This window comes from Micromonospora sp. NPDC048040 (genome assembly GCF_055587185.1).
In genome coordinates this window covers 400,230-441,127 of the sequence record NZ_JBVJGT010000003.1, presented here as the reverse complement: position 1 = coordinate 441,127, position 40,898 = coordinate 400,230, and the positions used below count along the sequence as shown (strand labels likewise).

The window sequence follows — 40,898 nt, the reverse complement described above, 5'->3', positions numbered from 1 at the left end:
AAAAGGGGCAAAAGTTACCGCGTCGGTAAACCCAAGGAAAAAAACTCCAGCACGACCCACACCTCCCCCTTACTCACCCCCCTCCCCCCTGCCCCCCCCCCCCCCCCCCCCCCCCCCGCAGCGCGTTCAGGGCACCTCCGGCGCGGCGGGCAGGTCCCGACGCCGCCGCAGCGGCCCGACCAGCAGGATCACCGGGGTGAGCGCCAGCCAGCCGGTCATCATCGCGATCGCGGTGCCGGTCCCGTACGCCGCGCCGACCGCCCCGGCCAGCAGCGCGGCCAGTGGGATCGTGCCGTAGTTCAGCATCTGCATGCTCACCGTGACGCGGCCCAGCAGGTGGTGCGGGGTGTAGGTCTGCCGGAAGCTGCCCTTGACCACGTTGCCCACCGCCACCCCGAGGCTGAGCAGCATGCCGCCGACCGCCGGCAGCACCAGCGCGCCCCCTGGGCCGGCGAGCGGGATCAGCAGCGCCGGTGGCCCGCTGAGCGCCCCCGCCACCAGCAGGGCCCGGGCGGTGCCGAGGCGCCGGCCGAGCCTGGTGGCCAGCAGCGCGCCGACGATGCCGCCGAGACTCATCACCGCGACCAGCGCGCCGACCGACGCGGGCGCGAGGCGCGCCTCCCGGACGAGGAAGACCACCAGGACGGCCTGGTAGCCGACCAGCCCGACGTTGCTGGCCGCGCCGAAGACGGTGAGCGTCCGCAGGTAGGGGTCCCGGGCGACGAAGCGGATCCCCTCCCCGATCTCGCGTCGCAGCGACCGGGACCGCCGCACGCGCCCGGGAGGCTTCTCGACGGTGCGGATGCGCAGCAGGCAGACGGCGGAGAACAGGAAGCTCAGCGCGTCGAGCAGCAGCGCCGTGACCGCGCCGGCGAGCTGCGCGACCCCGCCGGCGAGCCCGGGGCCGAGCACGTAGCTCGCGGTCTGGGTGGCCTGGAGCTTGGCGTTGCCCTCCGGCACCTGCTCGGGGCGCAGCAGCACGGGCAGGTAGACCTGGTCGGCGGTCTCGAAGAAGACCCGGGCCAGGCCGGCGCCCAGCGCGACCACCAGCAGCTGCCCGACGGTCAGCACGCCGAGCAGGGCGGCGGCCGGGACGCTGAGGAACAGCGCCGCGCAGACCAGGTCGCAGGCGATCATCAGGGGCCGGCGCGGCAGCCGGTCCACCCAGGCGCCGACCGGCAGGCCGACGAGCAGCCAGGGCAGCCAGGAGGCGGCGGTGAGCACCGCGACGCCGAAGGCGCCGGCGTCGAGCACGGTGACCGCGACCAGGGGCAGTGCCACGGTGGTGACGTTGCTGCCGACGGCGCTGGCCGTCTGCCCGGCCCAGAGCAGCCGGAAGTCCCGGTGCCGCAGCAGGCCGCCGCGTCGTGCCCCCGGGTCGACCGCCGGGCGCGGCGCGGGCGCCGGCGGGGTCTCGCCGGCGGCGGGGGTACGGGGCGGCGCGGCGCCGACGGCCCGCGTCACGGCGTGGCCGGGATGCCGTAGGCGAAGAGGAAGACCGGCTCGCGTTTCCGCCCGTCGTCGGGCACCTCCCGGTCGGCCCACCGGGCGAGCAGGTCGTTCACCTCGCGCCCCAGCTCGGCGAGTTCCTCGTCGGTCAGGTGCAGCCAGCGGTCGGTGGAGAACGGCCCCGAGGGCCAGGCGGCCTGGCTGGCCTCGTCGGTGGCGTGCCAGGCGCGGGCGAGGGCGACGTGCCGGTCCAGGTTGAGCGAGGTGGCGGCGTCGGCGACCGCCCGGGCGGCGGGGTCGGCGTCGAAGTCCGACTGGGACCAGCGCACGCCCCGGCTGACCAGGCGCCACCAGCGTTCCCGGCGGTCGCGGGCCAGCTCGGGCGCCTCCTCGAGCAGCTCGGCGCCGGCCAGCACCCTGAGGTGGTGGCTGACGTTCGCCGGGGCCTGGTCGGTCCGCTCGGCGAGCTGGCCGACGGTCGACGGGCCGTGCACCTTGAGCACGTCCATCAACCGGCGACGCAGCGGGTGGGACAGCGCGGCGAGGACCCGCGAGTCGGTGACCTGGCGCACCTCAGGGTTCGTCATGCCGCCAGTCTGGCATCAGCAACGACAGTTGCGCAATGACTCTTGCGCAACTGTCGTTGCTGGTTCCGTCCCGGCGGGCGTTCGACACCCCGCCCGCGCTGTCACGGCGGTCGGAGTCGCCGGCAGGTCAGGCGGCCAGCCGGCGGCCCAGCTCGTCGGCGACCTGCGCGGCCATGGTGGCGGGGATCGCCGCGGCGATCTTCTCGGGGGTGAGGGTGGCGAGCACGCCCGCCACGATCGCCTGCTCGTCGGTGAAGTCCCTGCCGGACAGCGCGGTGAGCTGCGCGACGAGCGCGTCGAGCCGCTGCATCGTGTAGTCCAGCTTCGCCACGATGCTGTTGCTGGCCTTCTCGGGGCCGCCCGCGTCGGGGTCGACGCTGCGCCCCATGCTCGACCCGCCGTAGAACAGGCCGGCGTAAATGCTGTTGATCTGACTCTCGGCCTGTGCGCTCATGTCGTCCTCCAGAAGTCCGATGGCGGTCAGGTAGCGGCGGAACAGCGGGGTCTGGTCGCGTCCCGCCTTGATCGAGTCGCGGAAGAAACTGAAGTGGGTGTGCCACAGGTGGGAGTCGTCCCCGCTCGTCCGCTTACGCAGGCGGTCCCACCGTCGGACGACCTTGCCGTCCGGGGAGTAGATGATCTCCCTGACGTCCCGGCTGTCCGGGGTGTTGGCGACACACTGCGCCACGCACCAGTTGGAGAAGGTGCGCAGGTCGTGCGTACGGCCGCCGGAGCGGACCTCGAAGAGGCCGACGTCGAGCGCCGCCGCGTCGAGGGTCAGGCCGGCGGAGTCGCGCGGCGACTCGACGACGGAGTAGTCCTTGGTCACCACCCGGTCGGAGCCGCAGTGGTAGCCGCCCCGGTGGGCGGGGTCGCCGACGATGCCGACCTCGGCGGGTTCGAGGTCCTGGCTGCGGCTGGTGTCGGGGTCGATGTCGAGGTGGTCGAGCAGCAGACGGCGGACGGTCAACAGGTTCTCCGGTGCCCGCGTCATGGGATTCCCCCTTGCGGATGGTCAGGGGCCGGGCACGACGGTGACACCGCGTAGGCGGTGTGGGGCCACACGCGCGGGGCCCGGCCGAGTGGTGCACAGCGCCGGGCGTTGGCCCAACCATAACGCCGCCGATGAATGAATGCCCAGCTCAGGAGGGGTTTTTTCGACTGGGAGAAAGCTGTGCGGCGGTCGCCGTGATCGGCAGCACCACTGCGGACGGTCGCTGCGGGTCGTGCAGGATCTCTCGCCATCCGGCACGGAGGGTGACGGCAGCACCGAGGGCTTCGCCGGTGCCGGGGTTGCGCGCGTAGCGCGGATGGGCGCCGCCGGAGACCTGGACCCGCAGCCGGTGCCCGGGCGCGAACCGGTGTGCCGTGGGCCAGAGCTCCACCGGCACGCGCACCACGCCGGCCGGGTCGGTGGGGTACCGGCCGGGCGCGACGCGGACCAGCCCGTCGCAGACGTTCCAGGACCGGCCACGCCGGTCCACGTCGCACAGTCGCACGAAGACGTCCAGGTGGGACAGTTCGCTGCGGAGGTGGATCTCGGCGCGTACCGGGCCGATCACCTCGACGGGCGCGTCGAGCGGGGCGCTGGTGAAGGTCAGCACGTCGGGTCGGGCCTCGACCGGACGGTTGTCCACCGGCCCGGCACGCTGGGCGACGAGCAGCGGCCCGCCGAGCGAGGGCGTCGGGTCGGCCGGGTCGTAGCGGAAGCGATCCGGCGCCGACGGGACCGGCGTCGCGGTGCCCAGCCGGCCGCCCGGGTGCAGGTGCCACCGGATCGGCGCGGCCGGCGGGGGCCAGTCCGGCAGGTCGCGCCAGCCGCCACCGGCCCCGCCGACGTGCACCCGGACCGGGGCCGCCCGGCCGGCGGCGGTGCCCCGCCGCTCCGCCCGGTGCGGCGGGCGGCCGGCGAGGTGCTCGTCGAGCCAGTCCAGCCCCTCGCGCAGGGCGGCGACGAACAGCCCTGGGCTGCCGTGGGTCCACGGCCCGACGGTCAGCCGGGGGTGGGCACCGGCCGCGCGCAGCGCCGCGAAGTCGCGCAGCTGCGCCGGCAGGAAGATGTCGTGCCAGCCGGTCACCATCGCCACCGGGGCGCGGACCTCGGCGATCCGGTCGCCGAAGACGCGGTCGCGCCAGTAGCCGGCGTCCGGGGTGTGGTGGCGCAGCCACTCCTGGAAGAACGGCACCGTCACGCCGGTGGCCACGCGGTCCGCCTCCAGCAGCGGCAGGTGCGCCAGCGCCGCCGTGAGCCGGGGCTGGCCGCGCTTGAGCTCCCACTGCCGGGCCAGCCACGGCACGGTCTGCGCCTGGAGCAGCTCCGCCCAGGTGAGGACCGTGTCCAGGGCGAAGGACTCCCCGGCGTACGTCGAGTCGCGGGTGCCCGAGGCGGTCACCACCGCGACCATCGCCCGCAGCTCCTGTCCCGCGTCGGCGGCCAGGGCCCACTGCACGAAGCCCTGGTAGCTCGCGCCGAACATGCCGAACGCGCCGGACCACCAGGACTGGCGGCGTAGCCAGTCGAGGGTGTCCAGGCCGTCGTCGCGTTCGTGCATCAGCGGGTCGAAGGTGCCGCCCGAGCCGAACGTGCCGCGACAGGACTGGATCACCACGTGGAAGCCGCGCTCGGCGGCCAGCCGGCCGAGCAGCCGCATCGGCCCGCCCCGCCCGTAGGGGGTGCGGATCAGCACGGTGGGCACGCCGGGCAGGTCCGGGGCGTAGTGGTCGGTGCGCAGCGGCACACCGTCGCGGACCCGCACCGCGACGCCACGGGTGACGGTGACCCGCCGGGTGCGCGCGGGCGGCAGCCGCAGCGCGGCGGCGGCGAGCCGGACGGCCGGCCGGTCGAGCACGGCGTCAGCCCTTCGCGCGCCGGGGCGGCTCGTCGCGGGCGGCCCGGACGGTGTCACGGTGCTCCCGCATCGAGGCGGTCATCGCGGCCATGAACCGGTGCACGACCTCCAGCTCGTCGTCGCCGAAGCCGGCCATCACCTCGTCGGTGCGCCGGCCCAGCGGGCGGAAGAAGTCCGTCGCCAGCGCCGCGCCCCGCTCGGCGTAGTGCAGGAAGACCTTGCGCCGGTCGGCGGTGTCGCGGTCGCGGCGGATGTGCCCGGCGCGCTCCAGCCGGTCGATCAGCGCGGTGACGGATCCGGAGGAGAGGCTGAGCTGCTCGCCGAGACGCCCGGGGGTGATCGGCTGGCCGGCCAGCTCGGCGTCCATCACCGCGATCAGCGCCTGCAGGTCGGTGGCGCCCAGCCCGTGCAGGTTGGCGAAGGCGTGCCCGACGTGCTGCGCGTCGACGGAGTAGCGGCGCAGCTCGGCCGCGATCTCGGCGACCAGCTTCTCGCGGCGGGTGTCGCGCCGCCGGTACATGCCGTGGCCTGTCACGTCCGCCGCTTCCTCTCGCCGCCGCTGCGGTTGCAGCATAACTCAGCGGCCGATAATCTCGATGATCGAGATACTCGGCGGTCGGCATACTTCCGGCAGCGGCGAGGTCTTTGCGTCGAAGCAGTCCCGCCGAGAGACCGTGAGGGCATCCGATGTCTGTGTTCACCCACGTGGCCCGCGGACGACTGGCCGCGTGGCTCACCGTGGTCGCCACGATGCTCCTCGGCACGGCCGTCTTCGGGCTGCCCAAGCCCGACAACCCGGCTCCCGTCTCGGCCACCGGCCTGTCCGTCCAGTGGCAGTCGACCCAGGTGGAGCGCCTCCAGGACCAGTTGCCCTCCCGCGACGTCCAGCCGGCGATCGTCGTGGTCAGCCGCGCCGACGGCGGGCCGCTCACCGAGGCCGACCGCGCGGCGCTCACCGGGCAGTCCGACGACCTCGGCCGGTTCGCCGCCGGCGGCCGCGTCGGCCCACCGCAGGTCTCCCCCGACGGCACCGTCGCGCTCGTCGCCGTGCCGCTGTCCACCGGCGGCGGGCAGGCGGAGGTCGCCGGCCGGGTCGACGCGCTCCGCGCCTCCCTGGACGACGTGCCCAGGGCACTCACCGTCGAGGTGACCGGCGGGCCCGCGTTCACCACCGACCTGACCAAGGTCTTCGACGGCGCCGACACCACGCTGCTCGTCGTCACCGCCTGCGTCGTCGCGCTGCTGCTGCTGATCACCTACCGCAGCCCGTTCCTGTGGATCGTGCCGCTCGTCGTCGTCGCGGCGACCGAGCAGGTCACGCTGCGCGCCCTCGACACGATCGTCCCGGCGGTCGGCATCAACCTGCCCGGCGGCGCCGTCACCGGCATCGCCAGCGTCCTCGTCTTCGGGGCCGCCACGGACTACGCGCTGCTGCTCATCGCCCGCTACCGGGAGGAGCTGCGCCGCGAGGAGGACCGCTTCGTGGCGATGCGCGCCGCGCTGCGCCGCACCGCCGAGCCCATCCTCGCCAGCGGCTTCACCGTCGTGCTCGGCGTGCTCACCCTGCTGCTGTCCGAGCAGGAGTTGAACCGCGCCCTCGCCGTGGCCTGCGCGACGGGCGTCGTCCTCGCCATGCTCTCCGCGCTGGTCGTCCTGCCCGCCGCACTGGTGATCTTCGGTCGTGGTCTGTTCTGGCCGTTCGTGCCCCGGGTCGGCGGCGCGGTCCGCGAGGGCCGGCTGTGGGGCCGCCTCGGCGCCGCCGTCGAACGCCGTCCGGTGCCGGTCGCCGTGCTCGCGACGCTGCTGCTCGCGGGGCTCGCCCTCGGCGGGCTCGGCATCCGCACCGGCCTGTCCGAGACCGAGCAGTTCCGGGTCAAGCCCGAGGCGGTGGCCGGCGCGGAGACCCTCGCCCGCGCCTTTCCCGCCGGGACGACCCAGCCGGTCGCGGTCCTGACCACCCCCTCGGCGGTACGGGCCGTCACGGACGCCGCCGCGGCCGTGCCCGGCGTCGCCTCGGCGCGGCCCGGCGAGGCGGGCGCGCGGGTCGCCCAGGTCGACGTCGTCCTCGACGCGGAGCCCGGCACCGCCGCCTCCGACCGCACCGTCGAGGCGCTGCGCGACGCGGTCGCGGCCGTGCCCGACTCCGCCCCGCCCGCGGTGGAGGGCGCCGCCACGTTCGACGGGGCCGTCGTGGGCGGCCCGGTCGCCGCGACCTACGACTCGGGCGAGGCCGACGGCAAGGACCTGCGGCTCATCCTGCCGGTCATCCTGCTGCTCGTCGGCGCCGTGCTCGTGCTGCTCCTGCGCGGCCTGATCGCGCCGGTGCTGCTCGTGCTCACCGTGATCGCGTCGTTCTTCGCCAGCATCGGCGCGTCGTGGCTGATCTTCGACCACGTGCTCGGGTTCCCCGCGCTGGACAGCGGCGTGCTCCTGCTCGCCTTCGTGTTCCTGGTGGCGCTGGGCGTCGACTACAACATCTTCCTCGTCACCCGGGCCCGCGAGGACGCGCGGCGCACCGGCACCCGGGACGGCATGCTGTCGGCCCTGCGGGTCACCGGCGGTGTCATCACCAGCGCCGGCATCCTGCTCGCGGCGGTCTTCGCCGTGCTGGGCGTCCTGCCGCTGATCCTGCTGACCCAGATCGGGATCATCGTCTGCATCGGCGTCCTGCTGGACACCCTGCTCGTCCGGACGGTCCTGGTGCCGGCGCTGGCGTTCGCGCTCGGCGACCGCTTCTGGTGCCGGGCCGGATCGCCCCCGAGCCCGCCACGGCCGACGCGCCGGCCCACCCGGAGCCGGCGGCGGCCCGGGACTGACCGACACGATCGGGGGCCGTGGCGCGACCTGGCCCGCCGGGTCGGGGTCACCCACTCGGCGACGGCACGGCCCCGGCAGGGGCTACGGAGCCGGGTCAGGCGTCGGCGCGCACCGCCGCCGGTTCCGGTTCCGCCGGGGCGTCGCCCACCGCCCGGTCGCGGGTGGCCCAGGCCACCACGAACAACACCGTCCACGCCACCCCGAGCAGCACCGCCGTGGCGCTGCCGCTGGCGGTGCTCCACCCCAGGTAGAGGCGGGCGCCGACGATGCCGACCATCCCGGCCGCCGCGCCGGTCCAGGCGGCCACCGCCACCGGCCAGCGCGCCCCGCGCGACAGCAGCCAGGCGAGGGTGCAGAGGCTGGCCGCCACCACGGCGTTCTGCGTCGGGAACAGGGCGGGATCCCGGCCCCCCGGGCCGCCGGTGGCCGGCCCCGTCAGGTCGACCACCACGGCGAGCACCACCAGCGGCACGAACGCCCCCACCGTGCCGACCACGCTGAGCAGGTCGGCCCGCCAGGGCCGGTTGCGCCAGGCCAGCACCGCGGCCACGACGGCCACCAGCACGATCAGCGCCGACCCGCGCAGCGCCGAGACGACCGCCAGCGTGACGTCGACCGCCCCCGGCGTACGCCGGTCGGCGAACCAGTCGGCGATGGCCCCGTCGATCACCGCCAGCCCGCTGTGCCGGACCACCGCCCCCAGCACCCAGGCGATGGCGAACCCCGCCACGAAGAGCAGCAGCAGCCCGCCGACCAGGTTGATCAGCAGCGTCCAGGCCGGCCCGACGTGCATGGCGAGCAGGAAGAACAGCACGCCGTAGCGGCCACTGAGCCAGCGCACCGGCCGCAGCCCGGCGGCCCGGGACGCGAGCGCCCGCGCCGGGTCCGGGTTGCGGCCCAGCCACCGCCCCGCCAGCACCACCGCGACCAGCGCGGCCACCAGCACCAGCACGGCGCCGGTGGCCCGCCCCAGCAGCCGGGAGACCGTCTCGTACGACTCGCCGGCCAGGTTGCCGGCCAGCACCGAACCGCCCACCCAGGTCACCACGCCGGCGAGATTCCACGGCGCGAACCGCCGGTACGGCATCCCCGCCGCGCCGGCCAGCCGGGGCACCAGGGTGCGGGCGAAGGCCACCCAGCGGGCGGTCAGCACGCCACGCCCGCCCAGCCGGCCCAGCATCGCGTCCGCCCGGCCCCACCGCTCGTGGCCCACCCGGGCCCCGAGCCGGCCGGCCCGCAGCCGGGGCCCGTACCGCCGGCCGGCACGGAACGCGAGTGTGTCCCCGATCACGGCTGCAAGGATCATCACCAGCAGGGCCGGCGCGAGCCGCAGCGTCCCCGCGTACGCTAGGAAACCGACCAGCAACAGGGTCGCCTCGCCCGGCACCAGCAGACCGAAGATCACGGCGGTCTCCCCCGCGACGATCATCGCGGCGATCACATAGATCAGCAGGGGCGGCAGGCCCTGCAGCCAGGTCAGCAGGTCGTGCATCGGGCCCCCATTCCCACGGGGGTCAGCATGCCAGGCGCTGAAACGGTCGGAACATCAGTTTCGGCAGAGATCCGGGCCATCTGGGGGGAGACCCCGACGCGTGCCCCGGCAACCGCAGACAGGAGTATGAAGCGTATGCAGCTTCGCACCGACCTCCGCAACGTCGCCATCATCGCCCACGTCGACCACGGCAAGACGACCCTGGTCGACGCCATGTTGCGGCAGGCCGGCGCCTACGGCGCCCGCGGCGAGGTAACCGAGCGGGTCATGGACTCGATGGACCTCGAACGGGAAAAGGGCATCACCATCCTGGCCAAGAACACCGGCGTGCGGTACATGCCGGCGGACGGCTCCGACCCGGTGACCATCAACATCATCGACACCCCCGGCCACGCCGACTTCGGCGGCGAGGTGGAACGCGGCCTGACCATGGTCGACGGGGTGGTGCTGCTGGTGGACGCCAGTGAAGGCCCCCTGCCGCAGACCCGGTTCGTGCTCCGCAAGGCACTCAAGGCCCGCATGCCGATCATCCTCGTGATCAACAAGGTGGACCGCCCCGACGCCCGTATCAAGGAGGTCGTGGACGACACCTACGAACTCTTCCTCGACCTGGACGCCGACGAGGAGCAGATCGACTTCCCGATCGTCTACGCCTGCGCCCGCGACGGCATCGCCTCGCTGACCCAGCCCGCCGACGGCGCGGTCCCGGACGACAGCCACAACCTCGAGCCGCTGTTCCGCACCCTGCTCGACACCATCCCGCCGCCCGCGTACGAGGAGGACGCGCCGCTGCAGGCGCACGTCACGAACCTCGACGCGTCCCCGTTCCTCGGCCGCCTGGCGCTGTGCCGGGTACGGCAGGGCACCATCCGCAAGGGCGAGACCGTGGCCTGGTGCCGCACCGACGGCAGCACCCAGCGGGTCCGCATCTCCGAGCTGCTGATGACCGAGGGCCTGGAGCGCAAGCCCGCCGACTCGGCCGGCCCGGGCGACATCATCGCGGTCGCCGGCATCCCCGAGATCATGATCGGTGAGACCCTGGCCGACGCGGAGAACCCGCAGCCCCTGCCGCTGATCACCGTCGACGAGCCGGCCATCTCGATGACCATCGGCACCAACACCTCGCCGCTGGTCGGCCGGGTCAAGGGCGCCAAGGTCACCGCCCGCATGGTCAAGGACCGGCTCGACAAGGAGCTGATCGGCAACGTGTCGCTGCGGGTGCTGCCCACCGAGCGCCCGGACGCCTGGGAGGTGCAGGGCCGCGGCGAGCTGGCCCTGGCCATCCTGGTCGAGCAGATGCGCCGCGAGTCCTACGAGCTGACCGTGGGCAAGCCGCAGGTCGTCACCAGGGAGATCGACGGCAAGACCTGCGAGCCGGTCGAGCGGCTCACCATCGACGCCCCCGAGGAGTACCTCGGCGCGATCACCCAGCTCCTCGCGACCCGCAAGGGCCGGATGGAGCAGCTGGTCAACCACGGCACCGGCTGGATCCGGATGGAGTGGCTGGTCCCGGCCCGCGGCCTGATCGGCTTCCGCACCGAGTTCCTCACCGAGACCCGGGGCACCGGCATCCTGCACCACGTGTTCGAGTCGTACGAGCCGTGGGTCGGCGAGCTGCGCACCCGCAACAACGGCTCGCTGGTCGCCGACCGCTCGGGCGCGGTCACCGCGTTCGCGATGACCAACCTCCAGGAGCGCGGCCAGCTCTTCGTCGAGCCCGGCACCGAGGTGTACGAGGGCATGATCGTCGGGGAGAACTCCCGCTCCGACGACATGGACGTCAACATCACCAAGGAGAAGAAGCTGACCAACATGCGCTCCTCCACGGCCGACGAGACCGAGAAGCTGATCCCGCCGCGCAAGCTGTCGCTGGAGCAGGCCCTCGAGTTCTGCCGCGAGGACGAGTGCGTCGAGGTCACCCCGGCCGCCGTCCGGATCCGCAAGGTGGTGCTCGACCAGACCGCCCGCGGCCGGGCCGCCGCCCGCCGCAAGCACGCCGGCTGACGTACGACCGCAGCCGCCCCGGAGCCCGGACCGCCCCACGCGGTCCGGGCTCCGCCCGTCTGCGACGCCCGGGTCAGGCGGGGCGGGTGGCGAGGAAGGCGAAGAGGTCGGGCACCGGGCCGGGGCCGGACTCGGCCGTGCGGACCAGGGTCAGGCCGGCGTCGGTGACCGCGTTGAGCAGGTCGGCCAGCGGGACGTGCCACGCGCCCACCCGCACCCGCACCCCGTGCGGCGTCCACGCCCGGAAGCTGCGCTCCCGGTCGGCGTAGCCGCCGTCGACCACGATCCGCTCCGGGTCGGACCGGTCGGCGAACGCGCCGACGAAACACGGGTGCACTCCGACGTGGACGAACCGCCCGCCGGGCGCGAGCACCCGGGCCGCCTCGGCGAGCACCGCCGCGTAGTCGGGCACGTCGGTGTGGGCGAGCACGCACGCCACGGCCGGCACCGAGCCGTCGGCGACCGGCAGCGCCGCCGCGTCGGCGCGGGCCACCGGCAGGCGCGGCCGGGCGTGCCGCAACTGCCCGCCCGACAGGTCGACCCCCACCGGGTGCCACCCCAGCCGGCGCAGCTCCGCCGCCTGCAGGCCCGTGCCGCAGCACAGGTCGAGGCAGCGGCCGGCGCCGGCGCCGAGCAGGTCGCGCAACCGGCCGCGGACCCGGGTCATGTAGTCGCTGGACGTGTCGGCGGCGAACGCCTCGTACCAGTCGGCGTGCGCGTCGTAGGCGGCAACCGTCATTCCCGCACGGTACGACGCATCGCCCCGTTCCGCCGCCCCGCCGGTGATCCGCTACGGTCTGCCGCATGACCTGGGACGAGCTCGACGCCCACCTGGACGGGGTGCCCGGCACCGTGTCGGCGTACGTGGGGCGGCCCGGCGCCGACCCCGCCTGGACCCGGCACGCCGACGCCACCCACTACGCGGCCAGCACCATGAAGGCGGCGGTGCTCGTCGCGCTGCACCGGGCCGCCGAGGCCGGCGCCCTCGACCTGGACGCCCCGGTGCCGGTGCGCAACGAGTTCGACTCGGCGCTGCCCGGCGCGCCCCGGTTCTCCTGCGCCCGCCACTACGACAACGACGAGGCCGTCTGGGAGCGGGTCGGCGACAGCGCGCCGCTGCGCTGGCTCGCCCACCGGATGATCGTCCGCTCCAGCAACCTCGCCACCAACATCGTCATCGGCCACGTCGGCCTGCCGGCGGTGGCGCAGGTCTGGGCGCTTGCCGGGGCCCGGCACAGCGTCACCGGGCGGGGCATCGAGGACTTCGCGGCCCGCGAGGCGGGCATCACCAACCTGGTCACCGCCGCCGACCTGGCCGCCCTGCTCGGCGCGCTGGCCACCGGGGCGGACACCCCGGGTCCGCTCGCCTCGCCGGCCGGCTGCGCCGCCATGCTCGACGTGCTGTTCGCCCAGGAGCACCGCGAGGACCTCGCCGCCGGGCTGCCCGAGGGCACCCGCATCGCGCACAAGAACGGCTGGGTGCACGGCGTGCGGCACGGCGCCGGGGTGGTGTTCCCCGGCGACGCGCCGGCGTACGCGGTCGTCGCCTGCACCACCACCGACCTCGCCGACGGCGGCCCCGACGGCGACGAGGCCGAGGACGACGCCTGCCGGCTGATCGCCGGGATCTCCGCCGCCGCCTGGGCCGCCCGACACGACCTGTGACGGCCGGTCGGCCCGCCGGGGCCGGCGCCGCGCAGTGCCGTCACTCCAACAGGTGCGCCCGCAGCGCCGCCACGACGTCGTCGGTGATCCCGAGCCCGTCACGCAGGTACGCCCCGAACGAGCCGTGCACCCGGCGCACCTCCCCGTACGCGGCGTCGAGGTACTCCTCGCGCACCTCCAGCACCGGCCGGACCGCCCCGACGTCCAGCCCCGGCTGCCGCCGGCGCATCGCCTCCAGGAGGACCTCCCGCAGGCTCTCGGTCAGCGCGTTGTTCGCCAGGTAGTCCGCCCGGATCGCGGCCTCGTCCACGCCGAGCGCGCTGAGCAGCAGCACCGTCAACCAGCCGGTGCGGTCCTTGCCCGCCGAACAGTGGTAGACCAGCGGCAGGTTCCGCGCCTCCGCGGCCAGCCGCACCGCCGCGCCGAAGCTCTCCCGCGCCGACGCCCCCGTGACGAACCAGCGGTAGATCGCCGCCATCGCCGCCGGGGTGCCCTGCTCGGCCAGGGCCGCGTACGCGCCCAGGTCGTGCCCGAGCAGCACCGCCGAGACGTAGGTGAAGACGGGGTGTTCGGCGTCGTGCACCGGCAGGTGCACCACGGTCGGCTCACCCGGCAGCCGGTCCGGCGGGGCGACCACGATCTCCGAGCGGTCCCGCAGGTCGACCACGCAGGCCGGGCCGAGCCTCGCCAGCACCGGTAGGTCCTCGTCGGCCAGCCGGCCCAGCGCCGGGGTGCGGATCAGCACGCCCGGCCGCACCCGCCGGCCGTCCACGCCGACCAGCCCGCCGAGGTCCCGGGCGTTCGGCGCGCCCACCAGATCCCAGTTCCGCTCGCTCATGCCGGCACTCCGCTCCGCTCCGTGCCGACATGAGGCACCACCGCACCGCGCCCGATGATTCGCTCGCTCCGCTCGCTCATGCCGGCACTCCGCTCCGCTCCGTGCCGACATGAGGCACCACCGCACCGCGCCCCACGATTCGCTCGCTCCGCTCGCTCATGCCGGCCTCCCCTTCGCCCGTGCGTGTCCGTATAGGGTGCCGGACATGACGATCGCCGCGGTGCGCACCCACCGGCTCTCCGCTCCCCTGCACACCCCGTTCGTCACCGCGCTGCGCCGCACCACCACCGTGGAGACCCTGGTGGTGGAGGTCGTCGACGCCGACGGCCGCTCCGGCTACGGCGAGGCGCCGCAGGTGTGGCAGGTGACCGGGGCGTCGGTGGCCGGCTCCGAGGCGTGCGTCCGCGACCTGCTCGGCCCGGCGCTCACCGGGCGGGACGCCGACGATCTGGTGGCCCGCTGCACCGAGGTGCAACGGGCGGTCGCCGGCAACGAGGCGGCGAAGGCGGCCGTCGACGTCGCCCTGCACGACCTGGCGGCTCGGCGGCTCGGCGTACCGCTGGTGCGGCTGCTCGGCGGCACGGGCCTGCGGGTCCCCACGGACGTCACGCTCGCCGCCGGCGAGGCGGTGGACCTCGCGGCGGCGGCCCGGCAGCGGCGGGCGGAGGGCTTCGGCGTGCTCAAGATGAAGGTGGGCACCGACGCGGCCGGCGACCTGGAGCGGGTCCGCGCCGTGCGGGCGGCCGTCGGTCCGGACGTGCGGATCCGGCTCGACGCCAACCAGGGCTGGACCCCGCGCGAGGCGGTCCGGGTGATCCGCGGCGTCGAGGACGCGGGGCTGGACGTGGAACTGGTCGAGCAGCCGGTCCCGCGCTGGGACCTCGACGGGCTGGCCTGGGTCAGCGACCGGGTGGACGTGCCGGTCCTCGCCGACGAGTCGGTCTTCGGCGTCCGCGACCTGGTCGAGGTGATCCGCCGCCGGGCCGCCGACATGGTCAACGTCAAGCTCGCCAAGTGCGGCGGCCTGCACCCCGCCCGGACCCTGCTCGACCTGGCCGCCGCGCACGGCCTCGGCACCGTCGTCGGGTCGATGATGGAGAGCGAGGTGGGCATCGGCGCCGCCGCCAGCCTGGTCGCCGCCTACGGCACCACGGCCGTCGCCGACCTGGACGCCGCCTGGTGGCTGGCCTGGTCGCCGGTGCGGGGCGGCCTCCGGTACGACGGCGCGACCGTCGTGCTGCCGGACGCGCCGGGCCTCGGCGTGACCTCCGTGACTGAAGCAAAGATGCAGACTCGTGATTGCTGACTGGCGGAAACTTTCATAAGGTCGCGGGAACGATCGAGCTGGGGGTGGACGTGGAGCTGCAACCGGGCCGGGAGGCCGTGGTCCGGGTCGCCGTCGCGACCCTCTGGACCTCTCCCGAGGCGGTACGACCCGTCGACGGTCCCGCCCTGGCCGCGCGCACCGACATCGCGGCCTGGATCTCCGGGTTGGACACCGACCAGCAGGTCGGCGACTGCGTGCTGAGCCAACTGCTGCTCGGCGAGCGGGTGCTCGTCACCGACGTGCGCCCGGACGGCTGGGCGCACGTGGTGGCCGTCGAGCAGTCGGCCCCCGGGCTGCACCCGCGCGGCTACCCCGGCTGGCTCCCCGCCGAGCAGCTCTCCCCGGGCGCGGGCCCCGCCGACGCCGAGTCGCTCGTGGTCGACGCCACCGTCACCGCCCTGCGCACCGCCCCGGGCGGGGCCGAGGTCGTGCCCGGGGTGGTCCTCGGCACCCGGCTGGCCCCGGCCGGCCCGGCGGCCGACGGCTGGCGCCCCGTGCACGCGCCCGGGCACGCCGACCCGCTCTGGCTGCCCGCCGCCCACGCCGTGCCGGTGCCCACCACGCCCCCGTCGGCCGGGGAGGTGCTGGCCGTCGCCCAGCGGCTGCTCGACGTCGTCTACATCTGGGGCGGCGTGTCCGCGTACGGCATCGACTGCTCCGGCCTGGTCCACCTGGCCTGGCGGCGGCTCGGCGTGCTGCTGCCGCGCGACGCCGACGACCAGGCCGCGGCGACCACGCCGGTGCCGCTGGGCACGGAACGCCCCGGCGACCTCTACTTCTTCGCCCGGCCCGGCCGGAAGATCCACCACATCGGCATCGTCACCGCCGACCCCCGTCCCGGCGACGACCGGCGGATGCTGCACGCCTGCTACCTCCAGCGTCGGGTGCTGGAGGAGCGGCTGCCGGCCGAACGCACCGCCACCCTGGTCGGCGCGCACCGGGTCTGACCCGCGTACGGCACGAGGGGGCGCTCCCGGTCCGGGAGCGCCCCCTCGTCGCGCGGGTACGCCTCAGCGGCGGGCGTCGGACAGCAGGCGGCGCCGGTCGCGGGAGGACTTGACCAGGCTGGCGACGGTCGCCACGGCGAGGGTGCCGAGGATGACGACAAGCGAGAGCCAGATCGGGATGTGCGGGGCCCAGGAGACGTGCTGCCCACCGTTGACGAACGGCAGGTTGTTGCCGGCCAGGGCCTCCAGCACCAGCTTGACGCCGATGAAGCCGAGCACCACGGCCAGGCCGTGGGTCAGGTAGATCAGCCGGTCCAGCAGGCCGCCGAGCAGGAAGTAGAGCTGCCGGAGCCCCATCAGCGCGAAGACGTTCGCGGTGAAGACCAGGTACGGCTCCTGGGTGATACCGAAGATCGCCGGGATCGAGTCGATCGCGAAGATCAGGTCGGTGGTGCCGATGGCGATCATGACGATCAGCATCGGGGTGAAGATCCGCTTGCCCTTCGGCGAGTGGGTGGTCAGCTTGGCGCCGTCGTAGTCCTTCGAGATCGGCAGCGCCCTGCGGCTCCACCGGATCAGCACGTTCTCGTTGAACTCGTCCTCGTCCGGCTCGCCCTGCCGGGCCAGGTTGATCGCGGTGTAGATCAGGAACGCCCCGAAGATGTAGAACACCCAGGAGAACTGGGAGATCAGGGCCGCGCCGGCGGCGATGAACCCACCCCGCATGACCAGCGCCAGCACGATGCCGATGAGCAGCACCTTCTGCTGGTACTGCCGGGGCACCCCGAACCGCGCCATGATGATCACGAAGACGAAGAGGTTGTCGACCGAGAGGCTGTACTCGGTCAGCCAGCCGGTGTAGAACTGCCCGGCCGCGCTCGCCCCGGAGGCCAGCCAGACGCCGGCGCCGAAGATCAGAGCCAGGCCCACGTAGAAGCCGACCCACAGGCTCGACTCACGCACACTCGGCTCGTGGGGGCGCCGACCGATGATCAGCAGATCCACGAGGAGGACCGCGGTCAGTACGACGAGGGTCCCCGCCCAGACCAGTCCGGACACGTCCAAGGTTCATTCCTCCGGCAGACACGCAACGACGGGCACACCGTACGCCCTCGGTGGGCGCGGTGTGCCGGTGACGCTGACTCTGGTGACTGTCGGAGGTCTCTTCCGTCACCGTCCTGCGGGCGGTGACCGACGGGGCCGGGTCGCGCACCGGGGACCGACGCTCGACCGTGCTGACGACTCCGTCACGGGGGAATACTCCCCTCCTCGTCCGCCATTCTTGCCCACCGCGCCCAGTCACCGCACCCCGGGCTGCCCGTGTCTTCGCCCACCGTCGGCCGCCGACCCTCCCGGCGAGGCTGAGCGCACTGCGCGTAGAGCATCCTAGGAGGCTAGTGCTCCTGGGTGACGGGGTCGCGCGGGTCCGCCGGCGACCCCGCGGGCACCAGCGGGTCGGCCAGCGGCCAGCCGGCCGCGAGCAGCGCGTCGCAGGCGGCCACCGCGCGGGCCAGCCGCTCCGGATGCGGTCCGGTCAGCTCGACCACCGGCACCCCGCACCCGGCCAACTCCGTCCGGAACCGCCCGGTCATCCACGCCCGCAGGTGTTCCCCGTCGCGCAGCCCGTCGTCGTCGAAGGGCACCCCGACGTGGTCGGTCAGCAGGTACAGCGCGGGCCGCCGGGCCGCCGCGCGCACCTGGACCGACGCCGACCCGAGGTAGCGCTCCTCCCACACGGCGGTGGCCCGGGCGTCGGTGTCGCAGAACAGCAGCGGGCCGCACGACCGGGCCGCCGCGTCCTCCGCCGCCTGCTGCTCCCGGACCACCTCGGCGAAGTCGTCGCGATCCCAGGACACGTCGAAGATCGTTGCCGCCGGGTCCCGCTCGCGCAGCCGGGCCAGTTTCCGTTCGGTCAGCTCCCGGCCGTACTCGGGGACCCACCGGGTGCCGTAGTGCGCCGCGAGGGCGGCGGCCATCGTGGTGGTGCCGGTGGACTCCGCGCCGACCACCACCACCCGCCGCACGAACCACGCCCGCACCGGCGCGCTGAGCCGGTCCCAGTGGCCCGCCGGGTCCGCGCGCACCTCCGTCCCGGAGACCGGCACGCGCCACCGCCCCTGGTCCACGCACACGCCGACGGCGTCGAAGCACCGGGCCAGTTCCTCGCCGTACGACTCGGAGGAGAAGACGGCGTCCACCCGCCGCCCGCCCAGCGCCTCGCGGAACACCGCGCAGTGCAGGTCCCACACGGCCGGGTCGGCGTAGTCCACCGGGTGGTCGTCGTACCGGCCGACGAAGCGGACCCACGGGGTGCCCGCGTGCACCTCGCGCAGCCAGTCCAGCCGCAGCGCGAGCGGGACCGACTCCCGGCGCGACGGCGCCACCACCACGGTGACGGCCGCGCAGCGGGCGGCGGCGGCCTCGATCAGCGCGTGGTGACCGGCGTGCGGCGGATAGAACTTGCCCACCACCAGCCCGTGCCGGAACTCCGGCGCCGCCGGCCCGGCCGCGCCGCCACCGACCGCCGCCGGGCGTCCGTCGGCCGGCGTCGGGCCCGTCACGCCGCCACCAGGGCCGGACCGGACGGCGCCCGGGTCGCACCGGCGCCGCGCCGCAGGTCCGCCCGCCACTCGCGCAGCCCGAGCACGCAGAGGCCGAGGAAGATCAGGTAGAGCGCCGCCGTGAGGTACAGGCCCTTGTAGGCGTACAGCGGGATGTAGATCAGGTCGGCCGCGATCCACAGCCACCAGCTCTCCACCCGCTTGCGGGTCTGCCCGTACGTGGCCAGCAGCGACAGGGCGGTGGTCAGCGCGTCCGGCAGCGGCACCGTCGAATCGGTGGCCCGGTCCAGCAGCGCCCACAGCGCGCCGGTCAGCGCCACCCCGGCCAGCCCCAGCGCCCACCACTCCCGGCGGCTCGTCCCGCGGACCGTCAGCCGGCTGCGCCGCTCGCCGCCGTAGCGCCACGCCCACCACCCGTACAGGCCCAGGACGACGTAGACGACCTGGAGGCCGGCGTCGGCGTACAGGCCGGCGGTCCAGAACAGCAGCATCAGCAGCAGCACGTTGGCGATGCCGACCGGCCAGTTGGCGATCCGCTGCCGGGCCACCAGCCAGACGTTGAGCACCCCGGTGGCGAAGCCCAGCAGCTCCGCGCGGGTGGTGCCGGTGCCCGCCACGGTGAACGCCGTGCCGGTGAGCCAGTCGATCATGCCTCTCCCCTTTCCGCGCGCCCACCCTAGATCCGCCCGACCACCGGGAACAGGCCCCCGCGACGGCGGGCCGCCGCAGCGACGTGAAAGGCTGCGGCCATGGTGCTTGAGGTCGCGCTCATCGACGTACTGCCGGGACACGAGGACGAGTTCGCCGCCGCGTACGCCAAGGGGCACCCGGTGCTCGCCGGGACGCCGGGCTGCCGGTCGGTGCGGATGACCCGGGGCGTGGAGTCCCCGTCCCGGTTCGTGCTGCTGGTCGAGTGGGACTCGGTCGAGGCGCACAACGACAACTTCCGGGGCACCGAGCGCTTCACGCAGTGGCGGGCGCTGATCGGCCCGTACTTCGCCAACCCGCCGCTGGTCGAGCACTTCGTGGACGTGCCGGCCTGAGGCTGTCGTACCCCTGCCCTACCCTGCGCGGTGCACGCGCCGGCTGCCGGTCCCGACGGGCTCGGGGGCGCCGGGCCCGGTGGCCGCGCGGTGATATTCGGTGGCCCGCGACCGCCATAGCGGGTTGACTGCCGTCCATGACGGACCGGGTGGCCCTGGTGACGGGCGTGAGTCGGCGGATCGGCATCGGCGCGGCCGTCGCCCGCACGCTCGCCGCGGACGGCTGGCGGCTGCTGCTCACCGGCCTGCCCGAGTTCGACGACGCCCAGCCCTACGGCGGCGATCCCGAGGGCGTGCCGGCCCTGCTGGGCGAGCTGGACGGCGCCGGTCACGTCGCGGCCGACCTGCTCGACCCGGCCGCGCCCGCCGAGCTGGTGGCCGAGGCGGTACGCCGGCACGGTCGGCTCGACGCGGTGCTCGCCGTGCACGCCTACTGCACCGACACGCCGTTCGGCGCGTTGGACCCGGCCGAGGTCGACCGGCACCTGTTGGTCAACGTGCGGGCCACCCTCCTGCTCGCCGAGGCTTTCGCGGCGGCGTTCACCGCCGGATCGGGCGGCCGGCTGTTGCTCTTCTCCAGCGGGCAGCGCCTCGGTCCGATGCCGCAGACCCTCGCCTACGCGGTGAGCAAGGCGGCGGTGGAGAACGCCACGTTCCAGCTCTCCCCGCTGCTGATGCCGCAGGGCATCACCGTCAACTGCGTCCACCCGGGCCCGACCGACACCGGATACGCCTCGCCCGAGGCGCACGCCGAGATCGCCCAGCTCTTCCCGGCAGGACGCTGGGGCACCCCGCAGGACGCGGCCCGGCTGGTGCGCTTCCTCTGCTCGGCCGACGCCGACTGGATCACCGGGCAGGTGATCGACTCGGAGGGCGGTTTCCGCCGCCACCTCTGATCCGCGCGCCGACGCCGCTGCTCCCCGGCTCGGCCGCGCTGCCCGCACCCGGACGGGTCAGTCGGTGGGCGTCGCCGCCCCGGTGCGCCCGGCGGGGGTCACCCGGCGGCACGGCGGCTCAGCGCCGCGCTCGTCTCCTCCGGGCTGAGCGCCGCGTCCAGCAGCCAACCGGTGAGCTGGTCGTAGCGGTCGACGTCGGCCGTCGTCGCCAGGCGCACGTCGGTGGTCAACGCCTCCAGCATCACGGTGCGGGGGTCGGCCGGGTCGGGGAACGAGTAGCAGGAGTACGGCGTGAGCGGCTGCGCCCCGCCCCGCGCGGCGACGCCCCGGGGCAGCAGCCGGATCGTCACGTGCGGCAGGCCGGCCAGGTCGACCAGGAACCGCAGCTGCTCCTGCCGCACCTGCGGCGGGATGTCGTCGGCCTCGCAGGCCGCCTCGGCGATCACCGCCGTGTAGCGGGGCGGATCGGTGCGCCGCAGCACCTCGTGCCGCATCGCGCGGGCGCGCACGTCGGCCTCCACGTCGACGGTCGGGTCGAGCAGCCGGCCGGCGGCGATCCGCAGCCGGGCGTACGCCGGGGTCTGGAGCAGCCCCGGCACGACGGCGGGCTGCCAGTCCACGATGGCCGCCGCCCCCGCCTCCAGCTCGGCGTAGGTGCGCTGCCGCTCCCCCATCTCCCCCAGCGCCTTCCACCAGCCCCGGCTGGTCGCGGCGTCGCGGGCGATGACGATGAGCGCCTCCCGCTGCGGCGGCGGCACCTCGTAGACGTCGAGCAGATCGAGGACGTCGGCGAGATCCGGCCGGCTCTGCCCCAGCTCGATGCGGGACAGCTTGGAGGTGGACGCCCAGCCGAGCCGGTCGCAGACCTGCTCCAGTGTCAGCCCCTCCCGCCTGCGCAACTGGCGCAGCTCGGCGCCCAAGCGCGCGCGTCGAATGACCGGACTCGTTGGCAACGGCATCCCCGCCTCCCCACCGAGGGAGAGTACGCAGGACGATCACCCAGCGCAATAGTCTGCTCGCGTACCGCAATCGAGGCTAGTCGCCCCGTTGCCGACCGGGCCCCACCGGCCGCCCGTCAGGGCCGGTACGTGCCGCACGCGCAGACGTCGCCGGCCAGGTCACGAGCGGTGCGGTACCCGGGCGCCGGGCCCGGCGCCCGGGCCGCCTACGCCCGGTGGAAAGCGCCCGGTGATCTTCGGCGACGGGCCGGCGTCGTGGCGGAACCGCACGGCGAGGAGCCGACGGAGCCGCCAGCCCGCCGCCGGGCGGTCACTTCACGCCGGCGGCGTCCATGCCGCGCAGCTCCTTCTTCAGGTCGGCGACCTCGTCGCGGATCCGGGCGGCCAGCTCGAACTGCAGCTCCCGGGCCGCGGCCAGCATCTGGTCGTTGAGTTCCTGGATGAGCTGGGCCAGCTCGGCCCGGGCCATCCCCTCCCGCGCGGGCCCGGCGCCGCCGGCCCGGCCGCGACTGCGGGTCTCCTTCACCGGCGCCTTGCCCCGGGACAGCTGCCGCACCGCCCCGCCGACCCGGCTGTTCTCCGTGTCCTCCGCCTCGCGGTAGATGTCGTCGAGGATGTCGTGGATCTTCTTGCGCAGCGGCTCCGGGCTGATGCCGTGCGCCTCGTTGTGCGCGATCTGCTTGGCCCGCCGCCGGTTGGTCTCCTCGATCGCGTCCGCCATCGACGGAGTGATCTTGTCCGCGTACATGTGGACCTGGCCGGAGACGTTGCGGGCCGCCCGGCCGATGGTCTGGATCAGTGACCGGCCACTGCGCAGGAAGCCCTCCTTGTCTGCGTCGAGGATGGCGACCAGCGACACCTCGGGCAGGTCGAGGCCCTCCCGGAGCAGGTTGATGCCGACCAGCACGTCGTAGTCGCCCTTACGCAGCTCGCGCAGCAGCTCCACCCGGCGCAACGTGTCGACCTCGGAGTGCAGGTAACGCACCCGGATGCCGTTCTCCAGGAGGTAGTCGGACAGGTCCTCGGCCATCTTCTTCGTCAGCGTGGTGACCAGCACCCGCTCGTCGCGCTCGGTGCGCAGCTTGATCTCGTGCATCAGGTCGTCGATCTGGCCCTTGGTGGGCTTCACGACGACCTCGGGGTCGATCAGGCCGGTCGGCCGGATCACCTGCTCGACGAACTCGCCCTGGGCCTGCTCCAGCTCCCACGGGCCGGGCGTGGCGGACAGGAAGACCATCTGGCCCACCCGCTCCAGGAACTCGTCGAACCGCAGCGGCCGGTTGTCGGCCGCGCTGGGCAGCCGGAAGCCGTGGTCGATCAGCATCCGCTTGCGTGACGCGTCGCCCTCGTACATGCCGCCGATCTGCGGGATGGTCACGTGCGACTCGTCGACGACCGTCAGGAAGTCGTCGGGGAAGTAGTCGAGCAGGCAGTGCGGCGGGCTGCCCGGCAGCCGGCCGTCGATGTGCATCGAGTAGTTCTCGATGCCGGAGCAGAAACCGACCTGCCGCATCATCTCGATGTCGTAGGTCGTGCGCATCCGCAGCCGCTGGGCCTCCAGCAGCTTGCCCTGCCGCTCCAGCTCGGCCAACCGCTCGCCCAGCTCGGCCTCGATGTCGCGGATCGCCCGCTCCATCCGCTCCGGGCCGGCCGCGTAGTGGGTGGCCGGGAAGATCAGCAGGTGGTCGACCTCGCGGACCACGTCGCCGGTGAGCGGGTTGAGGTAGTAGAGCTTCTCCACCTCGTCACCGAAGAGCTCGATCCGGACGGCCAGCTCCTCGTAGGCCGGGATGATCTCCAGCGTGTCGCCCCGCACGCGGAAGGTGCCCCGGTTGAAGGCCATGTCGTTGCGCGAGTACTGGATGTCGACCAGGCGGCGCAGCAGCTGGTCGCGGTCGAGCTCCTGCCCGACGGCGACACGCACGGCCCGGTCGAGGTATTCCTCCGGGGTGCCCAGGCCGTAGATCGCCGAGACGGTGGCCACCACCACCACGTCGCGCCGGGTGAGCAGCGACATCGTCGCCGAGTGCCGCAGCCGCTCGACCTCCTCGTTGATCGAGGAGTCCTTCTCGATGTAGGTGTCGGTCTGCGGGATGTAGGCCTCGGGCTGGTAGTAGTCGTAGTAGGAGACGAAATACTCCACCGCGTTGTGCGGCAGCAGCTCGCTGAACTCCTTGGCCAGTTGCGCGCAGAGCGTCTTGTTGGGCGCGAGCACCAGCGTCGGCCGCTGCAACCGCTCGACGAGCCACGCCGTGGTGGCGCTCTTGCCGGTGCCGGTCGCGCCGAGCAGCACCGTGTTGCGGTCGCCGCGTCGGACCCGACGCTCCAGGTCGTCGATGGCCGCCGGCTGGTCGCCGGCCGGCTGGAAGTCGCTGACGACCTGGAAGCGGCCGTCGAGCCGGGGAATGTCGAGCGCCATGACCTCAACGGTACGCCGGGGGTCCGACACCCGCGCCGACTACGGACGGTCCCTGATCGGCTTCGATATTACCATTGTGTGGCCGATCTCACGGGACTACGCTCTCGGTGTAGGCCGCTCGCGGCGGCCGACCGGGCAGGCGGCCAGGCCCTCAGCGGCCGGCCCGCCCCCGGCACAGGGGTCGCAGCACCCGGCACGCCCGGCGTGCGCACCCGACGTGGTCGCGCCCGAGGCGCTGACCGGCCGCCGCGAGCGCCCCTGCTCGTCACCCCGCGACGGTGAATCCCGTTCAACCATCCGTGGACACCTCCGCCGCCCGGGCCGCCCGTCCCGACCAGACCTCCCCGCCGCGGGACCACCCGCCGCACGACGACGCCCACACCGGGGCCGTCCCGCGGGTGCTGACCGGCCGCCGGCGCACCACCCTGCTGGTGCTCGCGGTCGTGGCCGTGCTCTCCGCGGCGGCGCTGGTCGCGGGGCTGCTGAGCTGGTCGCCCGACCGGTCGGAGCCGTCCCGGGCGCTGACCGGTGACGAGCGCGAGCGGCTGGCCGCGATGCGGGTCACCAACCACCGCGACCTGCGGGCCGGGGTGCGGGTGACGACGGGCACCGGGTCCGACCGCATCGAACTGGTCGGCTGGGTCGACTGGTCCCGGCCGCTGGTCTACCTGGACGTCGGCGGGCCCGGCGCGGGCGCCGAACGCGGCCTGCTGCAGGCCACGCCGACCGTGGCCGTGCTGCGGCCCGACCCGTCGGCGGTGCCCACCGCCGCACCGCCTCCGCTGGTCCCGCCGGCGGACCGCTGGCGGCTGCTCGACCCGTCCGGCGGGCGAGGGGTCGCCGCCGTGCTCGACCTGCTCTTCCGGCTCGGCGCGGACCGCCCCGAGCAGCCCCCAGAGGCCGCCCGCTGGGTGGGCCGCGCCACCGTCGGGGCGGAGCCCGTCGACATCCTCCAGGCACCGCCGGCCCCGGGCACGCCACCGCCACCCGCGTCCGCGGCGACGGGCGACCACCCGCGCTACTGGCTGGACCGCGACGCCCGCCTGCACCGGCTGGAGACCGGACTGCCCGGCGTCGGTCCGGTCACCGTGCAGCTCATCCGCACCGACCGGCCGACGCTGCGGCCGGTCGACGCGCTCGGCGGCCGGCCCGGGCAGCCCCGCGCCCTGACCGCCGGGGAGCGGGACCGGCTGGACCGGTTGCCCGCCCGGCTCCGCGCCGCCGGCGGCGCCGCCGTCACCCTCACCGCGCCTCTGGCCGCCGGCACCAACCTGCGCGGCGCCGGCTGGGTGAGCTGGACCGGCCGGGCCGCGTACGTGGCCGTCGCCGACCTCGGCGCACCGGAGCGCCGGGCGCTGCTGCGCGTCGACGGGACGGACGTGACCCGGGCGGAGGTCCCCGCCACGACGGTTCCCGGCACGGTGGAGGCACCCGGCCGGCCTCCGCTGCCGCCGCCCGCCCGGGGCTGGCGGGCCGACCCGACGCGCGCCGGCGACCTGGGCCTGCTGCTCGACGCGGCGCTGCGGGCCGCCCGGTCGACCGCGTCGCGGGGCGCCACCCTCCGGGTGCGCGGGGACAGCCTCTCCGGCAGGACCGTGGACGTGGTCGAGCTGCGCCCGTCCGGGGCGCTGCTGCGTTACTGGATCGACCGGTCCGGCGTGCTGCGCCGGGTGGAGCTGCGTACCCGGTCGGGCGCCTGGGCCCAGCTCGACCTGACCCCCGGCGCGGTGCCCCGGTGGCCCGCCGCCCGGCCGGCGCCGCAGCGCCCGGAAGCGCCGGCCGCCGGGCGGTGACCGACCGGGGTCAGGATCGCCGCCGGGGCGACGTCAGGACCCCGCCGCGCCGGCGACGGCGGCCGGTGACCGGTCAGGGGCGCCAGCCGGTCTGCGCCGCCCATTCCTCGGCGCGCAGGTGCTCCTCGTCGAACCACGGGTCCTTCGCCGTGGTGTAGGTGGCGCTGTCCGGGGCCGAGGCGGCCAGTTCCCGCTTCAGCAGCAGGTAGGCCGCCCGCTGGTCCGGGTCGGCACGCAGGTGGTCGCGCATCAGCAGCGCGTACCGCCAGCCGGGCGAGTCCACGGCGCGGACGTGCAGGTACACGGGGCGGCCCGGGTCGGCGCTGCCGTGCAGCCGCTTCTCCCACCGGCCGCTGCCGGGCAGTCGGGGGTTGTCCCACCAGTCGCCGGGCAGGCGCGGGAAGCCCGCGGCGGCGAGCCGCTCGGCCAGCGGGCCGTCCGCGTCGGCGAGCGTCGGCACGGTGAGCTGGATGTCGATCACGTCCTTGGCGGCGAGGCCGGGCACCGCGGTGGAGCCGATGTGGTCGATCCGCAGGTCGGCGGGGGCGATCGCGTGGCGGATCCGGGCGGCGAGCCGCGCGTACTGCTGCGGCCAGGTCGGGTCGGCCTCGGTCAGCACGACGCGGTGCGGTCGCACCGGTCGCCGCTCGCGCAGGTTCGCCTCGTAGGGCAGCAGCCGCTCCTGCCACAGCGCGTCGACCGCCGCGTGCAGGTCGGCGAGGCTGCCGTCGTTGGTCAGCACCACGTCCGCCGCGGCCCGGCGTCGGGCGTCGTCGGCCTGCGCGGCGATCCGCCGCTCGGCCTCCGCCCGGTCCATCCCGCGGTCGCGGGCCAGCCGCGCCAACCGGGTGGCCACCGCCGTCTGCACCACGACCACCAGGTGGTACGTGGGCGCAAGCCCCACCTCCACCAGCAGTGGCACGTCGTTGACCACGATCGCGTCGGACCCCGCCGCGGCGGCCAGTTCGGCCGTGCGGGCCCGTACGCGGGGATGGATGATCCCCTCCAGCCGGCGCCGGGCCGCCTCGTCGGCGAAGACCACCGCGCCCAGCGCCGCCCGGTCGAGGGCCCCGCCGGCGTCGAGGACCCGGTCGGAGAAGGCCGCGACGATCTCGGCCAGTCCCTCGGTGCCCGGCGCCACCACCTCCCGGGCCACCTGGTCGGCGTCGATGACCACCGCGCCCCGATCGGCCAGCCGCGACGCCACCGCGCTCTTGCCGGATCCGATCCCCCCGGTCAACCCCACCATCAGCACCGGACCAGTCAACCCGATCTTCCCCGCCCCGCCAAACCGAACCGGTGCCCCGCGCCCGGCACGGACCGACCCGGCCCCCGCCCCGCCGAAACGAACGGCCCGGCGCCCGGAGCCGCCGAAACGAACGACCCGACGCCCGGCCCCGCCGACACGAACGGCCCGACGCCCGGCCCCGCCGACACGAACGGCCCGACGCCCGGAGCCGCCGGAACGGCGCCGAGCGGCCGTGGCGCCGACCAGCTCACCACGATCGGCGTTTCGGGCCGACGCAGGGGCGGGAGGGTGGGCACGGCGAGGGCCCCGCCCCCGGCGATCTCTCGATCGCGGGGACGGGGCCCTCGTCCGTCGTTCAGCGGGTCACTTGCCGCCGGCGAGCTTCTCCCGCAGAGCGGCGAGCGCCTCGTCGGTGGCCAGGGTGCCGGCCGGCTCCTCGGCCTGCCGGCTCGGGGCCGCGCTGGTCGAGGTGGTGGTGCCACCGGTGACGGCCGGAACCGGGTTGGCAGCGGCCTCGGCGTCGGCGGCGCGGGAGGTCTGCACCTGCTTGGTGTGGGCCTCCCAGCGCTGACGGGCCTCGGCGTACTGGTTCTCCCAGGTCTCGCGCTGCTTGTCGTACCCCTCGAGCCACTCGCCCGTCTCCGGGTCGAAGCCCTCCGGGTAGATGTAGTTGCCCTCGGCGTCGTAGGTCGCGGCCATGCCGTAGAGGGTCGGGTCGAAGTGCTCCTCGCCCTCGACGAAGCCCTCGTTGGCCTGCTTGAGCGACAGCGAGATCCGGCGGCGCTCCAGGTCGATGTCGATGACCTTGACCATGACCTCGGAGCCGACCTGGACGACCTGCTCCGGGATCTCCACGTGGCGCTCGGCCAGCTCGGAGATGTGGACCAGGCCCTCGATGCCGTCGTCCACCCGGACGAAGGCGCCGAACGGCACCAGCTTGGTGACCTTACCCGGCACGATCTGCTGGATCGCGTGGGTGCGGGCGAACTGCCGCCACGGGTCCTCCTGGGTCGCCTTCAGCGACAGCGAGACCCGCTCGCGGTCCAGGTCGACGTCCAGGACCTCGACCTCGACCTCCTGGCCCACCTCGACGACCTCGGACGGGTGGTCGATGTGCTTCCAGGACAGCTCGGAGACGTGCACCAGGCCGTCCACGCCGCCCAGGTCGACGAACGCGCCGAAGTTGACGATCGAGGACACGACGCCCTTGCGGACCTGGCCCTTCTGCAGCTTGTTGAGGAACTCGGTGCGCACCTCGGACTGCGTCTGCTCCAGCCAGGCCCGGCGGGACAGGACCACGTTGTTGCGGTTCTTGTCCAGCTCGATGATCTTGGCCTCGAGCTCGCGGCCGACGTACGGCTGCAGGTCCCGCACCCGACGCATCTCGACCAGGGAGGCGGGCAGGAAGCCACGCAGCCCGATGTCGAGGATGAGGCCGCCCTTGACCACCTCGATGACCGAGCCGCGGACGACGCCGTCCTCGTCCTTGATCTTCTCGATGGTGCCCCAGGCCCGCTCGTACTGCGCCCGCTTCTTGGAGAGGATCAGACGCCCCTCCTTGTCCTCCTTCTGGAGGACCAGGGCCTCGATGTGATCTCCAACCGAAACGACCTCGGCCGGGTCCACGTCGTGCTTGATCGACAACTCCCGAGAGGGGATGACGCCCTCGGTCTTGTAGCCGATGTCGAGCAGGACCTCGTCCCGATCGACCTTGACGACGGTGCCTTCGACAATGTCGCCGTCGTTGAAGTACTTGATGGTCTCGTCGATCGCGGCGAGGAAAGCCTCCTCGGAACCGAGATCGTCGTGGGTGACCCGGGTGGCGCTCGAGGGGGCCTCGATGCTGCTCGTCATGTGGGCGGTTGCTCCGGTCGGATGGTGTGTCACAGCAGGCTGGTGTCGCGGTGACCTGTTCGCGCCAGCGGATCCGTCGCCGGGCACACCGAAGATCGAGTGAGATCATGGAGGTAACTCCGCCAGTGGTCCCGGAGACCGCGCACCTGCTCCCTGCCGAGGCACACGATCCGCGAGCGCATCGTCTAGCCTACCCGCTGCATTACCACAGCGTGCAAGGCCTCCCGCCCTCTCGCCGCCTCGCCACCTGCGAAAGCGGAGATTTCGGTAGGAAGCTGCCCCGCCTGTCGCGTCCGTCACAAGGGCACCACCGGAGACCGTAGCGCCACCCCCGTTCCGCCGCGCCCGGGGCCCGCCGCCCGCCGTCGCGCCCCGCGAAAGAGGCACTAGCGTGAGCGGGTGGACGACGACAGCAGCCGGGTGACCCGGCGCCGGGTGGGCGACGCCGAGGCCCGGCGCGCCAGCCGCCACTGGTGGGACACCGACGCCGACGACTACCAGGCCGAGCACGGCGACTTCCTCGGCGACCTCGACTTCGTCTGGTGCCCGGAGGGGGTGCGCGAGGCGGACGCACGGCTGCTGGGCGACCTGACCGGGCGGCGGGTGCTGGAGGTCGGCTGCGGCGCCGCGGCCGCCGCGCGGTGGCTCGCCACCCGGGGCGCCCGGCCGGTCGCCATGGACCTGTCCGCCGGCATGTTGCGGCACGCCGCCCTCGCCGCCGCGCGCACCGGCGTACGCGTGCCGCTGGTGCAGGCCGACGCGCTGGCGCTGCCCTTCGCCGACGCGGCGTTCGACACCGCCTGCACGGCGTTCGGGGCGATCCCGTTCGTGGCCGACTCGGCGGCGGTGATGCGCGAGGTGTTCCGGGTGCTGCGCCCCGGCGGTCGCTGGGTGTTCTCGGTGACCCACCCGATGCGGTGGATCTTCCTCGACGACCCGGGCGAGGGCGGGCTGACCGCCACGCACTCGTACTTCGACCGCTCCCCTTACGTGGAGCAGGACGAGACCGGCGCGGCCACCTACGTCGAGCAGCACCGCACGCTCGGCGACCGGATCCGGGAGATCGTGGGCGCCGGCTTCGACCTGGTCGACCTGGTCGAGCCGGAGTGGCCCGAGGGGCACGAGGGGATCTGGGGGCAGTGGAGCCCGCTGCGCGGCCGCCTCTTCCCCGGCACTGCCATCTTCGTCGCCGAGAAACCCGCCTGAGGGTCCCGGCGGGGCGCCGGCCCTCGTTTTGGGGCATCGACGCCGGGTACCCGCCCGGCATGGCCGAGCAGAACGAGTTCCGCGAGGGTGACCACGTCTCCTGGGCCAGTCACAGCGGCCGGGCGTACGGCGTGGTCAAGGAGAAGCTGATCGACCGGACGCACGTGCGCGGGCACGCCGTGAACGCCTCCCCGGAGCACCCGCAGTACCGGATCCGCAACGACGACTCGGGTCGGGACGTCGCCCACCGACCGGAGGTGCTGCGCCATGAGCAGGGGTGACGAGGGCCGGGACGTCTACCGGGAGTTCACCGAGGCGGTGAACATGAAGCCCGGCGAGCTGTCGACGTGGCTGGAGACCGACGAGTCGAAGCATGTCGGCTGGCGGAAGGGCACCAAGGGCGGCGAGTCGGTGGGGCACGAGTCCGGCCGGAAGATCATCGGTCTGCTGCGGCGCAAGCGCAGCGAGCTGTCCGAGGGCGACTACCGGCACATGCGCAAGGTCGTCGGGTACGTCCGCCGGCACATGGCCCAGCGCCCCTCCGGCGACGTCCGCGACACGAAGTGGCGCTGGTCCCTCATGAACTGGGGCCACGACCCGCTCAAGGCCCCGCTGCCGGCGCCGGGCGGCCGGTCCCGGCAGGCCCTGCAGCGGCACGGCGCCCCGCCGAAGGAACGCCGGGGGCCGGGCCGGTGAACCGACCCGGCCACCACGCCCGGTAGGGACCGTACGGCGGACCGGACCGTGCCGACACGACGCCGACGACGATGGGTCCGGGGCGGCCCGACCCGCGCAGGGATCAAGCCCGACCGCCCAGAGCGGGTGAGGCTGCCCCGGAACCCCACCCGTAACGAAGACGCTCAGTGGTCGGCGCTGTTCCAGTCCCGCCCCTCGCCGACCGACACCTCCAGCGGCACCGACAGCGGGTAGGCCCCGCCCATCTCCCGCCGCACCAGCGCCTCGAGGGTCTCCCGCTCGCCCGGCGCGACGTCGAACACCAGCTCGTCGTGCACCTGGAGCAGCATCCGCGAGTGCAGGCCAGCCTCGCGCAGCGCGGTGTCGACGTGCAGCATGGCCACCTTGATGATGTCGGCGGCCGAGCCCTGGATCGGCGCGTTGAGCGCCATCCGCTCGGCCATCTCCCGGCGCTGCCGGTTGTCGCTGACCAGGTCGGGCAGGTAGCGCCGGCGACCCAGGATCGTCGAGGTGTAGCCGTCGTGCCGGGCCCGGGAGACGATCTCCTGGAGGTAGTCGCGCACCCCGCCGAAGCCGGCGAAGTAGTCCTCCATCAGCCCGCGCGCCTCCTCGGCGGTGATGCCGAGCTGCTGGGAGAGGCCGAACGCGCTCAGCCCGTACGCCAGGCCGTAGTTCATCGCCTTGATCTTGCGCCGCTGGTCCGCGGTGACCTCGTCGAGGGGCACCCCGAAGACCGACGAGGCGGTGGCGGCGTGGAAGTCGGCGCCGGAGTTGAACGCCTCGATGAGCGCGTCGTCCGACGACAGGTGCGCCATGATGCGCATCTCGATCTGGCTGTAGTCGGCGGTGAGCAGGCACTCGTAGCCCTCCCCGACGACGAAGGCGCGGCGGATCCGCCGCCCCTCCTCGGTGCGGATCGGGATGTTCTGCAGGTTGGGCTCGGTCGAGGAGAGCCGGCCGGTGGCCGCCACCGTCTGGTTGAACGTCGTGTGGATGCGCCCGTCGTCGGAGACCGACTTGAGCAGCCCGTCGACGGTGGTCTTGAGCTTGGCCACGTCCCGGTGGCGCAGCAGGTGGGCGAGCACCGGGTGCGGGTTCTGCGCGTGGAGCCACTGCAGGGCGTCGGCGTCGGTGGTGTAGCCGGTCTTGATCTTCTTGGTCTTGGGCAGGCCCAGCTCGCCGAAGAGGATCTCCTGCAACTGCTTCGGCGAGCCGAGATTGAACTCGCGCCCCACCGCCGCGTACGCCCCCTGGGCGGCGGCCTTCACCTCGGCGGCGAAGTGCGCCTCCAGCTCGGAGAGGTAGTGCGTGTCGGCGGCGATGCCGGTGCGCTCCATGCCGGCGAGCACCCGCATCAGGGGCAGCTCCACCCCGGCCATCAGCCGGGCGGACTGCTCGCCGTCGCGGGAGAGTTCGGCGTCGATGGCGTCGGCGAGGTCGAGGGTGGCCCGGGCCTGGAGCATGAGATTCTGCTCCGCCTCGCCGTCGTTGCCGAGGCCGTCGAGGGTGAGCTGGCCGGTCTCCGGCGCGTCGACCCGCAGCTCGCGGTGCAGGTAGCGCAGGGCCAGGTCGGTCAGGTCGTAGGAGCGCTGGTCGGGGCGGGCCAGGTAGGCGGCGATCTGGGTGTCGCGGAGGATGCCCTCCAGGCGCCAGCCGTGCGCGGCGGACGCGAGCACGGCCGGCTTGCTGTCGTGCAGCACCTTGGGCCGCGCCTCGTCGGCCAGCCAGGCCGCCACGGCCGCCTCGTCGGCCGGATCCAGGGTGGCGGGGTCGAGCCAGGCCGCCGCGCCGCCGGCGGTCGCCAGGGCCATGCCGGTCACGGAGGCGGTGTGCCGGCGGTTGGGCCCGGTGTCGAGCTTCACCGCCACGCCCACCGGGGTGCCGGCCGGCGCGTGCGTCTCCAGCCACCCGGCCACGGCCCCGGGCTCGGAGAGCACCTCGCCGGTGAGGTCGAAGCCGGCCTCGGCCTCCGGCTCCACGGCCTCCAGGTACTGGTAGAGCCGGTCGCGCAGGATGCGGAACTCGAGGGTGTCGAAGACCTGGTGGACCGCCTCGCGGTCCCATCCCTCCCAGCGGGCGTCCTCGGGGCGCAGCGGCAGCTCAAGGTCGGAGACGAGACAGTTGATCTCGTAGTTGCGGATCACGTCGGCGAGCCGCTCGCGCAGGCTGTCGCCGGCCTTGCCCTTGATCTCGTCGGCCCGCGCGACGACCCCGTCGACCCCGCCGTACGTGTTGATCCACTTCGCGGCGGTCTTCGGGCCGACGCCGGGGATGCCGGGCAGGTTGTCGCTGGTCTCGCCGACCAGGGCGGCCAGGTCGCGGTAGCGGTCCGGGGCGACGCCGTACTTCGCCTCCACCGCCGCCGGGTCCATCCGGGCCAGGTCCGATACGCCCTTGCGCGGGTAGAGCACGGTGACCTGGTCGCCGACGAGCTGGAACGCGTCCCGGTCGCCGGTGGTGATCAGCACCGACATGCCCTGGTCGCGGGCCTGGCAGGCGAGGGTGGCGATGACGTCGTCGGCCTCGTAGCCCTCCTTCTCCACCACCGGGATGCGCAGCGCCGCGAGGACCTCCTTGACCAGGCTGACCTGGCCCTTGAAGTCGGTCGGGGTCTCGCTGCGGCCGGCCTTGTACTCCGCGTACTTCTCGGTGCGGAAGGAACGGCGGGAGACGTCGAAGGCGACGACGATGTGCGTCGGCTGCTCGTCGCGCAGCACGTTGATCAGCATGGACGTGAAGCCGTAGACCGCGTTGGTCGGCTGACCCGTGGTGGTGGAGAAGTTTTCCACCGGCAGGGCGAAGAACGCCCGGTATGCCAGGGAGTGTCCGTCGACGAGGAGCAGGCGCGGCGTCGTAGCTGTCACGCGAGCGACTCTAGTCCGTACCGCCGACATTCCGCGCCACCACCTGCGGACGGAACGAGACACCTCAAGGCAATTGCGCCCGCACATGCGGCAAGCGGGCCCCTTGCGAGATCAGAAGACATTGTCGGTGATTGACATCCGCCTTCCAATGATCTAGCTTCTCACCCATGGGAAACAGAAAAGCTGCATTGACAGCAGTGCTCATAGCAGTTGGCATCGCTGGGGCAATAGCTCCCGCGTCAACCGCTTCAGCCGACCCCGGTCACTGCTGGCTACAGGGAGCGGGACCAGTTGATGCAAATCCGGACTTCATGTACCAGATTAAGAATAAATGCGCCCACACGATCACAGTGCGAATCGTTTACCCCAACAGCACCACGGGAGCCTGCAAGAGCATTGAACCTGGTGGATCACGATGGTGGACGCACAGAAACTTGTTCACGAACTTCTGGGCAGAGAATTGCTAATTGATTACCCACAAGGTCCGAGAAAGGTTGGGCGCATTGAATAAGCGTACATCAAAAGGATTGCTGGCAACTGCGGCATTAATCGCAGCGATGGTCGCGTTCCCTGCGGGCAGCGCCCAGGCAGATTCAGGCTTCTGCGGCGTACGAAGCGCTACAGACGCAACCCCTGACGGTCGCTTTCTCTATGTCGTTCGCAACAAGTGCGCGTCCTCAATCAACGTTAGGGTTGTAGTTCAGGGAGAACGCTGGCATTGCAAGGTAATTCCTGCGGGAGAATACCGAGGTTGGACCGGAATCAAGTATGATCCGAACTGGTACGTAGAGAACTGCTAGCATCGTTAGGCAGATTTAGATTTCGGTTTCCCGCATGCGCAGCCTGTGACCCGCCCTGACGCTCCGCGGGAAAACCAGCCACTATCTCGCCCGCCGCAGGTTAACGACGGGGCGAGATAGCGGCTTTGCGTCCTCGCTCGACACGATGAAGCCGATCGATGGCATCTCCTATAGCACCTTCGCAAGAAACGCCTTGGTTCGACCGTGCCGGGGATTGGCGATCACCTCGCCGGGGGTGCCCGACTCGACCACGACGCCGCCGTCCATGAAGACCAGCGAGTCACCGACCTCGCGGGCGAAGCCGATCTCGTGGGTCACCACGATCATCGTCATGCCGTCGCGGGCCAGGTCCTTCATCACGTCGAGCACCTCGCCGACCAGTTCCGGGTCGAGCGCGCTGGTGGGCTCGTCGAAGAGCATCAGCTTCGGCTGCATGGCCAGCGCCCGGGCGATCGCCACCCGCTGCTGCTGACCGCCGGAGAGCTGACCGGGATAGTTGCCGAGCTTGTCGCCCAGCCCCACCCGCTCCAGCAGGGCGGCGGCCCGCTCCCGGGCCTCCGCCTTCCTGGCCAGGCCCAGCAGCACCGGCGCCTCGGCGACGTTCTGCAGGGCGGTCATGTGCGGGAAGAGGTTGAACCGCTGGAACACCATGCCGATCGACCGGCGCTGGGCGGCGACCTCGGACTCCCGCATCTCGTGCAGCTTCCCGCCGCGCTCGCGGTAGCCGATCAGTTCGCCGTCCACGCGGATCCGACCGGCGTTGATCTTCTCCAGGTGGTTGATGCAGCGCAGGAACGTCGACTTGCCGGAGCCGGAGGGACCCAGCAGGCAGCAGACCTCGCCGCTGCGGACCTCCAAGTCGATGCCCTTGAGCACCTCGACCGACCCGAACGACTTGTGCACCTGCTCGGCCCGGACCATCGGCCCGGACTCCGCCGTGGGTGCGCCGGCCTGTGCCGGCACCGTCACCTCGGTCATGCGCCGTCCGCCTTCCCGCTCGCTTCCGCCGCGATCCCCCGCCGCTTGGTTCTCGCCCGCCCGCTGCGCCCGACGCCCTTGGAGAAGTGCCGCTCCAGGTAGTACTGCCCGACCAGCAGCACGCTGGTCAGCAGCAGGTACCACAGGCAGGCCGCCACGTACATCGGGAAGATCTGGAATGTACGTTTGCCGACCGCATCGAGTTGGAAGAAGAGCTCCGCGCTCACCGGGACGTACAGCAGCAGCGAGGTGTCCTTCAACATCGCAATGGTCTCGTTGCCGGTCGGCGGGATGATCACTCGCATCGCCTGCGGCAGCACCACCCGGCGCAACGTCTGGCCCCGGCTCAGGCCGAGCGCCTGGGCCGCCTCGGTCTGTCCGCCGTCGACCGACTGGATGCCTGCTCGGACGATCTCCGCCATGTAGGCCGCCTCGGACAGCGCCAAGCCGAGCAAACCAGCCATGAATCCGGTCAGGATGTCCCGTGAGGAAAACCCGAACAGCCGCAGTTGCAGGTTGTCGATGCCGAACAGCTGACCGAGCTGGGTGTCGAACGGCACGCCGAACTCCACCCGGCTCCACAAGAGCCCGACGTTGCCGAACACGGCCAGCAGCACCAACCGCGGCACGGCCCGGAAGAACCAGGTGTAGAGCCAGGCCACACCCCGGAGGATCGGGTTGTCCGACAGCCGCATCACCGCGATGATCACGCCGAGCGTGATGCCGATGAGCATCGCGCTGACGGTCATCAGCACGGTGCCGCGCAGCAGGCCCTCGATGATCGGCGGCCGGAACATCTTGTCGACCATGAAGGACCAGTTGAAGGCCTCGTTGGTCACCAACAGGTGGACGAACATCGCGGTCAGCACGGCGAGCACCGCCACCGCGCCCCATCGTCCCGGGTGCCGCACGGGCACGGCCTTGATCGGTTCCGGCCGTGCCCGTGCGGTTGTCGCTTCCTCGGTGGTCATGTCGTCACGGGTTGAGCGCGGGATCCGCGATCGCGCCGTCCCCCACCTTCCACTTGTCGAGCACCTGCTGGTACGAGCCGTCGGTGATCAGCGCCTTGGTGGCGTCGCGCACGGCCTCGGCTAACTGCGCCTGGTCCTTGGCCACGACGTAGCCGTACGGGGCTGCCTCGTACTGCTTGTCCAACAGGTCCAGGGCGCCGTTGGACTGCGTCACCGCGTACACTCCGACCGGGTAGTCGGCGAGCATCGCGTCGTCCTTGCCGGAGACGACCGCAGCGGTGGCCGCGTCCTGGCCCGGGAATTGGTCGATGGTGATCGCCGGCTTGCCGGTGTCGGTGCACGTCTTAGAGCGCTTCTGGATGTCCTCGACCTGGACCGTGTCCTTCTGCACCGCGATCTTCTTGCCGCAGGCGTTGTCCAGACTGATCCCGGCCGGGTTGCCCTTCTTGGTCACCCACTGGGTACCGACCTGGAAGTAGCTGACCATGTTGGCTTGGCCCTTGCGCTCGTCGTTGATGGTGAACGACGAGACGCCGATCTCGTACTTGCCCGAGTTGACGCCGTTGATGATGTCGCCGAACGGCGCCGAGACGAACTCCACCTTGAGGCCGAGCTTGGCCGCAACGGCGGTGAACAACTCCACGTCGAAGCCGATGACGGTCTTGCCGTCGGAGTCGAGGAACTCCGCCGGGGCGTACGTCGAGTCGGTGCCGACCACGATCTTGCCGTCGGTCTTGATCGCGTCGGGCACCTTGGCGGCCAACGCGGAGTCCGACGAGGCGGTCACGCTTGGGCCGCCGCCGGGCTGCTCCGTCGCCTGTTCCTCCCCGCACGCAGCGAGGGAGAGCAAGAGGACGGCCGCTCCGGTGACGCCGAGGGCCGCCCGGCGGCCACCACTGATGTGGAACATGGGTACTCCTTGCGGTGAGGGGTGGCGGCCGGTCAGGCCACGCCGAGGTAGGCCTCTTTGACCGCCGGGTCGTGCAGCAGGTCCGCACCGGTCCCGCTCTTGACGATCCGGCCGGTCTCCAGCACGTACGCCCGGTGCGCCCGGGCCAGGGCCTGCTGGGCGTTCTGCTCGACCAGCAGGATGGTGGTGCCCTGTTCGTTGATCTCGGTGATGATGTCGAAGATCTGCTGGATCAGCATCGGTGCCAGACCCATCGAGGGCTCGTCGAGCAGCAGCAGCTTCGGTCGGCTCATCAGCGCCCGGCCGACGGCCAGCATCTGCTGCTCGCCGCCGGAAAGGGTACCCCCGGCCTGCTTGCGCCGCTCCGCCAGGCGCGGGAACAGGTTCAGCACCCGGTCGAGGTCCTGGGCGATGCCGGCCCGGTCCCGCCGGGTGTAGGCGCCCATGTCCAGGTTCTCCAGCACCGTCATGCCCGGGAAGATGCCCCGGCCCTCCGGCGCCTGGCACAGCCCCCGCCTGACCCGCAGGTCGGCCCGGAGCTTGGTGATGTCCTCACCGTTGAACCGGATGCTCCCGCTGGCGACCGGCCGGATCCCGGAGATGGCCCGCATCGTGGTCGACTTGCCGGCGCCGTTGGCGCCGATCAGGGCGACGATCTCGCCCTCGTCCACCGTCAGGCTGATGCCGTGCAGCGCCTGGATCCGCCCGTACAGCAGGCTCACGTCGTCGATCTCAAGCAGCATCGTCCGGCACCCCCAGGTACGCCGCGATCACCTTCGGGTTGTCCCGCACCTCGGCGGGCAGCCCCTCGGCGATCTTCTTTCCGAACTCCAGCACCACGATCCGGTCGGTGACCCCCATGACCAGGCGCATGTCGTGCTCGATGAGCAGCACGGTCACGCCGGTGTCCCGGATCTGCCGGATGAGCTGGAGCAGTTCCTCCTTCTCCGCCGGGTTGAAGCCGGCGGCCGGCTCGTCCAGGCAGAGCAGCGCTGGGTCGGTGGCCAGCGCGCGGGCGATCTCCAGCCGCCGCTGCTCGCCGTAGGAGAGGTTGCGGGCGAACTCGTGCATCCGCTTGCGGATACCGACGAACTCCAGCAGGCGCTCGGCCTTCTCCCGGCCCTCGCGCTCCTCCTTCCAGTACCGCGGCAGGCGGAACAGCGCGGAGATGACGCTGGTCTTGTGGTGCGCGTCCGCGCCGACCAGGACGTTCTCCAGCGCGGTCATCTCGGGGAAGAGGCGGATGTTCTGGAACGTCCGCGCCATGCCCATTTTGGTGATCTGATGCCGCTTCTTGCCGCTGATCTTCTGGCCACGGAACCGGATCTGCCCCTCGGTGGGCTGGTAGATGCCGGTCATCGCGTTGAAGCAGGTGGTCTTGCCGGCGCCGTTCGGCCCGATCAGACCGAGGATCTCCCCCTTGTAGAGGGTGAAGTCCACCTCGTTCAGCGCGACCACGCCGCCGAAGCGCAGCGTGACGTTGTCGACCTCCAGCAGCGGCTCCCGGGTGGGCACCGTCTCCACGGCCGGCGCGCCGGCCTGCGCCGGGACGGCCGGCGTCTGCTCGGTGTCACTCACCGACGGTCACCTCCTTGCGGCGGTCCTTGAACTCCGCCGCACGTCGTCGGTTCGGGATCAGGCCCTCGGGCCGGAAGATCATCATGATCACCAGCACCAGGCCGAAGAACAGGAACCGGAACTCGTACAGCTCGTAGCCGAACAGCTCGATGCCGCGGAACCGCTCGATCATGTACGCCACCAGGCCACCGCCGACGATCGCGCCGACGATGTTGCCGGAGCCGCCGAAGATGACCGCGGCAAGGATGATGATCGAGTTCAGCAGCTCGAAGTTCTGCGAGTTGACGAAGTTCTGCTTGCCCGCGAAGAGCGCGCCGGCCAGCCCGGCGATCGCCGCGCCCGCCGCGAACGCCCACAGCTTGAACTTGAACGTCGGCACGCCCATCAGCTGCGCCGCGTCCTCGTCCTCGCGGATCGAGATCCAGGCCCGCCCGACCCGGCTGTGGGTCAGGTTCCGCACCCCGATCACCACCAGGATGATCACCGTGAGCACCAGCCAGTAGTACGGCCGGGCGTCGAGCACGCCGAAGACCGGCCTGCCGTCGGCGTACTGGCCGGGCGGGTGCGGGATCTGGTTGAAGCCCCGCTGGCCCTTCAGGAACTCCGAGCTGACCGCCCCGATCCGGATCATCTCGGCGAAGCCGAGCGTCACCAACGCCAGGTAGTCGCCGCGCAGCCGCAGGGTCGGCGTACCGAGCATCACGCCGGAGACCATGGTCAGCGCGATCGCCACCGGCACCGCCAGCAGCCACGGCCACAGCGTCTTGATGTCGCTGCTCGGCGAGGTCAGCACCGCCACGGTGTACGCGCCGACGGCGAAGAAGCCGAAGTAGCCGAGGTCCAGCAGGCCGGCGAAGCCGACCACGATGTTCAGGCCGACGGCCAGCAGCACGTAGATCGAGACGGTGAACATCACCTGGGTGAAGTTCGCACCGGGGGTCGGGATCGGCCCCAGGTACTGGTAGAACTCCTTGTTCGGCAGCGCGTAGAAGAACACGATCACCGCGGCGAGCAGCGCCCAGCGCACCCAGCGCGGCGCGCCGCGCCACCGTTCCCCGGCCGCCTCGCGGCCGGAGCGCACCTTCTCCAGGACGGTCGTCATGCCCGCGCCCTCCCCAGCGACTCACCCAGCAGACCGGTCGGCCGGAACATCAGCAGCACCACCAGCACCGCGAACGCGGCGAAGTCCTTCCACTGGGTGCCGAACAGGCCGGAGGCGTAGTTCTCGATCACGCCCAGCAGCAGGCCGCCGACGAGCGCCCCGCGCAGGTTGCCGATGCCGCCCAGCACCGCGGCGGTGAACGCCTTGAGACCGAGCAGGAAGCCGACGCTGTACGTGAGGGTCTGGATCCGCACGTCGTAGAGCAGACCGGCGACGCCGGCCATGCTGCCGCCGGCGATGAAGACCATCAGGATGATCCGGTCCTTGTTCACGCCCATCAGCGCGGCGGTGTTGGCGTCCTGCGCCACCGCCCGGATGCCTCGACCGACCCGACTGCGGTTGATGAACATGTCCAGCGCGATCATCATCACCAGCGCGGACCCGAGGGTCAGCAGCTGAACGGCGTCGATCGGCACGCCGAAGACCTCGAACAGCGGCTTGGAGCTGACCAGCACTGGCGCGCCCTTGGGTCGACGGTCGGTATAGACGCCGAACGCCTCGGAGATGGCGATGGACGCGCCGATGGCGGTGATGAGGAAGGCCAGTGGCGGCGCGTTGCGCTTACGCAGCGGCCGGTACGCCACCCGCTCGATCACCGTCGCGGTGCCCGCCGAGGCGATCGCCGCGACGATCATCGCCACGAGCAGGTAGAACATGATCGAGCCGAGCCCGCTGACCTGCGAGTCCTGGTTGAGGCCGAATCCGTTCCAGGTCCAGATCGCCGCGAACGCGCCGGCGATGAAGACCTCGGAGTGGGCGAAGTTGATGAGTCTCAGCACGCCGTAGACCAGCGTGTAACCCAGCGCGACCAGGGCGTAGATCGCACCCTGCGTCAGGCCGGTCGTGGTGAGTTCTCCGAAGTTGGAGAACAGTCCGTCGAAGTTCAAGGGAGGGACGCTCCATCAGGGTCTGGAGAGAAAAAGGGGGTGGGGGGGGGGGGGGGGGGGGGGGGGAGAGACAGACAACGAACAGGACTCGTTGTCG

34 protein-coding genes and 1 pseudogene are annotated in these 40,898 nt (G+C 72.7%); 12 read left to right on the top strand and 23 right to left on the bottom strand.

Going from position 1 to position 40,898, the window contains the following annotated elements:
* Positions 1–126: 126 nt before the first annotated feature.
* From ACZ6O2_RS06565 to ACZ6O2_RS06545, 5 genes are all read right to left on the bottom strand, one after another.
* Positions 127–1,464, bottom strand: a complete 1,338-nt coding sequence (locus tag ACZ6O2_RS06565) for an MFS transporter (RefSeq protein WP_466022212.1) — start codon at positions 1,462–1,464, stop codon at positions 127–129.
* Complete coding sequence (locus ACZ6O2_RS06560; protein WP_350709185.1) at positions 1,461–2,036, bottom strand: ArsR/SmtB family transcription factor; 576 nt, start codon at positions 2,034–2,036, stop codon at positions 1,461–1,463. Before ACZ6O2_RS06560 ends, ACZ6O2_RS06565 begins: the two co-directional genes overlap by 4 nt.
* A 127-nt stretch (positions 2,037–2,163) precedes the next feature.
* On the bottom strand, positions 2,164–3,030 hold the full coding sequence (locus ACZ6O2_RS06555; RefSeq protein ID WP_466022211.1) for a hypothetical protein: 867 nt from the start codon (positions 3,028–3,030) through the stop codon (positions 2,164–2,166).
* 148 nt (positions 3,031–3,178) lie between these two features.
* Positions 3,179–4,885 (bottom strand): CocE/NonD family hydrolase, encoded by a 1,707-nt coding sequence (locus tag ACZ6O2_RS06550; protein ID WP_466022210.1) that lies wholly within the window; start codon positions 4,883–4,885, stop codon positions 3,179–3,181.
* Between the two features lie 4 nt (positions 4,886–4,889).
* A complete protein-coding gene (locus ACZ6O2_RS06545; protein WP_350709378.1) occupies positions 4,890–5,405 on the bottom strand; it encodes a MarR family winged helix-turn-helix transcriptional regulator in 516 nt (171 codons plus the stop codon).
* A 167-nt stretch (positions 5,406–5,572) separates the two neighbouring features.
* Here ACZ6O2_RS06545 and ACZ6O2_RS06540 point away from each other — a divergent pair.
* Positions 5,573–7,701, top strand: a pseudogene (locus ACZ6O2_RS06540) (MMPL family transporter).
* 95 nt (positions 7,702–7,796) lie between these two features.
* On the opposite strand, the gene ACZ6O2_RS06535 reads toward ACZ6O2_RS06540, so the two are convergent.
* Entirely contained in the window at positions 7,797–9,194 is a 1,398-nt protein-coding gene (locus ACZ6O2_RS06535) for a DedA family protein (RefSeq protein ID WP_350709193.1), read from the bottom strand.
* Positions 9,195–9,329: 135 nt separating this feature from the next.
* On the opposite strand from ACZ6O2_RS06535, the gene typA reads away from it, so the two are divergent.
* Complete coding sequence (typA, locus tag ACZ6O2_RS06530; protein ID WP_393268965.1) at positions 9,330–11,198, top strand: translational GTPase TypA; 1,869 nt, start codon at positions 9,330–9,332, stop codon at positions 11,196–11,198.
* Between the two features lie 73 nt (positions 11,199–11,271).
* Here typA and ACZ6O2_RS06525 read toward each other — a convergent pair whose 3' ends face one another.
* Entirely contained in the window at positions 11,272–11,937 is a 666-nt protein-coding gene (locus ACZ6O2_RS06525) for a class I SAM-dependent methyltransferase (protein ID WP_466022209.1), read from the bottom strand.
* 65 nt (positions 11,938–12,002) lie between these two features.
* On the opposite strand from ACZ6O2_RS06525, the gene ACZ6O2_RS06520 reads away from it, so the two are divergent.
* Positions 12,003–12,863, top strand: coding sequence for a serine hydrolase (locus ACZ6O2_RS06520; RefSeq protein WP_350709199.1), 861 nt, complete (start codon positions 12,003–12,005; stop codon positions 12,861–12,863).
* 40 nt (positions 12,864–12,903) lie between these two features.
* Here the strand turns inward: ACZ6O2_RS06520 and ACZ6O2_RS06515 are convergent, their stop codons facing one another.
* Positions 12,904–13,701 carry a tyrosine-protein phosphatase gene (locus tag ACZ6O2_RS06515; RefSeq protein ID WP_350709200.1) on the bottom strand — a complete coding sequence of 266 codons (798 nt, stop codon included), beginning with the start codon at positions 13,699–13,701 and terminating at the stop codon, positions 12,904–12,906.
* Positions 13,702–13,906: 205 nt separating this feature from the next.
* Here ACZ6O2_RS06515 and ACZ6O2_RS06510 point away from each other — a divergent pair, with 205 nt between their 5' ends.
* Both ACZ6O2_RS06510 and ACZ6O2_RS06505 read left to right on the top strand, forming a co-directional pair.
* Complete coding sequence (locus ACZ6O2_RS06510) at positions 13,907–15,007, top strand: mandelate racemase/muconate lactonizing enzyme family protein (protein WP_350709202.1); 1,101 nt, start codon at positions 13,907–13,909, stop codon at positions 15,005–15,007.
* On the top strand, positions 15,001–15,975 hold the full coding sequence (locus tag ACZ6O2_RS06505) for a C40 family peptidase (RefSeq protein ID WP_466022208.1): 975 nt from the start codon (positions 15,001–15,003) through the stop codon (positions 15,973–15,975). The genes ACZ6O2_RS06510 and ACZ6O2_RS06505 overlap by 7 nt, the downstream gene beginning before the upstream one ends.
* A 63-nt stretch (positions 15,976–16,038) precedes the next feature.
* On the opposite strand, the gene ACZ6O2_RS06500 is transcribed toward ACZ6O2_RS06505, so the two are convergent.
* From ACZ6O2_RS06500 to pnuC, 3 genes are all read right to left on the bottom strand, one after another.
* Positions 16,039–17,040 carry a TerC family protein gene (locus ACZ6O2_RS06500; RefSeq protein WP_350709205.1) on the bottom strand — a complete coding sequence of 334 codons (1,002 nt, stop codon included), beginning with the start codon at positions 17,038–17,040 and terminating at the stop codon, positions 16,039–16,041.
* 329 nt (positions 17,041–17,369) lie between these two features.
* Positions 17,370–18,536 (bottom strand): AAA family ATPase, encoded by a 1,167-nt coding sequence (locus ACZ6O2_RS06495; protein ID WP_466022207.1) that lies wholly within the window; start codon positions 18,534–18,536, stop codon positions 17,370–17,372.
* Entirely contained in the window at positions 18,533–19,186 is a 654-nt protein-coding gene (gene pnuC, locus ACZ6O2_RS06490; protein ID WP_466022206.1) for a nicotinamide riboside transporter PnuC, read from the bottom strand. The genes ACZ6O2_RS06495 and pnuC overlap by 4 nt, the downstream gene beginning before the upstream one ends.
* A gap of 99 nt (positions 19,187–19,285) precedes the next feature.
* Here pnuC and ACZ6O2_RS06485 point away from each other — a divergent pair, with 99 nt between their 5' ends.
* Entirely contained in the window at positions 19,286–19,579 is a 294-nt protein-coding gene (locus ACZ6O2_RS06485) for an antibiotic biosynthesis monooxygenase family protein (protein WP_350709211.1), read from the top strand.
* Between the two features lie 137 nt (positions 19,580–19,716).
* Positions 19,717–20,475 carry an SDR family oxidoreductase gene (locus tag ACZ6O2_RS06480; protein ID WP_466022205.1) on the top strand — a complete coding sequence of 253 codons (759 nt, stop codon included), beginning with the start codon at positions 19,717–19,719 and terminating at the stop codon, positions 20,473–20,475.
* A gap of 98 nt (positions 20,476–20,573) precedes the next feature.
* Here ACZ6O2_RS06480 and ACZ6O2_RS06475 read toward each other — a convergent pair whose 3' ends face one another.
* Both ACZ6O2_RS06475 and uvrB read right to left on the bottom strand, forming a co-directional pair.
* On the bottom strand, positions 20,574–21,434 hold the full coding sequence (locus ACZ6O2_RS06475; RefSeq protein ID WP_350709213.1) for a helix-turn-helix domain-containing protein: 861 nt from the start codon (positions 21,432–21,434) through the stop codon (positions 20,574–20,576).
* Positions 21,435–21,744: 310 nt separating this feature from the next.
* Entirely contained in the window at positions 21,745–23,853 is a 2,109-nt protein-coding gene (gene uvrB / locus ACZ6O2_RS06470) for an excinuclease ABC subunit UvrB (protein ID WP_350709215.1), read from the bottom strand.
* Positions 23,854–24,152: 299 nt separating this feature from the next.
* On the opposite strand from uvrB, the gene ACZ6O2_RS06465 reads away from it, so the two are divergent.
* Positions 24,153–25,646 (top strand): hypothetical protein, encoded by a 1,494-nt coding sequence (locus ACZ6O2_RS06465; RefSeq protein WP_466022204.1) that lies wholly within the window; start codon positions 24,153–24,155, stop codon positions 25,644–25,646.
* A 73-nt stretch (positions 25,647–25,719) separates the two neighbouring features.
* Here ACZ6O2_RS06465 and coaE read toward each other — a convergent pair whose 3' ends face one another.
* Both coaE and rpsA read right to left on the bottom strand, forming a co-directional pair.
* The gene (coaE, locus tag ACZ6O2_RS06460) at positions 25,720–26,901 is read right to left on the bottom strand and encodes a dephospho-CoA kinase (RefSeq protein ID WP_466022224.1); all 1,182 of its coding nucleotides are present in this window, start codon (positions 26,899–26,901) and stop codon (positions 25,720–25,722) included.
* Between the two features lie 357 nt (positions 26,902–27,258).
* Positions 27,259–28,749 carry a 30S ribosomal protein S1 gene (gene rpsA / locus ACZ6O2_RS06455; protein WP_350709219.1) on the bottom strand — a complete coding sequence of 497 codons (1,491 nt, stop codon included), beginning with the start codon at positions 28,747–28,749 and terminating at the stop codon, positions 27,259–27,261.
* Positions 28,750–29,148: 399 nt separating this feature from the next.
* Here rpsA and ACZ6O2_RS06450 point away from each other — a divergent pair, with 399 nt between their 5' ends.
* From ACZ6O2_RS06450 to ACZ6O2_RS06440, 3 genes are read left to right on the top strand one after another with little or no spacing between them, the layout of a single operon-like run.
* Positions 29,149–29,955: a class I SAM-dependent methyltransferase gene (locus ACZ6O2_RS06450; protein WP_350709221.1), complete on the top strand. Its 807-nt coding sequence runs from the start codon at positions 29,149–29,151 to the stop codon at positions 29,953–29,955.
* A 59-nt stretch (positions 29,956–30,014) separates the two neighbouring features.
* Entirely contained in the window at positions 30,015–30,236 is a 222-nt protein-coding gene (locus ACZ6O2_RS06445; protein ID WP_466022203.1) for a hypervirulence associated TUDOR domain-containing protein, read from the top strand.
* On the top strand, positions 30,223–30,651 hold the full coding sequence (locus ACZ6O2_RS06440; RefSeq protein WP_350709225.1) for a DUF3140 domain-containing protein: 429 nt from the start codon (positions 30,223–30,225) through the stop codon (positions 30,649–30,651). The genes ACZ6O2_RS06445 and ACZ6O2_RS06440 overlap by 14 nt, the downstream gene beginning before the upstream one ends.
* A gap of 164 nt (positions 30,652–30,815) precedes the next feature.
* Here ACZ6O2_RS06440 and polA read toward each other — a convergent pair whose 3' ends face one another.
* Positions 30,816–33,515 carry a DNA polymerase I gene (gene polA, locus ACZ6O2_RS06435; RefSeq protein ID WP_466022202.1) on the bottom strand — a complete coding sequence of 900 codons (2,700 nt, stop codon included), beginning with the start codon at positions 33,513–33,515 and terminating at the stop codon, positions 30,816–30,818.
* Positions 33,516–33,682: 167 nt separating this feature from the next.
* On the opposite strand from polA, the gene ACZ6O2_RS06430 reads away from it, so the two are divergent.
* Complete coding sequence (locus ACZ6O2_RS06430) at positions 33,683–33,982, top strand: hypothetical protein (RefSeq protein ID WP_466022201.1); 300 nt, start codon at positions 33,683–33,685, stop codon at positions 33,980–33,982.
* Between the two features lie 501 nt (positions 33,983–34,483).
* On the opposite strand, the gene ACZ6O2_RS06425 is transcribed toward ACZ6O2_RS06430, so the two are convergent.
* The 7 genes from ACZ6O2_RS06425 to ACZ6O2_RS06395 are packed head-to-tail and all read right to left on the bottom strand — an operon-like array spanning position 34,484 to position 40,801.
* Entirely contained in the window at positions 34,484–35,293 is an 810-nt protein-coding gene (locus ACZ6O2_RS06425; RefSeq protein WP_466022200.1) for an amino acid ABC transporter ATP-binding protein, read from the bottom strand.
* Positions 35,290–36,264 (bottom strand): amino acid ABC transporter permease, encoded by a 975-nt coding sequence (locus tag ACZ6O2_RS06420; protein WP_466022199.1) that lies wholly within the window; start codon positions 36,262–36,264, stop codon positions 35,290–35,292. Before ACZ6O2_RS06420 ends, ACZ6O2_RS06425 begins: the two co-directional genes overlap by 4 nt.
* Positions 36,265–36,268: 4 nt before the next feature.
* The gene (locus tag ACZ6O2_RS06415; protein ID WP_466022198.1) at positions 36,269–37,174 is read right to left on the bottom strand and encodes an ABC transporter substrate-binding protein; all 906 of its coding nucleotides are present in this window, start codon (positions 37,172–37,174) and stop codon (positions 36,269–36,271) included.
* A 32-nt stretch (positions 37,175–37,206) separates the two neighbouring features.
* The gene (locus ACZ6O2_RS06410) at positions 37,207–37,917 is read right to left on the bottom strand and encodes an ABC transporter ATP-binding protein (protein WP_350709235.1); all 711 of its coding nucleotides are present in this window, start codon (positions 37,915–37,917) and stop codon (positions 37,207–37,209) included.
* Complete coding sequence (locus ACZ6O2_RS06405) at positions 37,907–38,752, bottom strand: ABC transporter ATP-binding protein (RefSeq protein ID WP_466022197.1); 846 nt, start codon at positions 38,750–38,752, stop codon at positions 37,907–37,909. The genes ACZ6O2_RS06410 and ACZ6O2_RS06405 overlap by 11 nt, the downstream gene beginning before the upstream one ends.
* On the bottom strand, positions 38,745–39,854 hold the full coding sequence (locus ACZ6O2_RS06400) for a branched-chain amino acid ABC transporter permease (protein ID WP_350709237.1): 1,110 nt from the start codon (positions 39,852–39,854) through the stop codon (positions 38,745–38,747). Before ACZ6O2_RS06400 ends, ACZ6O2_RS06405 begins: the two co-directional genes overlap by 8 nt.
* On the bottom strand, positions 39,851–40,801 hold the full coding sequence (locus ACZ6O2_RS06395; RefSeq protein ID WP_466022196.1) for a branched-chain amino acid ABC transporter permease: 951 nt from the start codon (positions 40,799–40,801) through the stop codon (positions 39,851–39,853). The genes ACZ6O2_RS06400 and ACZ6O2_RS06395 overlap by 4 nt, the downstream gene beginning before the upstream one ends.
* Positions 40,802–40,898 lie beyond the last annotated feature (97 nt).

What these genes read in the sequence shown, in the direction of transcription:
- ACZ6O2_RS06545 (WP_350709378.1), bottom strand. Translation starts at nt 5,405, where the DNA reads ATGTACCGGCGGCGCGACACCCGCCGCGAGAAGCTGGTCGCCGAGATC.
- ACZ6O2_RS06445 (WP_466022203.1), top strand. Translation starts at nt 30,015, where the DNA reads ATGGCCGAGCAGAACGAGTTCCGCGAGGGTGACCACGTCTCCTGGGCC.
- ACZ6O2_RS06480 (WP_466022205.1), top strand. Translation starts at nt 19,717, where the DNA reads ATGACGGACCGGGTGGCCCTGGTGACGGGCGTGAGTCGGCGGATCGGC.
- typA (WP_393268965.1), top strand. Translation starts at nt 9,330, where the DNA reads ATGCAGCTTCGCACCGACCTCCGCAACGTCGCCATCATCGCCCACGTC.
- pnuC (WP_466022206.1), bottom strand. Translation starts at nt 19,186, where the DNA reads ATGATCGACTGGCTCACCGGCACGGCGTTCACCGTGGCGGGCACCGGC.
- ACZ6O2_RS06415 (WP_466022198.1), bottom strand. Translation starts at nt 37,174, where the DNA reads ATGTTCCACATCAGTGGTGGCCGCCGGGCGGCCCTCGGCGTCACCGGA.
- ACZ6O2_RS06555 (WP_466022211.1), bottom strand. Translation starts at nt 3,030, where the DNA reads ATGACGCGGGCACCGGAGAACCTGTTGACCGTCCGCCGTCTGCTGCTC.
- rpsA (WP_350709219.1), bottom strand. Translation starts at nt 28,749, where the DNA reads ATGACGAGCAGCATCGAGGCCCCCTCGAGCGCCACCCGGGTCACCCAC.
- ACZ6O2_RS06485 (WP_350709211.1), top strand. Translation starts at nt 19,286, where the DNA reads ATGGTGCTTGAGGTCGCGCTCATCGACGTACTGCCGGGACACGAGGAC.
- ACZ6O2_RS06475 (WP_350709213.1), bottom strand. Translation starts at nt 21,434, where the DNA reads ATGCCGTTGCCAACGAGTCCGGTCATTCGACGCGCGCGCTTGGGCGCC.
- ACZ6O2_RS06535 (WP_350709193.1), bottom strand. Translation starts at nt 9,194, where the DNA reads ATGCACGACCTGCTGACCTGGCTGCAGGGCCTGCCGCCCCTGCTGATC.
- uvrB (WP_350709215.1), bottom strand. Translation starts at nt 23,853, where the DNA reads ATGGCGCTCGACATTCCCCGGCTCGACGGCCGCTTCCAGGTCGTCAGC.
- ACZ6O2_RS06525 (WP_466022209.1), bottom strand. Translation starts at nt 11,937, where the DNA reads ATGACGGTTGCCGCCTACGACGCGCACGCCGACTGGTACGAGGCGTTC.
- ACZ6O2_RS06420 (WP_466022199.1), bottom strand. Translation starts at nt 36,264, where the DNA reads ATGACCACCGAGGAAGCGACAACCGCACGGGCACGGCCGGAACCGATC.
- ACZ6O2_RS06520 (WP_350709199.1), top strand. Translation starts at nt 12,003, where the DNA reads ATGACCTGGGACGAGCTCGACGCCCACCTGGACGGGGTGCCCGGCACC.
- ACZ6O2_RS06515 (WP_350709200.1), bottom strand. Translation starts at nt 13,701, where the DNA reads ATGAGCGAGCGGAACTGGGATCTGGTGGGCGCGCCGAACGCCCGGGAC.
- ACZ6O2_RS06430 (WP_466022201.1), top strand. Translation starts at nt 33,683, where the DNA reads ATGGGAAACAGAAAAGCTGCATTGACAGCAGTGCTCATAGCAGTTGGC.
- ACZ6O2_RS06400 (WP_350709237.1), bottom strand. Translation starts at nt 39,854, where the DNA reads ATGACGACCGTCCTGGAGAAGGTGCGCTCCGGCCGCGAGGCGGCCGGG.
- ACZ6O2_RS06425 (WP_466022200.1), bottom strand. Translation starts at nt 35,293, where the DNA reads ATGACCGAGGTGACGGTGCCGGCACAGGCCGGCGCACCCACGGCGGAG.
- ACZ6O2_RS06440 (WP_350709225.1), top strand. Translation starts at nt 30,223, where the DNA reads ATGAGCAGGGGTGACGAGGGCCGGGACGTCTACCGGGAGTTCACCGAG.
- ACZ6O2_RS06410 (WP_350709235.1), bottom strand. Translation starts at nt 37,917, where the DNA reads ATGCTGCTTGAGATCGACGACGTGAGCCTGCTGTACGGGCGGATCCAG.
- ACZ6O2_RS06560 (WP_350709185.1), bottom strand. Translation starts at nt 2,036, where the DNA reads ATGACGAACCCTGAGGTGCGCCAGGTCACCGACTCGCGGGTCCTCGCC.
- ACZ6O2_RS06510 (WP_350709202.1), top strand. Translation starts at nt 13,907, where the DNA reads ATGACGATCGCCGCGGTGCGCACCCACCGGCTCTCCGCTCCCCTGCAC.